At 69.8% G+C, this 55672-nt stretch carries 53 protein-coding genes and 1 tRNA gene (1 of these 54 cut by a window edge); 27 read left to right on the top strand and 27 right to left on the bottom strand.

The window, feature by feature from the left end:
- Nucleotides 1-211 carry the final stretch of an MFS transporter gene (locus tag WBG06_RS01695; protein WP_336734493.1) on the top strand. Its footprint begins 1043 nt before the window's first position, so only the last 211 of its 1254 coding nucleotides appear in the window; its start codon lies beyond the left edge, outside the window; the stop codon is at nucleotides 209-211.
- Nucleotides 212-214: 3 nt separating this feature from the next.
- Here the strand turns inward: WBG06_RS01695 and WBG06_RS01690 are convergent, their stop codons facing one another.
- The 5 genes from WBG06_RS01690 to WBG06_RS01670 form a co-directional block, all read right to left on the bottom strand.
- Nucleotides 215-859, bottom strand: a complete 645-nt coding sequence (locus WBG06_RS01690) for an HAD-IA family hydrolase (protein WP_336734491.1) — start codon at nucleotides 857-859, stop codon at nucleotides 215-217.
- Nucleotides 856-2145: a citrate synthase gene (locus WBG06_RS01685; RefSeq protein WP_336734489.1), complete on the bottom strand. Its 1290-nt coding sequence runs from the start codon at nucleotides 2143-2145 to the stop codon at nucleotides 856-858. The genes WBG06_RS01690 and WBG06_RS01685 overlap by 4 nt, the downstream gene beginning before the upstream one ends.
- Nucleotides 2146-2214: 69 nt before the next feature.
- Nucleotides 2215-2406 (bottom strand): hypothetical protein, encoded by a 192-nt coding sequence (locus WBG06_RS01680; RefSeq protein ID WP_336734487.1) that lies wholly within the window; start codon nucleotides 2404-2406, stop codon nucleotides 2215-2217.
- A gap of 34 nt (nucleotides 2407-2440) precedes the next feature.
- Nucleotides 2441-3469, bottom strand: coding sequence for a helix-turn-helix domain-containing protein (locus WBG06_RS01675; RefSeq protein ID WP_336734484.1), 1029 nt, complete (start codon nucleotides 3467-3469; stop codon nucleotides 2441-2443).
- A gap of 51 nt (nucleotides 3470-3520) precedes the next feature.
- Entirely contained in the window at nucleotides 3521-4525 is a 1005-nt protein-coding gene (locus WBG06_RS01670; protein ID WP_336734482.1) for an alpha/beta hydrolase, read from the bottom strand.
- A gap of 183 nt (nucleotides 4526-4708) precedes the next feature.
- Here WBG06_RS01670 and hrpA point away from each other — a divergent pair, with 183 nt between their 5' ends.
- The 4 genes from hrpA (at nucleotide 4709) to WBG06_RS01650 (ending at nucleotide 11463) form a co-directional block, all read left to right on the top strand.
- Nucleotides 4709-8602, top strand: a complete 3894-nt coding sequence (hrpA, locus tag WBG06_RS01665; RefSeq protein WP_336734480.1) for an ATP-dependent RNA helicase HrpA — start codon at nucleotides 4709-4711, stop codon at nucleotides 8600-8602.
- 146 nt (nucleotides 8603-8748) lie between these two features.
- Complete coding sequence (locus tag WBG06_RS01660; RefSeq protein WP_336734478.1) at nucleotides 8749-9345, top strand: hypothetical protein; 597 nt, start codon at nucleotides 8749-8751, stop codon at nucleotides 9343-9345.
- Nucleotides 9346-9569: 224 nt separating this feature from the next.
- Nucleotides 9570-9980, top strand: coding sequence for a type II toxin-antitoxin system PemK/MazF family toxin (locus tag WBG06_RS01655; protein ID WP_336734476.1), 411 nt, complete (start codon nucleotides 9570-9572; stop codon nucleotides 9978-9980).
- Nucleotides 9981-10134: 154 nt separating this feature from the next.
- Complete coding sequence (locus WBG06_RS01650; RefSeq protein ID WP_336734475.1) at nucleotides 10135-11463, top strand: ABC transporter substrate-binding protein; 1329 nt, start codon at nucleotides 10135-10137, stop codon at nucleotides 11461-11463.
- Between the two features lie 75 nt (nucleotides 11464-11538).
- Here WBG06_RS01650 and WBG06_RS26495 read toward each other — a convergent pair whose 3' ends face one another.
- The 3 genes from WBG06_RS26495 to WBG06_RS01635 all read right to left on the bottom strand — a co-directional run bounded on the left by WBG06_RS26495 (nucleotide 11539) and on the right by WBG06_RS01635 (nucleotide 13883).
- Nucleotides 11539-11667, bottom strand: a complete 129-nt coding sequence (locus tag WBG06_RS26495; RefSeq protein WP_442945408.1) for a hypothetical protein — start codon at nucleotides 11665-11667, stop codon at nucleotides 11539-11541.
- Between the two features lie 315 nt (nucleotides 11668-11982).
- Nucleotides 11983-13248 (bottom strand): HRDC domain-containing protein, encoded by a 1266-nt coding sequence (locus tag WBG06_RS01640; protein ID WP_442945400.1) that lies wholly within the window; start codon nucleotides 13246-13248, stop codon nucleotides 11983-11985.
- Nucleotides 13245-13883 carry a DUF3000 domain-containing protein gene (locus tag WBG06_RS01635; protein WP_336734471.1) on the bottom strand — a complete coding sequence of 213 codons (639 nt, stop codon included), beginning with the start codon at nucleotides 13881-13883 and terminating at the stop codon, nucleotides 13245-13247. Before WBG06_RS01635 ends, WBG06_RS01640 begins: the two co-directional genes overlap by 4 nt.
- Nucleotides 13884-13953: 70 nt before the next feature.
- Between WBG06_RS01635 and hemE the strand changes: the two genes are divergently transcribed.
- On the top strand, nucleotides 13954-15024 hold the full coding sequence (gene hemE, locus WBG06_RS01630; RefSeq protein WP_336734469.1) for a uroporphyrinogen decarboxylase: 1071 nt from the start codon (nucleotides 13954-13956) through the stop codon (nucleotides 15022-15024).
- Here hemE and WBG06_RS01625 read toward each other — a convergent pair.
- Nucleotides 15003-15914: a LysR family transcriptional regulator gene (locus WBG06_RS01625; RefSeq protein WP_336734467.1), complete on the bottom strand. Its 912-nt coding sequence runs from the start codon at nucleotides 15912-15914 to the stop codon at nucleotides 15003-15005. The two genes, hemE and WBG06_RS01625, sit on opposite strands and share 22 nt — an antisense overlap.
- A gap of 145 nt (nucleotides 15915-16059) precedes the next feature.
- On the opposite strand from WBG06_RS01625, the gene WBG06_RS01620 reads away from it, so the two are divergent.
- From WBG06_RS01620 to WBG06_RS01595, 6 genes are all read left to right on the top strand, one after another.
- Complete coding sequence (locus WBG06_RS01620) at nucleotides 16060-17301, top strand: acyl-CoA dehydrogenase family protein (RefSeq protein ID WP_336734465.1); 1242 nt, start codon at nucleotides 16060-16062, stop codon at nucleotides 17299-17301.
- Nucleotides 17302-17463: 162 nt separating this feature from the next.
- On the top strand, nucleotides 17464-18570 hold the full coding sequence (gene sfnG / locus WBG06_RS01615; protein WP_336734464.1) for a dimethylsulfone monooxygenase SfnG: 1107 nt from the start codon (nucleotides 17464-17466) through the stop codon (nucleotides 18568-18570).
- Nucleotides 18567-19778 (top strand): SfnB family sulfur acquisition oxidoreductase, encoded by a 1212-nt coding sequence (locus WBG06_RS01610; RefSeq protein ID WP_336734462.1) that lies wholly within the window; start codon nucleotides 18567-18569, stop codon nucleotides 19776-19778. The genes sfnG and WBG06_RS01610 overlap by 4 nt, the downstream gene beginning before the upstream one ends.
- Before the next feature lie 31 nt (nucleotides 19779-19809).
- On the top strand, nucleotides 19810-20958 hold the full coding sequence (locus WBG06_RS01605) for an LLM class flavin-dependent oxidoreductase (protein ID WP_336734459.1): 1149 nt from the start codon (nucleotides 19810-19812) through the stop codon (nucleotides 20956-20958).
- Between the two features lie 8 nt (nucleotides 20959-20966).
- Nucleotides 20967-22316: an MFS transporter gene (locus WBG06_RS01600; RefSeq protein WP_336734457.1), complete on the top strand. Its 1350-nt coding sequence runs from the start codon at nucleotides 20967-20969 to the stop codon at nucleotides 22314-22316.
- Nucleotides 22316-22813, top strand: coding sequence for a flavin reductase family protein (locus WBG06_RS01595; RefSeq protein WP_336734455.1), 498 nt, complete (start codon nucleotides 22316-22318; stop codon nucleotides 22811-22813). Before WBG06_RS01600 ends, WBG06_RS01595 begins: the two co-directional genes overlap by 1 nt.
- Before the next feature lie 8 nt (nucleotides 22814-22821).
- Here the strand turns inward: WBG06_RS01595 and WBG06_RS01590 are convergent, their stop codons facing one another.
- A complete protein-coding gene (locus tag WBG06_RS01590) occupies nucleotides 22822-23526 on the bottom strand; it encodes a DNA alkylation repair protein (RefSeq protein WP_336734453.1) in 705 nt (234 codons plus the stop codon).
- 80 nt (nucleotides 23527-23606) lie between these two features.
- Here WBG06_RS01590 and hemG point away from each other — a divergent pair, with 80 nt between their 5' ends.
- Complete coding sequence (gene hemG, locus WBG06_RS01585; protein WP_336734451.1) at nucleotides 23607-24911, top strand: protoporphyrinogen oxidase; 1305 nt, start codon at nucleotides 23607-23609, stop codon at nucleotides 24909-24911.
- Between the two features lie 79 nt (nucleotides 24912-24990).
- Here the strand turns inward: hemG and WBG06_RS01580 are convergent, their stop codons facing one another.
- On the bottom strand, nucleotides 24991-25944 hold the full coding sequence (locus WBG06_RS01580; RefSeq protein WP_336734450.1) for an alpha/beta hydrolase: 954 nt from the start codon (nucleotides 25942-25944) through the stop codon (nucleotides 24991-24993).
- 58 nt (nucleotides 25945-26002) lie between these two features.
- Here WBG06_RS01580 and hemQ point away from each other — a divergent pair, with 58 nt between their 5' ends.
- Nucleotides 26003-26722: a hydrogen peroxide-dependent heme synthase gene (gene hemQ / locus WBG06_RS01575; protein ID WP_336734448.1), complete on the top strand. Its 720-nt coding sequence runs from the start codon at nucleotides 26003-26005 to the stop codon at nucleotides 26720-26722.
- Nucleotides 26723-26790: 68 nt separating this feature from the next.
- Here hemQ and WBG06_RS01570 read toward each other — a convergent pair whose 3' ends face one another.
- Nucleotides 26791-28074, bottom strand: coding sequence for a uracil-xanthine permease family protein (locus tag WBG06_RS01570; RefSeq protein ID WP_336734446.1), 1284 nt, complete (start codon nucleotides 28072-28074; stop codon nucleotides 26791-26793).
- A gap of 101 nt (nucleotides 28075-28175) precedes the next feature.
- Between WBG06_RS01570 and WBG06_RS01565 the strand changes: the two genes are divergently transcribed.
- Nucleotides 28176-28955 (top strand): LLM class F420-dependent oxidoreductase, encoded by a 780-nt coding sequence (locus tag WBG06_RS01565; protein WP_336734444.1) that lies wholly within the window; start codon nucleotides 28176-28178, stop codon nucleotides 28953-28955.
- 191 nt (nucleotides 28956-29146) lie between these two features.
- Here WBG06_RS01565 and WBG06_RS01560 read toward each other — a convergent pair whose 3' ends face one another.
- Genes WBG06_RS01560 through msrB form a run of 3 tightly spaced genes read right to left on the bottom strand, consistent with a single transcriptional unit; the run spans nucleotide 29147 to nucleotide 31173 of the window.
- Entirely contained in the window at nucleotides 29147-30040 is an 894-nt protein-coding gene (locus WBG06_RS01560) for an aminotransferase class IV (protein WP_336734442.1), read from the bottom strand.
- Complete coding sequence (locus WBG06_RS01555; protein ID WP_336734441.1) at nucleotides 30040-30762, bottom strand: HAD family hydrolase; 723 nt, start codon at nucleotides 30760-30762, stop codon at nucleotides 30040-30042. Before WBG06_RS01555 ends, WBG06_RS01560 begins: the two co-directional genes overlap by 1 nt.
- A 9-nt stretch (nucleotides 30763-30771) precedes the next feature.
- Nucleotides 30772-31173, bottom strand: a complete 402-nt coding sequence (gene msrB, locus WBG06_RS01550) for a peptide-methionine (R)-S-oxide reductase MsrB (RefSeq protein WP_336734439.1) — start codon at nucleotides 31171-31173, stop codon at nucleotides 30772-30774.
- A 121-nt stretch (nucleotides 31174-31294) separates the two neighbouring features.
- Between msrB and WBG06_RS01545 the strand changes: the two genes are divergently transcribed.
- Nucleotides 31295-31735 (top strand): cysteine dioxygenase, encoded by a 441-nt coding sequence (locus WBG06_RS01545; protein ID WP_336734437.1) that lies wholly within the window; start codon nucleotides 31295-31297, stop codon nucleotides 31733-31735.
- 5 nt (nucleotides 31736-31740) lie between these two features.
- Here WBG06_RS01545 and WBG06_RS01540 read toward each other — a convergent pair whose 3' ends face one another.
- Nucleotides 31741-33036: a GNAT family N-acetyltransferase gene (locus WBG06_RS01540; RefSeq protein ID WP_336734435.1), complete on the bottom strand. Its 1296-nt coding sequence runs from the start codon at nucleotides 33034-33036 to the stop codon at nucleotides 31741-31743.
- Nucleotides 33037-33076: 40 nt separating this feature from the next.
- Nucleotides 33077-33961, bottom strand: coding sequence for a DUF4349 domain-containing protein (locus WBG06_RS01535; RefSeq protein WP_336734433.1), 885 nt, complete (start codon nucleotides 33959-33961; stop codon nucleotides 33077-33079).
- Nucleotides 33962-34094: 133 nt separating this feature from the next.
- Between WBG06_RS01535 and WBG06_RS01530 the strand changes: the two genes are divergently transcribed.
- Nucleotides 34095-35180: a DNA polymerase domain-containing protein gene (locus tag WBG06_RS01530; protein WP_336734431.1), complete on the top strand. Its 1086-nt coding sequence runs from the start codon at nucleotides 34095-34097 to the stop codon at nucleotides 35178-35180.
- A gap of 200 nt (nucleotides 35181-35380) precedes the next feature.
- On the opposite strand, the gene WBG06_RS01525 is transcribed toward WBG06_RS01530, so the two are convergent.
- The 3 genes from WBG06_RS01525 to WBG06_RS01515 are packed head-to-tail and all read right to left on the bottom strand — an operon-like array spanning nucleotide 35381 to nucleotide 37551.
- Entirely contained in the window at nucleotides 35381-35905 is a 525-nt protein-coding gene (locus WBG06_RS01525; protein ID WP_336734429.1) for a hypothetical protein, read from the bottom strand.
- A 10-nt stretch (nucleotides 35906-35915) separates the two neighbouring features.
- Nucleotides 35916-37022 carry an ATP-dependent DNA ligase gene (locus WBG06_RS01520; RefSeq protein ID WP_336734427.1) on the bottom strand — a complete coding sequence of 369 codons (1107 nt, stop codon included), beginning with the start codon at nucleotides 37020-37022 and terminating at the stop codon, nucleotides 35916-35918.
- Nucleotides 37023-37059: 37 nt separating this feature from the next.
- Nucleotides 37060-37551 (bottom strand): helix-turn-helix domain-containing protein, encoded by a 492-nt coding sequence (locus WBG06_RS01515; RefSeq protein ID WP_336734425.1) that lies wholly within the window; start codon nucleotides 37549-37551, stop codon nucleotides 37060-37062.
- 91 nt (nucleotides 37552-37642) lie between these two features.
- On the opposite strand from WBG06_RS01515, the gene WBG06_RS01510 reads away from it, so the two are divergent.
- The 3 genes from WBG06_RS01510 to WBG06_RS01500 are packed head-to-tail and all read left to right on the top strand — an operon-like array spanning nucleotide 37643 to nucleotide 39569.
- Complete coding sequence (locus WBG06_RS01510; RefSeq protein WP_336734423.1) at nucleotides 37643-38008, top strand: hypothetical protein; 366 nt, start codon at nucleotides 37643-37645, stop codon at nucleotides 38006-38008.
- Nucleotides 38005-38775, top strand: a complete 771-nt coding sequence (locus WBG06_RS01505) for an ABC transporter ATP-binding protein (protein ID WP_336734421.1) — start codon at nucleotides 38005-38007, stop codon at nucleotides 38773-38775. Before WBG06_RS01510 ends, WBG06_RS01505 begins: the two co-directional genes overlap by 4 nt.
- Nucleotides 38763-39569 (top strand): ABC transporter permease, encoded by an 807-nt coding sequence (locus WBG06_RS01500; protein WP_336734419.1) that lies wholly within the window; start codon nucleotides 38763-38765, stop codon nucleotides 39567-39569. The genes WBG06_RS01505 and WBG06_RS01500 overlap by 13 nt, the downstream gene beginning before the upstream one ends.
- Nucleotides 39570-39601: 32 nt before the next feature.
- On the opposite strand, the gene WBG06_RS01495 is transcribed toward WBG06_RS01500, so the two are convergent.
- The 3 genes from WBG06_RS01495 to WBG06_RS01485 form a co-directional block, all read right to left on the bottom strand.
- Nucleotides 39602-40165 carry a DUF1269 domain-containing protein gene (locus tag WBG06_RS01495; protein WP_336734417.1) on the bottom strand — a complete coding sequence of 188 codons (564 nt, stop codon included), beginning with the start codon at nucleotides 40163-40165 and terminating at the stop codon, nucleotides 39602-39604.
- A 126-nt stretch (nucleotides 40166-40291) separates the two neighbouring features.
- Entirely contained in the window at nucleotides 40292-40684 is a 393-nt protein-coding gene (locus WBG06_RS01490) for an SHOCT domain-containing protein (protein WP_336734415.1), read from the bottom strand.
- Between the two features lie 96 nt (nucleotides 40685-40780).
- Nucleotides 40781-41041 (bottom strand): GlsB/YeaQ/YmgE family stress response membrane protein, encoded by a 261-nt coding sequence (locus tag WBG06_RS01485; RefSeq protein ID WP_336734413.1) that lies wholly within the window; start codon nucleotides 41039-41041, stop codon nucleotides 40781-40783.
- Nucleotides 41042-41336: 295 nt separating this feature from the next.
- On the opposite strand from WBG06_RS01485, the gene WBG06_RS01480 reads away from it, so the two are divergent.
- Nucleotides 41337-41418 (top strand) — tRNA-Gln (locus WBG06_RS01480).
- A gap of 146 nt (nucleotides 41419-41564) precedes the next feature.
- Here WBG06_RS01480 and WBG06_RS01475 read toward each other — a convergent pair.
- Entirely contained in the window at nucleotides 41565-42335 is a 771-nt protein-coding gene (locus WBG06_RS01475; protein WP_336734411.1) for an alpha/beta fold hydrolase, read from the bottom strand.
- A gap of 80 nt (nucleotides 42336-42415) precedes the next feature.
- On the opposite strand from WBG06_RS01475, the gene WBG06_RS01470 reads away from it, so the two are divergent.
- From WBG06_RS01470 to WBG06_RS01455, 4 genes are all read left to right on the top strand, one after another.
- Nucleotides 42416-43015, top strand: coding sequence for a hypothetical protein (locus tag WBG06_RS01470; protein ID WP_336734409.1), 600 nt, complete (start codon nucleotides 42416-42418; stop codon nucleotides 43013-43015).
- 199 nt (nucleotides 43016-43214) lie between these two features.
- Nucleotides 43215-43646 carry an adenylyltransferase/cytidyltransferase family protein gene (locus WBG06_RS01465; RefSeq protein WP_183544210.1) on the top strand — a complete coding sequence of 144 codons (432 nt, stop codon included), beginning with the start codon at nucleotides 43215-43217 and terminating at the stop codon, nucleotides 43644-43646.
- On the top strand, nucleotides 43643-45241 hold the full coding sequence (locus WBG06_RS01460) for a class I SAM-dependent methyltransferase (protein WP_336734405.1): 1599 nt from the start codon (nucleotides 43643-43645) through the stop codon (nucleotides 45239-45241). Before WBG06_RS01465 ends, WBG06_RS01460 begins: the two co-directional genes overlap by 4 nt.
- A 12-nt stretch (nucleotides 45242-45253) precedes the next feature.
- Nucleotides 45254-45490, top strand: a complete 237-nt coding sequence (locus WBG06_RS01455) for a DUF6752 domain-containing protein (RefSeq protein WP_040756014.1) — start codon at nucleotides 45254-45256, stop codon at nucleotides 45488-45490.
- A gap of 48 nt (nucleotides 45491-45538) precedes the next feature.
- Here the strand turns inward: WBG06_RS01455 and WBG06_RS01450 are convergent, their stop codons facing one another.
- Both WBG06_RS01450 and WBG06_RS01445 read right to left on the bottom strand, forming a co-directional pair.
- Nucleotides 45539-46189, bottom strand: a complete 651-nt coding sequence (locus WBG06_RS01450; RefSeq protein ID WP_336734399.1) for a response regulator — start codon at nucleotides 46187-46189, stop codon at nucleotides 45539-45541.
- Between the two features lie 76 nt (nucleotides 46190-46265).
- Complete coding sequence (locus WBG06_RS01445; protein WP_336734397.1) at nucleotides 46266-51596, bottom strand: HAMP domain-containing protein; 5331 nt, start codon at nucleotides 51594-51596, stop codon at nucleotides 46266-46268.
- Between the two features lie 175 nt (nucleotides 51597-51771).
- Here WBG06_RS01445 and WBG06_RS01440 point away from each other — a divergent pair, with 175 nt between their 5' ends.
- On the top strand, nucleotides 51772-53901 hold the full coding sequence (locus WBG06_RS01440) for a SpoIIE family protein phosphatase (protein ID WP_336734395.1): 2130 nt from the start codon (nucleotides 51772-51774) through the stop codon (nucleotides 53899-53901).
- Between the two features lie 11 nt (nucleotides 53902-53912).
- Here the strand turns inward: WBG06_RS01440 and WBG06_RS01435 are convergent, their stop codons facing one another.
- Complete coding sequence (locus WBG06_RS01435) at nucleotides 53913-54755, bottom strand: helix-turn-helix transcriptional regulator (RefSeq protein WP_336734393.1); 843 nt, start codon at nucleotides 54753-54755, stop codon at nucleotides 53913-53915.
- A 102-nt stretch (nucleotides 54756-54857) separates the two neighbouring features.
- Between WBG06_RS01435 and WBG06_RS01430 the strand changes: the two genes are divergently transcribed.
- Complete coding sequence (locus WBG06_RS01430; RefSeq protein WP_336734391.1) at nucleotides 54858-55616, top strand: SDR family oxidoreductase; 759 nt, start codon at nucleotides 54858-54860, stop codon at nucleotides 55614-55616.
- Nucleotides 55617-55672: the final 56 nt, after the last annotated feature.

Raw genomic sequence — 55672 nt, 5'->3', positions numbered from 1 at the left:
GAAGCTCTCCCGGGTCTACTCCTTCGACATCGTGGGCTCGTTCATCGCCCGGCCGGTCGGGCTCGCGCTCGTGGGCCCGGTCGCGGTCGCGGTGGGTTTCGAGCCCTGGCTGCTCATCGTCGCCGCGGTGATCTCGGGCAGTGCCCTGATGTCGATCTCGTTCGCAGGCGTACGCCGCCTCGAGCGCGCGCCCGAGACCGAGGCGGCCTGATGCTCAGGGCTGGAGCGGGAGACCGAGCGCGACCAGGTCCCTGCGGAGCTGCTCGGCCCCGGTGAACTGGATCGCCTGCATGCCGGCGGCCGCCGCGGCAGCCACGTTGGCGACGCTGTCGTCGATGAACGCGAGCCGCTCCAGCGGCATCCCGGCACGCTCGGCCACGAGCCGGTAGATCGCCGGGTCGGGCTTGGCCAGCCGCACCTCCCCGGAGACGACGACGTCACGGAGCAGCTCGATCACGTCGTACGTCGCCGGAGCATGCGGATAGAGCTCGGCCGACCAGTTGGTCAGGCCGAGCTGCGGGAGCCCCGCGGCCGCGAGCTCACGGACCAGCTCATGGGTCCCGGGGACCGGCCCCAGCAGCGAGAGCGGGAAGTTGTCGACGTACGCCGCTCCGGCCGCGAGCCACTCGGGAGCCTCCTCCTCGAGCACCGTCAGCGCCTGCGCCCAGGTGCGGCCAGCGTCTTGGGCGTAGTTCCACGACCCGAAGTCGTAGGACTCCAGGAACCCGCGGGCGTCGGCGTCCCCGACCCCGGCCGCGATCGCGGGGAGCGGGTCCCAGCGGATCAGGACGTTGCCGAAATCCCAGACGACCCCATCCACCGCACGGGTGGACGGGGTCTGCGTGTCGGGAACCGTCACGCCCAGCGAACGTCGCGCGGTACGAACTCGAGTCCGCGCTCGCCGGTGTAGATCTGCTTCGGGCGCGCGATCTTCTGCTCCTTGTCCTGGACCAGCTCCAGCCACTGGGAGAGCCAGCCGGGCGTGCGCCCGATGGCGAAGAGCACGGTGAACATCTCCGGCGGGAACTCCAGGGCCTCGTAGATCAGGCCGGAGTAGAAGTCGACGTTGGGGTAGAGCTTGCGGGAGACGAAGTATTCGTCCTCCAGAGCGATCTTCTCCAGCTCCTGGGCGATGTCGAGGAGCGGGTTGGTGCCGGTCACCTCGAACACGTTGTAGGCCTGCTGCTTGATCAGCTTCGCCCGCGGGTCGTAGTTCTTGTAGACCCGGTGGCCGAAGCCCATCAGGCGCTCGTTGCCGGCCTTGACGCCATCGATGAAGGCGGGGATGTTCTCGACCTTGCCGATGCGGCGCAGCATCCGGAGCACGGCCTCGTTGGCGCCACCGTGAAGCGGGCCGAAGAGGGCACCGACGCCGGCGGCGACCGAGGAGTAGGGGTCGACCTGGGTCGAGCCGACGCTCCGGACCGCGTTGGCGGAGGCGTTCTGCTCGTGGTCGGCGTGCAGGATGAAGAGGGTGTCGAGCGCCTTCTCGATGCGCTCGTCCGGTGCGTACTTCGACTCGCTCATCTTGAAGAGCATGGAGAGGAAGTTGCCGGTGTAGGACAGGTCGTTGTCCGGGTAGACGTAGGGCTTGCCCTGCGCGTGCCGGAACGCCCAGGCGCCGAGCGTCGGCATCTTGGCGATCAGCCGGATGATCTGCAGGCGACGGTTGTCGGGGTCGGAGATGTTGGCGGCGTCCGGGTAGAACGTCGACATCGCACCGACCGACGCCATGAGCATGCCCATCGGGTGGGCGTCATAGCGGAAGCCCTGCATGAACTCCTTGATGTTCTCGTGCACGAACGTGTGGTAGGTGATCTCGTGCACCCACGCGTCGTATTCCTCCTTGGTCGGCAGCGCGCCGTGGACCAGGAGATAGGAGACCTCGAGGAAGTTGGACTTCTCCGCGAGCTGCTCGATGGGATAGCCGCGATACTCGAGAACGCCCTTGTCGCCGTCGATGTAGGTCACGGAGGATCGGCACGACGCGGTGTTGACGAAGCCGGGGTCGTAGACGGCCAGGCCGGGGTTGTCCTCGTTGGCCTTGATCTTCCCCAGGTCGGCGGCGCGGATGGTGCCGTCGGTGATCGGGATGTCGTACTCCACCCCGGTGCGGTTGTCACGCACTGTTAGAGATTCGGTCACGATCAGCAACGGTAACCCTCTTGAAATCCCCTACGTAACTCGGCGTCCCACCCATTGGCCGATTTCGGCTCAGAGCCGGAACCCGCCCCGCGTCGCATCGGTGGTGCTGGAGGGGTCGTCGTCGCCGAACCGGGTCAGCGCATCGCGCAGCCGATGGAGGTCGAGAACGGTCTGCACCGACCGCTCGTTGAGGGTGTCGTCCTCTCCGCGGAGCGCGCGCAGCGCCTCCTGGACCTCGATCTCGCTCGGCTCCCCGGTCATGGGGACATAATCTAGGTGCCCGGACCAAGACCGCCTAGTGCGGCTCCGCCACGACCTCGTGATCGGTGCCGTGGGCCACACGCCACAGCAGCACCGCGACCGCTGCTCGCTGCCTGCCCCGCCCCTTGGTGGGCGAGTAGCCGAGCTGACCGCTCAGCCAGCCCAGCCGCTCTTGAAGGGTCGAGTGGTGCAGGTGGAGCATCGCGGCCGACTGCCGCAGGCTCGGCTGGTCCAGCACCGCATGGAGCGTCTCCACGACCCAGGGATGCGCGGCGAGCAGCTCGTCGAGACGTCGTACGTCACCCACTGCTGCCGCCTCCTCGGCGCTGATCCGCTCGGCGATGACGGCAAGCGCGCCGAGGTCCTCGTAGCGGAGCACCGAGGGGGCGAGGCCGCCGACGTCGGCGGCCAGCCGGAAAGCTGTGCGTGCCTGCTCGAACGCGATCGGCAGCCGAAGCGGGTCGGTGGCAGTCGCGGAGCCGGCGCGGATGTCCTCGGGGAGACTGGGCGCGCCGGGGAGCAGGGCGACCACGAGGGTGCCGACGGTGCTGATCAGCGTCGTCGGCAGGTGGGCGGAGGTGCTCAGCACCACCGTGGCGGTCCCGCTCAGGCCGAGCCGGGCGACTGCATCGCGCCGGTCGGCCTCCGTGGCGTCGGGGTCGCACACGATCCTGACCAGGCCGCTTGTCGAGGGCTGCGAGGAGCCCGTGCCAAGGGCCTGCAGGGCCCGGGCGGCGCGCTCGAGGATAAGGGCGTCGAGCGGGCCGTCCTCGCCCGTGCGCTCCAGCCAGAGCCATGACCCGGGATGGCCGGGGACGGGCTCGTGGCGCCACTCGCCCTCCTTCTCGCCGGTCAGGGCACGGCCGTCGGGGGTGAACCGTCGCACCAGCGCCCGGGCCGCGTCGTGGAGGCCTGCCGTGGCACCCGCGAGTGCCGCGGCGGCGCGCACGACCGCGGCGATCGACGCCCGCTCGTCGACGAGACGGTCGAAGTGGTCGATGACGCGCAGCGCGCTGGCGGCGTCGTCATCGACGACCTCGAGCTTGCCGATCAGATCTCGCACCTGGACCTCCCCGGCCTACTCTCGCCCACCGGAGGCGAGCAGGCCAGCGGATCAGGCCTCGAGCGCTCTGCGGATGAACTCGTCGCGGGTCGCGATCGAGGCGCGGGAGACGGCGGCGTGGGGGACCATCATGTCGAACGCATGGAATCCGCCGCCCCACATGTGCAGGTCGACGCTGACCCCCGCCTCCGAGAGCCGCCGGGCGTAGGCCAGCGTCTCGTCGCGGAACGTCTCCGCCGAGCCGGTGTCGATGTAGGTGCGGGGGAGGCCGGCGAGGTCCTCGGCGCGAGCCGGCGCTGCGTACGGGGAGACGTCGGGGCCGCCGCGGCGATCGCCGAGGAGCGCCGTCCAGCCGAACAGGTTGGCGGCACGGTCCCAGATCCCCTCGTCGTCGAGCATGTGGCTGCTGTGGGTCTCGAACCGGTCGTCGAGCATCGGGCAGATGAGCATCTGGTGGCTCAGCTTGGGGAAGGCGCGGTCGCGGGCGAGCAGTGCCGTGCCAGCGGCGAGGCCACCTCCGGCGCTGGCACCGGCGATCATGATGCGCTCGGGGTCGATGCCGAGCTCGGCTGCGTTCTTGGCCGTCCAGACCAAGCCGGCGTAGCAGTCCTCGACGGGTGCGGGGTCGGGGTGCTCGGGGGCGAGCCGGTACTCCACCGACACGACCACGGCGGTGCCGGCCGCGACCTGCTCGAGGAACATCTCCACCCCGAGCCGGCGGTTTCCGGTCACCATGCCGCCGCCGTGGGTGTGGAAGACCGCGGGCCGCGGCGGGCCGTCGACGGCGGGACTCAGGATCAGCAGCGTGATGTCAGGATCGCCCTCGGGGCCGGGGACCTGCCGCTCCTCGACCCGGACCGCGCCGTCGACGGTCAGATCCACCGGGTCCATGCCGAGAAGACCGTTGGCGCTCTGCTCCCGCATCATCGGGAGGGCCTCGGCCGAGAGGGGTGAGAGCGTCTCCCGCACGGCCTCGAGGACCGGCACGAGCTCGGGATCGAACGGCGGTCGGATGGGGGTCTCGGGGAAGATCTGCTCGGTGGTCGTCTCGGACATGGGCCACTCCTTCGGTGAACGGGGGTGTACCCAGCGTCCCCCGTGCGGCATGCGTGCCGGAACCCGGCCTGTGGCGGGAATCACATCGAGCACTCCCGCCATCCGGCGGGCCGGGCTCTCGTCGGGGGCGCGGAGAAACCGATGTGCGGTCGAGGGGTACGCCGGGGGAGAATGGGTGACCTCATGTCCGAGTCCGCCCAGCCCGCCGCGCCGTCCATCGCGATCACCTACCCTGCCGAGCTCCCGGTCACCCAGCGCCGCGAAGACATCGCCGCGGCCATCCGCGACCACCAGGTCGTGATCGTCGCCGGGGAGACGGGCTCGGGAAAGACGACGCAGCTGCCCAAGATCTGCCTGGAGCTGGGACGTGGGACCGCCGGTCTGATCGGGCACACCCAGCCGCGCCGGATCGCGGCCCGGTCGGTCGCGGAGCGGATCGCCTCCGAGCTCGGCACCGAGCTGGGCGACCTGGTCGGCTATCAGGTGCGGTTCATGGACAAGTCCTCGGCCGCGTCGCGGATCAAGCTGATGACCGACGGCATCCTGCTCGCCGAGCTGCAGCGCGACCGCGACCTGCGTCGCTACGACACGATCATCATCGACGAGGCCCACGAGCGGTCGCTCAACATCGACTTCCTGCTGGGCTATCTGCGCCGGCTGCTGCCCCGCCGCCCGGACCTGAAGGTGATCATCACCTCGGCGACGATCGACCCGGAGCGGTTCGCGGCCCACTTCTCGGACGTGAAGACCGGCGAGCCGGCGCCGATCATCGAGGTCTCGGGGCGTACGTATCCGGTCGAGGTCCGCTATCGGCCGCTGATGGAGCTCTCCGAGGAGACCGGGCCTGAGAAGGATGGAGAGGGCGAGGTCGTCGTCCGCGACCAGACCGAGGCCATCGTCGACGCGGTCAAGGAGCTCTCGGCCGAGGGGCCCGGCGACGTGCTCGTCTTCCTGCCGGGCGAGCGGGAGATCCGGGACGCGGCTGATGCGCTGTCGGATGCGCTGGGGCTGAACCGGGGGCGTCCGTCGACGGGCCTGGTCGAGATCGTGCCGCTCTTCTCCCGGCTCTCGGCCGCCGACCAGCACCGGGTCTTCTCGCCCCACACCGGCCGCCGGATCGTGCTCGCGACCAACGTCGCCGAGACCTCGCTGACCGTCCCCGGGATCAAGTACGTCGTCGACACCGGTGTCGCCCGCATCTCGCGCTACTCCGCGCGCACCAAGGTGCAGCGGCTGCCCATCGAGCCGATCTCGCGGGCCTCGGCGAACCAGCGGTCGGGACGTACCGGGCGGGTCGAGGCGGGCATCGCGATCCGGCTCTACTCGGAGGAGGACTTCGAGGGGCGGCCCGAATTCACCGACCCGGAGATCCTGCGTACGAACCTGGCCTCCGTCATCCTGCAGATGGCGTCGTTGGGGCTGGGCGACATCGCCCGGTTCCCGTTCGTGGAGGCGCCGGACCGGCGCAACATCACCGCCGGCGTACAGCTTCTCGAGGAGCTCGGCGCGATGCGCGGCCAGCGGTTGACGAAGCTGGGCCGGCGGCTGGCCAGGCTGCCGATCGACCCGCGGTTGGCGCGGATGGTGCTCGAGGCCGAGCGGCTCGGCTGCGTGCGTGACGTCATCGTCGTCGCCGCCGCCCTCTCGCTCCAGGACCCGCGCGAGCGGCCCGGCCAGGACCATCCCAAGGAGCAGGCGCAGGCCGACCAGCTGCACGCGCGGTTCAAGGACGAGACCTCCGACTTCCTCACCTGGCTCAACCTGTGGCGCTATCTGAAGGAGCAGCAGCACGAGCTCTCGTCCTCGGCGTTCCGGCGGCTGTGCAAGCGGGAGTTCCTGCACTACGTACGCGTCCGGGAGTGGCAGGACCTGGAGTCGCAGCTGCGGCAGGTGTGCCGGGAGATGAAGATCGACCTCGGCAAGGGTCACCGCGACGTCGTGGAAGCAGGCGAGACCGTACCGAAATCAGAGGGTGCTGCCTACGACGCCGACGGGATCCACCAGGCGCTCCTCTCCGGCCTGCTCTCGCACATCGGGGCGCTCGAGGAGCGGGACTCCAAGGCCGACGCGGCGCGGGCACGGGAGAAGCGACGCCCGGGGCCGCGGGAGTATGTGGGTGCCCGTGGGGCGAAGTTCGCGATCTTCCCCGGCTCGGCCCTGCACCGGAAGAACCCCCAGTTCGTGATGTCCGCCGAGCTGGTCGAGACCTCGCGTCTCTGGGCCCGGCAGAACGCCTCGATCAAGCCCGAGTGGGCCGAGAGCCTCGGCCGGGACCTGGTCAAACGCACCTACTCCGAGCCGCACTGGTCCCAGAAGCGCGCCTCGGTGATGGCCCGGGAGAAGGTGACGCTCTACGGCGTCCCGCTGGTCGCCGACCGGCCCGTCGCCTTCGGCAAGATCGATCCCGAGCTGAGCCGGGAGCTGTTCATCCGGCACGCACTGGTCTACGGCGAGTGGCGTACGAATCACCGCTTCCTCCGCGACAACGCCAAGCTCATGGAGGAGGCGGAGGAGCTCGAGCACCGGGCCCGCCGCCGCGACATCGTGGTCGACGAGCATGCGCTCTTCGACTTCTACGACCGCCGCCTGCCGGCGTCGATCGTGTCCGGTGCCCACTTCGACCAGTGGTGGAAGCACGCCCGGCGGGAGACGCCCGACCTGCTCACCTTCGACCTCTCGATGCTCACCAACGAGGCCGCGGGCGAGGTGACCGAGGCGGACTTCCCCGCCGAGTGGGACGCTGGGCCGCTGACCTTCTCGCTGAGCTATCAGTTCGAGCCGGGCGCGGCCGACGACGGGCTCACGATCGACGTACCGGTCGCCACGCTCAACCGCGTCGGCGCCGACGACTTCTCCTGGCTGGTGCCAGGACTGCGCGAGGAGCTGGTGACCGCGCTGATCCGGTCGCTCCCCAAGCAGCTGCGGGTCAGCTTCGTGCCCGCTCCCGACAAGGCGCGGGCGTTCCTGAAGGACACACCGCCGGGAGAGGAGCCGCTGCTGACCGCGTTGGAGCGCTGGGCGCGCTCGACCGCGGGCGTGCACATCCCGCGCGAGGCCTGGGACTGGGACAAGGTGCCCGAGCACCTGCGGCCGACCTACCGGGTCGTCGGCGAGGACGGCAAGGAGACCGCGAAGGGCAAGGACCTCGACGCGCTCAAGGCCCCGCTCGAGGGTGAGTTCAAGGCAGCGATCGCCGAGGTCGCCGCCTCGGCCGGCCACACCCGCACCGGCGAGACGTCGTGGGTCTTCGGGACGATCGAGACCACGGTCACCGAGAAGCGCGCGGGCCACGAGGTCACCGTCTTCCCGTGCCTGTCCGACGAGGGCGCGACCGTCGGTCTCGTCGTCGCCGGATCCGCCGAGGAGGCCGAGGCACGGCATCGCCTCGGTGTCGTACGACTCCTGCTCCTGGCCCTGCCCGATGTCACCAAGCAGGTCGTCGACGGGTTGAGCACGATGGAGAAGCTCGCGCTCGCGGGATCGCCCTACCCGAGCGCCGCCGAGCTCGTCGAGGACTGCCGTGCCGCGGTCGTCCGCCAGCTGGTCGACGCCCGTCCGCTGCCGCGGACGTCGGAGTCCTACGAGGCGGTGCTGGCCGCCGCCGGCACGCGGGCCGAGCTGGTGACGGCCGTCCGCGCGGTCCTCGCCGACGTGATGCGGGCGCTCGAGGCGTACCGAGAGACCGACAAGGCCCTCTCGGGCCGGGCCGACATGTTCCAGCTCCCGGCCCTGACCGACATGAAGGACCAGCTGGCGCGGCTGGTCTACCGAGGCTTCGTCGCCGAGGCGGGTGCGCAGCACATCCGGCGCTACCCGACCTACCTGAAGGCGATCGTCGAGCGCCGTCGCAAGCTCGACGCCGACCTGCGCGGCGACCGCGCGACCCACGACCGGATCGCGTCGCCCCAGGACGCCTACCTGCACCAGATCGAGGCGCTGCCCGAGGGCCGCCCGCCGGGTCCGCGGCTGCGGCAGGTGCGATGGATGCTCGAGGAATACCGCGTACAGCTCTGGGCCCAGCAGCTCGGCACCGCCGAAAAGGTCTCCGACGCACGCATCCGCAAGCTGCTGGGGTAGCGGGGCGGGCTGGGATGGTGGGTGTAACTCGGTGTGCAACTCGGCGTGTAACACGCTGTTCGTAGCACTATCCGGTCGTTCTGATAGGGCGAGTAGTACTACGAACGACGTGTTACACGTGTGCGCCGGCCGCTACGCTCGATCCGATGGCCAGAGAGTTTCATTCGCCGATACGTCCCGGGGACGGCTTCTTCGACTCCCTCCTCGGGGGCGCCGACCCTGCGCTCGTGCAGGAGGCGGCCGATGCGGCGGCGACGGCACTCGTGCGCGGAGCACGGGAGAGCGACGACCCGGCCGTCGTCGACCGGATCCTCCACCTGGCCGAGTCGGAGGGCATCGAGACGATCGCCGAGGCCTGGTCGAGCTCGCCCGCCGAGTCGCTGGCCGGCTGCCTGTGGCGGCTCTACCTGCTCCGCAGCTGGGTGTACGCCGACCCGGTCGGTGCCGCGCGCGAGTTCGAGGCCGGGCGGGCGAAGGCACAGGTGGCCCAGGTCGTCGCCGGTGTCGCTGAGCCTCCGGGCCCGCAGGAGCTCAAGGCGATGGTCGACGAGGTGCTGCGCGGCATCGCCGGCAGCGACTTCGCGGTGGTGCTGCTCCGTGCCGCCGCGTTCTCGCGCGTCATCGCCGCCGGGCGGGCAGCCCTGGACCCGGATGCAGCCGCCAAGGACGTACGCAACATGCTGCAGCTCTCCGAACAGCTCGAGGCGGCGGGCCACGCCGAGCTCGAGCAGCGGCTCACCTGAGCCGAGCGGTGCGGTAGCCTCCTGTCCGCTTTGATGCGGCCGAGGTTGGGGGCACCGTTACACTGGTGCCCGAACACGTCGGGCTGCGGCAGCCCCGGGTCCCAACTTCAGCCGCTACGAGCGGCCTTGCGCCGTGAGGCGCTCCCGGTCCGGCGTGTTCATCATTCTTTTCGGTGCACCTCGGCTGGGCGGCCATGACGCCAGCCAGCTACGAAGGAGCCGAAGTGACCGACACGCAGCCTGCCCCGCGCCAGAGCGCCATCTCCTACGATCCCGAGATCGGTGACGGCAACGCCGACCCGGGCGAGGTGGTGTGGGGCTGGGTGCCCTACGAGGACGACGAGACCCAGGGCAAGGACCGTCCCGTCCTGGTGATCGGCCAGAAGGCCGGCCTACTCCTGTGCCTGATGCTGACCAGCAAGGACCACGACCGCGACGAGGCGCAGGAGGCACGCTACGGGCGGCACTGGATGGACGTCGGCACCGGCGGCTGGGACCGCCAGGGCAGGCCCTCCGAGGTGCGCCTGGACCGCCTGATCCGGATGGACCCCGCCGACGTACGCCGTGAGGGCGATGCACTGGCCAAGGAGATCTTCGACGATGTGATCAAGGCCGCACGCGATCACCTCGCCTGAGGCCGTTCTGAGGGCTTCTTCTCAGGAAGTGTCCAGGTACGTATCGTAAAGTGAATCGCTGGTAAACCGGGCCTTGTGGTTCCATCACAGACTCGGTCCTGGCGTTGAGATGGAGGAAATAGTGCGGCGCACGAGGCTGGCAACGGCGCTTCTGGTGACGGTTCTCTCGGCGTCTCTCGCCGCATGCGGCGGTGAGCCGGCCGCGAAGCCCTCGCCGAGCACCACGACGAAGGCCCCGGCGAAGGTGAAGCTCGTCTTCGGGGTCTCCGGCCACAAGACGCTCGTCGACACCTACAAGCAGCTGGCCGCCGAATACACCCAGGAAGTCCCCAACGTCACCGTCGAGGTGAAGTCCTGGCCGACCGCCGACCAGCTCACCGCCGCGGTCGCCAACGGCGAGAAGGTCGACGTCGTGCTGACCCCGCGCCCCGACGTCGAGGCGTTCGCCGAGGACAAGCGGATCCAGCCGGTCGACACCCTCCTCGAGGCCCGCAACGTCGACTTCGGGGACAAGTACTCCCGCGAGGCGATGGAGGACTTCTCCGTCGACCGCCGCCTCGAGTGCATGCCCTACTCCGTCTCGCCGCAGGTCGTCTACGTCAACACCGGGCTGATCGACTTCGACGCCATGAAGGAAGAGGGTCTGCCCACCCCCAGCGTCCGGGCCGACGGCTCCCTGCGGGGCTGGAACCTCGAGCAGTTCAGCGCAGCGATGACCTACGCCGCCGAGCACAACAAGGGCGTCAAGGGCACCTACATCGACCAGAACCTCTCGGCGATGATGCCCTGGCTCGCCGGTGCCGGCGCCACCCTCTTCGACGACCCGCTCGCCCCGACGACCACCGCCCTGGGCGACTCCGCCGGCGCCTACGAGGACCTCGTCGAGGCGCTCGGCCAGCCCAACGTGCTGGCCACCTCGAAGGACCTCCGCGGACGCACCCCGTTCCAGGCCTTCAAGCAGGGCCGTCTGGTCGCGCTCGTCGGCGACCGTTCGCTGGTCTCGGACCTGCGGGCGACCGAGGGGATGGAGTGGGACGTGATGCCGATGCCGGGTGGCAACGGCACCACCGGTGACTACGCCGGGCTGTGCATGGGTGCGGAGACCGTCGACCCCGACGCCGCCGCCGACTTCCTCACCTACCTCATCTCGACCGAGTCGGTCGTCAAGATGGTCCGCACCGGCCACTTCGTACCGGTCAACTCCGAGGTCGGCTACGCCCCGGTCTTCACCCAGCCCGAGCGCAACCCCAAGAACGCCCGCATCTTCACCGACACCGTGCGCGACATGCAGGTCCTTCCCGAGGCCGCTCAGCTCGCGCAGCTGCAGAAGGTCGCCGCCGCCGCGGTCCGCGGCTCGCTGGCGGTCGCCGAGCCCGACCAGGTCGAGGACTTCGCCGTCCAGATCGACGAGCTCTCCAAGACCGTCTTCCCGCAGCCGACCCCCGCCAGCTCCCCGCCCCCCTCGACCTCGCCCAGCGCCTAAGCAGCCGAGGCGTCAGGTACGTCGGGCGAGGCGTCACGTACGTCGGCCGAGGCGTCGCTTAGAACGGCCGAGGCGTCAGGTCGGTCGGCGCGGCGTCAGGTAGGTCGCGCGAGGCGTCAGGTAGGTCGGGCGAGGCGTCACGTACGTCGGGCGAGGCGTCACGTACGTCGGGCGAGGCGTCACGTACGTCGGCCGAGGTGTCACGTACGTCGGCCGAGGCGTCAGGTAGGTCGGGCGAGGCGTCACGTACGTCGGCCGAGGCGTCAGATGGACGCGACCTCGGGCAGCGCACGTGACGCTTGGGTCGACGCGAGTGACGTCTCGGCCAGCTGGGCTGACGCTTGGGCCGACGCGGGTGACGTCTCGGCCGACGCGGGTGACGTCTCGGCCGGCGCGGGTGACGCCTCGGCCGACGTACGCGACGCCTCGGCGGGTGAGGACTCGACGGCCGCGATTTGCGGGGTCACTCTCTCGCGCGCGCGGCGTGAGCGGGCGAGCAAGGTCGGCGCTCGAGCTCGCTCAGTCCGCCTCGGCGTGCAGGACGGCGTCGGTGAGGAGCGGGGCGGTGAGGGCGATCTGCCAGCCGCGAGCGCCGAAACCGGCGAGGATCTCGATGATGCCGTCGAGGAGGGCGCCGGGGTCGCGGGTCTTCGGCGGCGTCCACATCGCACGACGCAGGAAGTCGGGGGTGAGCAGGTTCTCGGCCGGGAGGTTGCGCTCCTCGGCGAGGGCGTTGACGGACTCGCGGGCCAGCGCCAGGCGGCGCGCGGCCGTCGGATCCTTGTCGGCCCACGCGCGCGGAGGGGGAGGACCGTCGGACCGCGGTGAGCGCACCGGCAGCTCGTCCTCGTCCATCGAGACGGCGCGGTTCAGTGCCTTCACCCACGAGGTCACATACCGCTCGGCGCCACGGCCGTGGAAGCCTTTCAGCCCGAGCAGCGAGGCCTTGTCCTGCGGCAGGTCCTGCGCGGCAGCGACGATCGCGGCGTCGGGGATGATCCGGCTCGGGGTGACGTCACGCTGCTGCGCGATCCGGTCGCGCTCGGTCCACAGCTCGCGCACGGCGGCGAGCCCGCGGCGGCCGCGGACCCGGTGCATCCCGGAGGTGCGCCGCCAGGCATCCGTACGCACCGGAGCCTCGAAGCCGCGCAGCCAGTCGAACTCCTGGCGAGCCCAGGTGTCCTTGCCCTCCGCGACGAGCTCGGCGGCCAGCGCCTCGCGCAACTCGACCAGGACCTCGACGTCGAGCGCTGCGTACTCCAGCCAGGCCTCCGGCAGCGGCCGGGTCGACCAGTCGGCCGCCGAGTGCTCCTTGAGCATGGTGAAACCCAGCACGGTCTCGACGAGGGTGCCGAGCCCGACGCGGGGGTAGCCGAGCAGCCGGCCGGCGAGCTCGGTGTCGAACAGCGCAGAGGGGTGCAGGCCGAGGTCGCTGAGGCAGGGGAGGTCCTGGGTGGCGGCGTGCAGGATCCACTCGGTGCCCTCGAGCGCCTCGACGAGGGGCTGCATCGTGGTCAGCCCGATCGGGTCGATCAGCCAGATCCCAGAGCCCTCGCGACGCAGCTGGATCAGGTAGGCGCGGTTGGAGTAGCGGTAGCCGGAGGCGCGCTCGGCGTCGATCCCGACCGGGCCGGTGCCGGCGGCGATGGCCGCGGCGGCCTTGGCCAGACCCTCGTCCGTGTCGGTCACCGGAGGCAATCCGTCACGCAGGGTCAGCAGCGGAGCCGGAGCAGCATCTTCAGGTGTGTCCGGCCCCGTCTCGGCCTCGGTCCTGTCTTCGATCACGCGCCTCGCTGCCCTCGCCGGCTCGGCATGACGGTGACGCCCTCCGGCACCGGAGGAAGTCCCGCGGCCGTGCAGAGCAGCTCGCCCCACGCCTCGGTGTGTGGTCGTAGGTCCAGATCGCCCGAGGCCGATCCCACCGGCGTCCACGAGGCGCGGATCTCGATCTGCGCAGTTCCTTCTTCGTCGGCCATGCCGCCGTAGGACTCGGTGGCGACGCGGGTCACGGTGCCGGCCGCCGCGACGTGCGAGGCGCCGTGACCGGACAGGGCGTCGAGGAGCCAGGACCAGCCGACCTCACCCAGCAGCGGGTCGCTGATGTGCTCGACGTCGATGTCGGCCCGTGCGTAGGCCACCAGACGGAACGTTCCGGGCAGTCCGTGCACCGTTCCCCAGGCGTCGTTGCCGTCCGGGTCGTGCAGCAGGATCAGCCGTCCGGTCGCCACGTCCACGTCGTCGACGGTCACATCGGCCGAGAGCGCTGCGGCGTACGGAGCGATCCGCTGCGGCGCCGGCATCTCCTCGACCAGCAGCTCGGGCCGGAAGGTCGCCGCGCGCATGCTCTCCGCGGCGGACCGGAATGCGGCAGGACCGCTCTCCAGTCCCGCAGCGGGACGCGACTCTCCACGGACGACCATGTGAACAGCGTATGTCTTTCGCGCGATTCGCGATGTGCGTACACGCCGCACCGGATGGGACCATTGCGAGGTGGCCGAGATCAACACCGCTGACGCGCTCGCATCCTCCCCGTTCCTGCAGGCGCTGGCCGGGCAGAAGCCGAGCCGTACGCCGGTGTGGTTCATGCGTCAGGCGGGCCGCTCGCTGCCCGAGTATCTGAAGGTCCGCGAGGGCATCGGCATGCTCGAGTCCTGCCAGGATGCCGAGCTGATCACCGAGATCACCCTCCAGCCCGTACGCCGCTACGGGGTCGACGCGGCCATCTTCTTCTCCGACATCGTGCTGCCGCTGAAGGCGGTCGGGGTCGACCTCGACATCAAGCCCGGGGTTGGCCCGGTGATCGCGAACCCGGTGCGCACCCTCGCCGACGTTGAGGCGATCCCGGACCTGACGCCGGGGCACGTCCCCTACATCACCGAGGCCGTCCAGAACCTCACCGGCGAGCTGGCCGGCATCAACGGTGGCACCCCGCTGATCGGCTTCGCCGGCGCGCCGTTCACTGTCGCGTCCTACCTCGTCGAGGGTGGCCCGTCGAAGGAGTACGCCAAGACCAAGGCGCTCATGTTCGGTGCCCCCGACGTGTGGGATGCCCTGATGCGCAAGATCGCCGGGATCTCCGGCGCATTCCTGGAGGTCCAGGTGCGCGCCGGTGCCTCCGCGGTGCAGCTGTTCGACTCCTGGGCCGGCGCCTGCACGCCCGCCGACTACGAGCGCCACGTGCTGCCCTACTCCGCCGAGGTGATGACCCGGATCGGTGAGCTCGGCGTCCCCCGGATCCACTTCGGCGTCAACTCCGCCATGCTGCTGCCGCTGATGGGCAGCGCCGGCGCCGAGGTCGTCGGCGTCGACTGGCGCACTCCGCTGGACTGGGCGATCGACCAGCTCGGCGACGGCTTCGGTGTCCAGGGCAACCTCGACCCCGCCCTCGTCTTCGCGCCGACCGAGGTGATGCTCGAGCAGGCCGGCAAGATCATCGAGACCGGCCGGCGGGCCAAGGGTCACGTCTTCAACCTCGGTCACGGCGTCATCCCGAGCACCGACCCTGACCAGCTCGCCCGGCTGACCGAGTTCGTGCAGAGCTACGAGTCGGCCGAGGGCTGAGAGCGGGCGGTCTCGGCCAGCAGGTCGAGGAGGCTGCGCGCCCCTGAGGTCGTACGCGCGTTGTGCCGCTGCACCGCGACCATCGTCACTCGGGAGCGATCCCCGGCGAGGGGACGTACGGTGATGTGCCCGCCGGTCTCGCGCGGGTCGCCGACGACGCTGTAGTCGGGCAGCAGAGTGAGCCCGAGGCCCTCGCCGACCATCATCTTGCCCATCTCGGCGCCGTCGGTGGCATGCCAGTGGTGGGGGAGGTTGCGTCCGAAGAGGCGATGGGCGAAGCGATACATCAGGTAGCCCGAGCGCATCCCGACGAAGGGCTCCTCGCGGAGCTCGTCGACCGTGATCTCCTCGCGCGAGGTGAGTGGATGGCCCGCGGGCAGCACGACGACGGGGCGCCCGTGGAGAAGCACGGTGCCCTCGACCGTCGGTGGCAGGTCGTCGCCGTCGAGGAGGTTCACCAGGCCGACGTCGACCGTGCCCTCGCTCAGGGCGAGATAGATGTCCTCCTGCACCATGGTGCGCACCTCGACGCTCGTGCGCGGGTGTGCGTCGCCGAAGCGCCGCAACGTCGGGAGCAGCACGGTCGAGGTGCCGGCGTGGACCGTGCCGACCCGCACCGAGCTGACTCCGGCCTTCTGGTCGCCGGCGGCCAGGCGCAGCCGGTCGACCGCCTCCAGCACGTCCGACATGGAGTGCAGGAGCTCTTGGCCCTCGCGGCTGATCCGGGCACCGGCGCGCCGCCGGTCGAGCAGGGTCACCCCGAGCTCGCGCTCGAGCTTGGTGATCGCCTCGCTCAGGGCCGGCTGGGAGATGTGGAGCTGCTCGCTCGCACGGCGCAGCGAACCGCACTGGGTCACGGCCGCGATGTACTCCAGCTGCTCGATCCTCACGCTGTCCTCTCGTCGGTCGGTGATCGGTCATCCCGAGCGGGTGATCGGTGATCGCTGGCGTCCAGCCCGCCTCACACGATCCATTCTCCAGTAATTTGGTCGACTAAAGACGGAAACGTTCACGACGCAAGACTGAGAGGGCGCGATGACAACCGAAGCTGTACGCAACGCCGCGGAGTTCGGCGCGGCACCCACGACTCCGGAGGGCTGGGTCGACCGTGCGCGCGAGGTGGCCACCAGGCTCTCGGCGGACGCGGTCGCGCGCGACCGGGCCAACCAGGTCCCGACGTACGAGGTGAACCTGCTCAAGGAGAGCGGCCTGGTCACCCTGCTCGGCCCCGCTGAACACGGCGGCGCCGGCCAGGACTGGACGACAGCGCTGCGCGTGGTCCGGGCGGTCGCGGCGGGCGATGGCTCGATCGGGCAGCTGCTCGGCTACCACTATCTGTGGGCCTGGGCGGCACGGCTGGTCGGCACCCCGGAGCAGATCGCCGCCGTCGAGCAGCTCTACACCGAGAACAACTACTTCTTCGGTGGCGCGGTCAACCCGCGTGACGACGACCTGGTGATCCGGGTCGAGGGCGACGAGCTCGTCTTCACCGGTCGTAAGTCGTTCTCGACCGGCGGCCGGATCTCCGACCTCACCGTTCTCGAGGGCGTCATCGAGGGCACCGAGAAGCACGTCTTCGCGATCGTCCCGACCCGGCAGGACGCCATCGTCTTCGCCGGTGACTGGGACAACCTCGGCCAGCGGCTCACCGAGTCCGGCGCCGTCGAGATCAACGGCGTGCGGGTCCCCTGGGAGTCGGCGGCCGGCTACGTGAAGCAGGACGACGGGGCGTACGAGTTCGTCCCGCGGGTCTACAACACGCTCAACGTGCCGATCATCCAGCTGATCTTCACCAACTTCTACCTCGGCATCGCGGAGGGCGCCTTGACGACCGCCGCGACCTACACCCGCGACACGACCCGCGCTTGGCCATACGCCGCCGACGTCAAGGAGAAGGCGAGCGAGGAGTTCTACATCCAGGAGACGTACGGCGACCTGACCTCGAAGCTGTGGGCGGCCCAGGCGCTGGCCGAGCGGGCGGCCGGGCTGATCGAGGCCATCAACTCCCATGCCGACGAGGTCACCGAACAGGAGCGCGGTGAGGCGGCGGTCGTGATCGCCGCGGCCAAGCAGGTCGCGATCGATGTCGGGCTCGAGATCGGCACCAAGGTCTACGACCTCACCGGTGCCCGGGCGACCTCCAACAAGGTCGGTCTGGACATCTTCTGGCGCAACATCCGGACGCACTCGCTGCACGACCCGGTGGCTCACAAGCGGGCCGAGGTGGGTCGCTACGCGCTGCTCGGCGAGATCCCCGCACCGACCTGGTACACGTGAGCCGCCCTGCGGTGATCAGTAGGGCCTCTCGCCTCGTCGCCGCCTGATAGGCGGCGCCTATCACGGGATCGGGTCTTCCGGTGGTCCACATCGGGAGATCCGGTCCCGTCGTGTGTTTAATAAGATAAGTTTACTAGACATTCGCGATCCAAGGAGACCAGCATGACTTCACCGGCAACCGAGCCCCTGAAGTTCGCCTACTGGGTGCCCAACGTCAGCGGCGGCCTGGTGGTGAGCACGATCGAGCAGCGCACCGACTGGAGCTACGACTACAACAAGAAGCTGGCGCAGCTGGCCGAGAACAACGGGTTCGAGTACGCCCTGTCCCAGGTGCGCTACATGGCCTCCTACGGCGCGGCCTACCAGCACGAGTCGACCTCGTTCTCCCTGGCGCTGCTGCTGGCGACCGAGCGGCTCAAGGTGATCGCCGCGGTCCACCCGGGGCTGTGGCAGCCCGGCGTACTCGCCAAGTTCCTGGCCACCGCCGACCACCTCTCCGGCGGACGGGCGGCCGTCAACGTCGTCTCCGGCTGGTTCAAGAACGAGTTCACCCAGCTCGGCGAGCCCTGGCTCGAGCACGGCGAGCGCTACCGCCGCTCCGAGGAGTTCATCCGCTACCTGCGCGAGATCTGGACGAGCGACGCCGCCGAGCTCAACGGCGACTTCTACCGGCTGCACGACTTCGACCTGAAGCCGAAGCCGCTGGCCAGCGAGGGCCGGCCGCACCCGGAGATCTTCCAGGGCGGCAACTCCTCCGACGCCAAGGCGATGGCCGGCCGGGTCTCGGACTGGTACTTCGCCAATGGCAACACCCCCGAGGGCCTGGCCGCGCAGATCAGGGACGTGAACGCGGTCGCCGGCCCGCTGGGCCGCCGGGTCAGGTTCGGCATCAACGGCTTCATCGTCGCCCGCGACACCGAGAAGGAGGCGCGCGACACCCTCCGGGAGATCATCGACAAGGCCGACCGTGAGGCGGTCGAGGGCTTCGGCTCCGCGGTCAAGCAGGCCGGGCAGTCGACCGGCGACAAGACCGGGATGTGGCAGGACTCCACCTTCGAGGACCTGGTGCAGTACAACGACGGCTTCCGCACCGGGCTCATCGGCACGCCCGAGCAGGTCGCCGAGCGGATCGTGGAGTTCAAGCGGGCCGGCGCCGACCTGATCCTCGGCGGCTTCCTGCACTACCACGAGGACGTTGAGTACTTCGGCCAGCGCGTCCTCCCGCTCGTGCGCGAGCTCGAGGCCCAGCAGCTGGAGTCCGTGGCTTGAGCACCGCCACGGAGATCGCCCGGCTCGATGCCGAGACCGCACCGCTGGTGGCGCGGCGGCTGGCCGACGAGCTCGCGCTCGGTGACGGTGGACGCGACCGGGTCCGGGCGCTGCCCCACGACCAGGTCAAGGCGTACGCCGCTGCCGGGCTGGGCTCGCTCACGGTGCCGCGCGAGTTCGGCGGTCCGGCGCTGCCGGCCACGACCGTGGCGGAGGTGTTCCGGCTGGTCTCGTGGGGTGATCCCAACGTCGGCCAGGTGCCGCACAGCCACTTCGTCTTCCTGAACCAGCTGCGGTTGAACGGGACGCGTGAGCAGCAGCAGCGGATCTACAGCGAGGTGCGGGCCGGTGCGCTGGTCGCCAACGCGCAGTCCGAGTTCGGGACCAAGCACGTGCGGGACATCCGGACGAGCCTCGCGCCTGCCCGGGAGGAAGGGGAGTGGCTGCTGAACGGCGAGAAGTTCTACTGCACCGGCTCCCTCTTCGCCGACTACCTCGCAGTGCTGGCCCGCCGCGGCGCCGACGGCCCGCTGCAGGTGGCCTGGGTCCGCGCGGACACGCCTGGCATCGAGATCGTCGACGACTGGGACGCCGTCGGGCAGCGTACGACTGGGTCCGGAACAGTTCGCTTCACAAACGTTCCCGTAGCAGACGATTGGGTGACGCCGTTCGCGGCCACCTTCGAGGGCCCGACGACCTACGGCGCCTTCGCGCAGCTGCTGCACGCGTCCATCGACGCCGGGATCGCCCGGCGTGCGCTCGACGAGGCCGCCGTCTTCGTACGCACGAAGTCCCGGCCCTACGCCGACGCCGTGGCGATCGCCGGGGTCGAGACGGCTGCCCAGGATCCGCTGGTCGTCCAGGCCTTCGGGGAGATGGAGCTGGCCGTACGCAGCGCCGAAGCCCTCCTCGCCGAGGCGGGCCGACGCGTGGACGAGGCCGACGCGGACCTCACCGAGAGCTCGGCGGCGGAGGCGAGCCTCGCCGTAGCGGCCGCCCGAGCGTCGACCGCCAAGGTCTCGGTCGACGTCGCCAGCCGGCTGCTCGAGGTCTCCGGCGCCCGATCGGCTCTGACGAGCACCAACCTCGACCGCCACTGGCGCAACGCGCGCACCCACACGCTGCACGACCCGGCTGCCTGGAAGGTCCAGCACCTCGGGCGGTGGGCCGTCGACGGCACCCGGCCGCCGCGGCACGGACAGATCTGACATCCCACATCCCCCACGCGAAAGGCAGATGATGAGCACCCTCACGTTCCACTGGTTCCTCCCGACCAACGGGGGCGACGGCCGTCATGTGATCGGCGGCGGTCACGGCGTCAGCGCGCTGGCGGCGGGCCGCCCGGCGACGGTGCCCTACCTCGGCCAGATCGCTCGCAGCGCCGAGCAGCTCGGCTTCGAGGCGGCGCTGACGCCGACCGGGGCGTGGTGCGAGGACGCCTGGGTGACGACCGCGATGCTCAGCTCGCTCTCGGAGCGGCTGAAGTTCTTGGTCGCCTTCCGGCCCGACTCGGTCTCGCCCTACCTGGCCGCGCAGATGGCCGGCACGTTCCAGAACCTGTCCGGTCAGCGGCTGCTGCTCAACGTCGTGACCGGTGGTGAGGACCACGAGCAGCGGATGTACGGCGACTTCCTCGCCAAGGACGAGCGCTACGAGCGGTGCGGGGAGTTCCTGCACATCGTCCGCCGGCTGTGGGCGGGGGAGACCGTGACCTTCTCCGGGAAGCATCTCTCGGTGGAGAACGCCCGGCTCGAGCAGCGGCCGACGCCGGTCCCGGACGTCTACTTCGGTGGCTCCTCGCCGGCTGCGCTGGAGGTCGCGGCCGAGCACGCCGACGTCTACCTGACCTGGGGCGAGCCGCCGGCCGCGGTCGCGGAGAAGATCGGCCGTGTGCAGAAGCTGGCCGCCGACCGCGGGCGCGAGCTCCGCTTCGGGATCAGGCTGCACTCGATCGCCCGGGAGACCTCTGCGGCCGCGTGGGCCGAGGCCGACCGGCTGCTGGAGAACATCTCCGACGAGGACATCGAGCGCGTCCAGGCAGGGCTCTCCCGCAGCGTCTCCGAGGGCCAGCGGCGGATGCTCGAGCTCAACCGGGGATCGCGCGACGGGCTCGAGGTCCACCCCAACCTGTGGGCGGGCATCGGGCTGGTCCGCGGCGGCGCCGGGACCGCGCTGGTCGGCTCCTACACCGAGATCGCCGACCTGATCGAGGCCTACCACGCCGTCGGGATCACCGAGTTCGTGCTGTCCGGCTACCCGCACCTGGAGGAGTCCTACTGGTTCGGTGAGGGCGTGCTGCCCGAGCTCGAGCGCCGGGGCCTGTGGTCCCACCCGGCCCCTGTGGCCGGCCGAGGGGCGGCGGTGCCTTTCGGCACCGCGGCGCAGTAGGAGGGGTCATGTCTGCATCCCAGGCCACCGCCACGGCCGCCGACCCCAAGCGGGTCGCGCTCGCGGCCTCGGTCGGCGCCACCATCGAGTGGTACGACTTCTTCCTCTACGGCACGGCCGCCGGCCTCGTCTTCGACAAGCTCTACTTCAACGGCCTCAGCGGCACCGCCGCGACCTTCGCCTCGTTCGGCACCTTCGCCGTGGGGTTCCTGGCCCGCCCGGTCGGCGGGCTGATCTTCGGTCACTTCGGCGACCGGATCGGTCGCAAGACCATGCTGATCTGGACGCTCGTGATCATGGGCGTCGGTACGTCACTGGTCGGGCTGCTCCCGACGTACGACTCGATCGGGGTGCTCGCCCCGATCGCGCTCGTGGTGCTGCGGATCGTGCAGGGGATCGGCGTCGGCGGCGAATACGGCGGGGCCGTGCTGCTGGCGACCGAGTACGCGCCGCGCGGGCGGCGAGGGCTCTACGGCAGCTTCGCGCACATCGGCGTGCCCGGCGGGCTGGTGCTGGCGTCGGGCGCGTTCGCGATCGCCTCGCAGCTGCCCGACGCGGCGTTCCTGGCCTGGGGCTGGCGGGTCTGCTTCCTGATCTCGATCGTGCTGCTCGGCATCGGCGCCTGGATCCGGCTCTCGATCATGGAGACGCCGTCGTTCCAGGAGGTGCAGGCTGAGAAGAAGGTCTCCAAGCTGCCGGTCGGGGAGCTCTTCCGGCGTCAGCCGCGCACGCTGCTGCTCGGGATGGGGACCCGGTTCGTGGAGGGGTTCACCTACAACCTCTACTCGGTCTTCCTGCTCTCCTACGCGGTGGCCGATGCGGGCCTGAACCGGTCGGTGGTCCTCAACGCGATCATGGCCGGCGCGCTGCTGGGCGTGGTCACCACGGTCGTGTCCGGAGCGCTGAGCGACCGGTTCGGGCGACGGCCGGTCTACACGGCCGGCGCCGCGCTCGGGCTGGTGATCGCCTTCCCGGTCGCGGCCGCGATCCAGTCCGGCGCCGTGGTCCCGTCGGTGGCGGCCTTCGTCGGCGGGCTCGGCCTGGTCTACGGCACCGTCTACGGGCCACTGGCGGCGTTCTGGAGCGAGCTGTTCGACACCCGCTACCGGTTCTCCGCGCTCAACGCGCTCTACCAGATCTCCGGAGTGGTGGCCTCCGGACTGACGCCGCTGATCGCGGCCACCCTGGTGGCGCTCTCCGACGACCGCACGCTGTGGTGGGTCGCCGGCTACAACGTCGTGGTCGCCGCGATCAGTCTGACCTGCATGTGGCTGCTGCCGGAGACCCGCGGCGGTCGCCTGCGGGACACGGCGGTGGACGAGGCGCGGGCAGTGCCCGCGAGAGAGGTGGTGGCGTGATGACCGGTCCGCTGCGTACGAACCAGGATCTGGACCCCGCCGCGCTGCGGCAGGCCTTCGGGGTCTTCCCCAGCGGTGTGGTCGCCGTCGCCGCCGTCGTCGACGGCCGCCCCGTCGGTCTGGCCGCGTCGTCGTTCACCTCGGTGTCCCTGGACCCGCCGCTGGTCTCCTTCTCCGTGGCCCGGACCTCGAAGACCTGGCCCGACCTGCGGCGCTCCTCGCACCTGGGCGTCACCGTGCTCGCCGAGCACCACGGCGAGGTCTGCCGCCAGCTCGCGGGCCCGGTCGACTCCCGCTTCGACGGCCTGGTCGTCAGCGCGTCGCTTGATGGTGCGCTGACCTTGGACGAAGGCCTGGCCCAGTTCGACTGCACCGTCTACCGCGAGGTCGAGGCCGGCGACCACATCGTCGTACTCCTCCAGCTCCACGCCGCCGACCACGGCGCCGGCCAGCCCCTGGTCTTCCACCGCTCCAACTTCGGCCGGCTCGCCGGGTGAAGGGCTGGTCAGAAGTGCTTGAGCGCCTCCCGCCGAGTGAGTCCGGACAGTCGGTCGTCGTGCTCGGCGACCCAGCCGCGGACCCATGCCGGATCGGTCTTGGCGAACTCCCGTAGCGCCCAACCGACCGCCTTCCGCGTCCAGAAGACCCGGCCGTGGAGGGAGTCCTCGAGGTTGGCGCTCAGCACCTGGTCGAGCAGGTCGACATCGGTCTCGGTCCGGTGTCGGTTCTGGCTGAGGATCGCCGTACGCCGCACCCAGATGTCCTGATCGTGGGCCCATTCCCGGACGATCGGGGTGGCTTCGGCACGGTGCGTCCGGAGCACCTCGCCCACCAGGTGCTGGGCGATCTCGTCGACCAGGTCCCACCAGGCGCCGGTCGTCGCGAGGTGGCGGTAGAGAGGCAGCCGTTCCGGACTGCGGGCGGCGCTGCGGTGGGCGGAGATCCTGATCAGGGCCAACGCCGCGTAGCGCTCCTCACGGTGCTCGGCCTCGTCCCACAGCGTCGTCGCGGTCACCAGCCAGTCGCGTTCGTCGAGCGGATGCTCCGCGAAGCACTCCCTGGTCAGCCGTTTCATCACCGGCGACGCGATCCCGTAGAACGGCATCTGAGACTTCATGTAGGCCTGCATCTGCGGCGCGCGCTCCGGATCCGCCGCGGCGGCCAGCCGGACGTGGAGGTCGCGTATCAGAGCGTCGCCAGGTGTGGGCATGGTGTGATCGTAGGGAGTGCACGCGGTCGGGACCTCGCCCGACTCAGGCCCCGCTCAGTGCCGGATGAAAGACTGACCCGGTGCGAGTGATCGTCGTAGGAGCAGGGATCGCCGGACTGACCGCGGCCCGCGATCTGTCGTTGAAGGGTCACCGGGTCACCGTGCTGGAGGCCTCGGACCGGGTAGGCGGAAAGATCCGCGGGGAGTCGGTGGCCGGACAGCAGGTCGACGTCGGGGCCGAGGCGATGCTCAACCGCCGGCCCGAGGGCGTGTCCCTGGCTCGCGAGGTCGGTCTCGACGTGGTCCACCCGACCGGCGCGAAGTCCTCGATCTGGTCGCGCGGCGCGCTGCGGCCGATCCCGCGCTCGATCATGGGTGTGCCCCTCGACCTGCCGGCGCTCGAGGCGTCGGGGGTTCTCTCCGAGGAGACCCTGGAGGTCGTACGCCGCGAACCCACTCTTCCGCCGGCGAAGACGGACGAGGACATCTCGGTCGGTGACTTCATCGCCTCCCGGTTCGGCGACGAGACGGCCGACCGGCTGACGGACCCGTTGCTCGCGGGGGTCTACGCCGGCCATGCCCGCGCGATCTCGGTGAAGGCGGCTGCACCGCAGCTGTTCATGCTCGCCGAGAAGGGATCGCTGCTCGAGGCGGCCGCGGCGCTGCCGGCCACCGACATACCGGTCTTCGCCGGGATCGACGGCGGCATGTCGCGGCTGCCTGCGACCCTCGCCGAGGGGCTGGACATCCGGTTCGACACCCGGGTCGACACCGTCACCCGTACGCCGCAAGGCTTCCTCGTCGAGACCGGCGGCGAGGTGGAGGCAGCCGACGCGGTGGTGGTCGCGACCCCTGCCCCGGTGGCCGCGAAGCTGATCCGCTCGACGGCTCCGTCGGTCGCGCGTGAGCTGTCCGGGATCGAGACCGCGAGCGTGGCCGTGGTGACCTTCGCCTTTCCGGACCTCCCTGCCGACCTGGCCGGAAGGTCGGGCTTCCTCGTGCCACCCGTCGAGAAGTGCGCGATCAAGGCGTCCACCTTCTCCTTCGCCAAGTGGGCCTGGGTGGGGGAGCGTGGCAACTACCTGCGCACCTCCATCGGGCGCCACGGCGAGCCGCCCTCGGACGACGACGACCGCCTGGTGGCAGACTCGCTCGCGGCGCTGGCCGAGATCGCGGGCATCACGGCGAAGCCGACCGACGTGCATGTCCAGCGTTGGACCGACGCGCTCCCGCAGTACCCGGTCGGCCACCTCGACCGAGTTGCCCGGATCCGCCAGGGCCTCCGGAGCGTACCCGGTCTCGCTCTCGCCGGAGCGTCCTACGACGGCGTCGGCATCCCGGCCACCATCGGATCGGCCCACCGCGCAGCGGCCGAGATTGGGTGAGTGCCGACCGAGGCGATGTCCTGAGCCTGGCGAAGGATGACTCGGCGAGGCCTCACTGACCTCGTGGACCTCCGCGAGGTCAGTGACCGCTGACCGAGTCACCTCGGTCGACATCCCGCAGGAACGCGACGATCCCCGCGAGCGCCTCACGAGCAGCCGGCGCGACCCCGGGCAGCGACATGAACCCGTGGAACGCGGTGTCGTAGTCGACCAGCGAGACCGGCGATCCGGCAGCACGCAGCGCCTCCGCATACCGAGTCCCGTGATCGCGGATCGGGTCGTGCAGCGCGGTGATGATGTGGGCAGGCGGCAGGTCGGCGTGCGACGGTGCCCGCAGGGGAGAGGCCTGCCAGGACTCGTCCCCGTAGCGCTCACCCATGTAGAGGTGGCCGAAGGTGCTCATCTGCGTCGAGGTGAGCACCGGCCCGTTGGCGTTGGCGGCCTCGGAGGGGAACTTCTCGTACATCTCCACCGCCGGATAGATCAGCACCTGAGCGCGCACCGAAGGCCCGCCGGCATCGCGAGCCATCAACGACACCACGGCGGCCAGGTTGCCACCGGCGCTGTCACCCATCACGGCGATCCGTGACGGGTCCCCGCCCAGGTCGGACGCGTTCTTCGCGACCCACTCCAAGGCAGACCAGGCGTCCTCGACAGCCGCCGGGAACGGATGCTCCGGCGCCAGCCGGTAGGACGGCGCGACCACGATCGACCCGGTCCCGGCAGCCACGTGCGAGGAGACCCACGCGCTCTGCTCCGGCGTGCCGAGACACCAGCCACCGCCGTGGTAGTTGATGACGACCGGTGCCGCCGCGCCGACGCCGGGAGGCGTGTAGATCGCGAAGCGGCGGCCGTCGACGTACGTCTCCTTCACCTCGACGTCCGCAGGGCGTCCGAACAGGAACGCCGTGACCGGTCCGGTCCGGAGTCCCTCGCGCTGCGCGCGCAGGGCGATCATCTCCTCGGCGTTCAACGGCGTCTTGACCAAGTGCGCCTGGAGGAAGGCGAAGATGCGGGTACGCAGCGGCAGCATGCGCTCACGATAGAGCCCCGTGCGACCCCGGTGACCGGGCTTGGCGCAAAATGGGGGCATGACCGACCCGCAGGCCGACATCAAGTCCAACGCAGCCAAGATCAACGAGCTCAACGCGACCATCCGCTACACGATGTGGTCGGTCTTCTCCCTGGAGGAGACTCTCGGCGACGCCGACCGCAAGGCCGAGGCGGTCGAGGTCGAGGAGCTCTTCGCCGCCTTCGCCGGGGAGGACATCGTGGTCCGCGGCACCTACGACGTGGCTGGTCTGCGCGCCGACGCCGACGTGATGTTCTGGCTGCACGCCGACTCCTCCGACAAGCTCCAGTCGGCCTACCACCGCCTGCGCCGCACCACCTTCGGCGGCCGGCTCGTCCCGGTCTGGTCGCAGATGGCGCTGCACCGCCCCGCCGAGTTCAACCGCAGCCACCTGCCCGCCTTCCTCGCCGACGAGCGCACCCACGACTACGTCGCGGTCTACCCGTTCATCCGCTCCTACGAGTGGTATCTCCTCGACGACAAGGAGCGCCGCCGCCTCCTCGCCGAGCACGGCCAGATGGCCCGCGACTACCCCGACGTGCGTGCCAACACCGTCCCGTCCTTCGCGCTCGGCGACTACGAGTGGATGCTGGCCTTCGAGGCCGACGACCTCTCCCGCATCGTCGACCTGATGCGCCACCTGCGCGGCTCCGAGACCCGCCGTCACGTACGCGAGGAGGTGCCGTTCTACACCGGCGCCCGGGTGGACATCGCCGACCTCCTGGACCGCCTCCCCTGACCGTGCAGTCCTGAGGTTGTGAAGCTGAGAGTGACCGATAGGCCACTCTCGGCTTCACAACCTCGAGGTCACCTGGAGCGCACCCGCGCCAGGGCGCTCATCCCGTGGTAGATAACGACCGCGGCGATGGTGCCCAGGGCGATCCCGGTGAACGTCAGGTCACCGAAGCTCAGGGTGAGGTTGCCGATCCCGATGATCAGCGCGACAGCGGCGGTGAACTGGTTGACCGGGTCGGCGAAGTCGACCCGGTTGTCGAGCCAGATCCGGATGCCGATCAGGCCGATGAGGCCGTAGAGCGCGACCGTGATCCCGCCCAACACCCCGGCAGGGACGGTGTTGAGCAGCGCACCGAACTTCGGTGACAGCGAGAGCAGGATCGCGACCACACCGGCCACCCAGTAGGCGGCCGTCGAGAAGACCCGGGTCGCGGTCATGACGCCGATGTTCTCGCCGTACGTCGTCGTGGCCGAGCCGCCGAAGCCACCGGCGATGGTGGTGGCGAGGCCGTCGGCCAAGAGCGCCCGGCCGGTCTCGCGGTTGATGGTGTCGTCGCCGGCGAGGTGGGCGACGCTGCGGACGTGGCCGACGTTCTCGGCGATCAGGACGAGCACGACCGGCAGGAACATGGGCACGACGGACCAGGAGACGTCCGGCGTGGCGAAGTCGGGCAGCCCGAACCAGGCGGCCTCCTTGAACGCCGAGGTGTCGATCTGGCCCAGGACCAGCGCGGCGAGGTAGCCGACCACGACGCCGACGAGGATCGAGAGCCGCGCGATCAGGCCACGGAAGGCGACCGCGACCACCAGCACGGTGGCCAGCGTGATCGCGGCGACGAGCACCGCGCCGTTGTCGGGCTTGGCCGGGTCACCGCCGACGACGTTGTTGGTGGCCGCGCCGGCCAGGTTGAGACCGATCAGCGCGACGATCGCACCGGTCACGACAGGCGGCATCAAGGCCTCGATCCAGCCGGTGCCGGTGACCATCACGATCACGCCGACCAGCGCCAGGAGCGCACCGGTGACCATGATCCCGAAGAGCGCCGCGCCCATCCCGCCGCCACCCATCGCGGCGCCGATCGGCGCGATGAAGGCGAACGAGGAGCCGAGATAGCTGGGCAGCCGGTTGCGCGTGATCAGCAGGAAGAGCAGTGTGCCGAGGCCGGAGAAGAAGAGCGTCGTGGTCGGCGGGAAACCGGTGAGCAGCGGCACCAGGAAGGTGGCGCCGAACATCGCGACCACGTGCTGGCCGCCGAAGCCGATCGTCCGGGGCCAGCTCAGCCGCTCGCCGGGCTTCACGATCGCCCCTTCGCGTACGTTCCTGCCGTCTTCGTGCAGGTCCCAACCGAATCGCATCTCGCACCTCTTCAGCTCTCGTACGGCGCGATCCGCCGCTCGCCGAACGATAGGGCCGATTCACGCGGGGACGGAAGCCGGGCGCTCCGTAGGGTGGGGACATGACGATCCGCATCGGAGTTCAGATCCAGCCCCAGCACGCCGACTACGCCCAGATCCGCGACGCGGCCCGCCGCGCGGAGGAGATCGGCGTCGACGTGATCTTCAACTGGGACCACTTCTACCCGCTCTACGGCGAGCCCGACGGCAAGCACTTCGAGGCGTGGACGATGCTCGCCGCCTGGGCCGAGCAGACCTCGCGCGTCGAGATCGGCTGCCTGGTGACCTGCAACTCCTACCGCAACCCCGAGCTGCTCGCCGACATGGCCCGCACCGTCGACCACATCTCCGACGGCCGCTTGGTCTTCGGGATCGGGTCGGGCTGGTTCGAGCGGGACTACACCGAATACGGCTACGAGTTCGGCACCGCCGGCGGCCGCCTCGACGCCCTCGGCGAGGCCCTCCCGCGCATCGAGGCACGCTGGGCGAAGCTCAACCCTGCGCCGATCGGCCGCTCGGGTTCGGGCAAGATCCCCGTCCTGATCGGTGGTGGCGGGGAGAAGAAGACCCTCAGGTACGTCGCGAAGCACGCCGACATCTGGCACTCCTTCTCCGACGTGGCCACCCTGGAGCGCAAGCGCGGCATTCTCGCCGAGCACTGCGAGGCGATCGGCCGCGACGTGAGCGAGATCGAGATCTCGACCGCTGCCGACAGCGCCGAGGCCGCCAAGCCGCTCTACGACGCCGGCGCCCGGCTGTTCACCTATGGGGTCGGCGGCCCCGACTTCGACCTCAAGCCGCTCGAGGACCTGGTCGCCTGGCGTGACTCGGTCGGTTCCTGACCGTTCGCCGTGGCGATGTCCTGAGCCTGTCGACGGGCAGTTGGGTCGGGGGTGTGGCTGTTCACCGAGGTAACTCGGTCGGACGCAGCTTCCTTCGTGGAACTCCGCGAAGGAAGCGCGCGTCTACTGAGTTACCTCGGTAAGCGTCTGACCCAGGACCCGAGCGTTCACCGAGTTACCTCGGTGAGCATTCAGCGCGCGACAACCGTCCCCGTGGTCGCCTGCAGGTCTGCGTACGCCTTGGCGAGCTGCTGCGTCACCGGGCCGCGCTCGATGGGCCGGCCGTCGAGGGTGACGACCGGGGTGATGCCGCCCATGGTGCCGGTGACGAAGGCCTCGTCGGCGGTGTGGGCGTCGGTGAGCGAGAAGTCGCCGACGTCCACCGGCAGGCCGAGGTCGGCGGCGAGGTCCAGGACGGTGGCGCGGGTGATGCCCTCGGGGCACGCGCGGGTCGTCGAGGTGCGCAGCACCCCGTCGCGTACGTGGAAGAAGTGGGTGGCGTTCGTCTCCGCGATGAAGCCCAGATCGTCGAGCATCAGCGCGTCGTCGGCGCCCGCATTGTTGGCCTCGACCTTGGCCAGGATCGAGGGGATCAGGTTGTTGTGGTGGATCTTCGGGTCCATCATGTCGGCGCGAGGGCGGCGCTGAGCCGCGGTGATCAGCGTGATCCCGGAGTCGTCGTAGACCGGCGACTTGAACTCGGCCAGCACGATCAGCGTCGGACCCGACTGGTTGAGCCGGGGGTCCATCCCGGAGGTGACCTTCACCCCGCGGGAGAGGGTGAGTCGGATGTGGACGTCGTCAAACATCACGTTGGCCGCCAGGCACTCCCGGATCGCCTCCGTCATGAACGCATCCGACGGGATGTCGGAGAACGCGAGGGCACGCGCCGAACGGCGCAGCCGCAGCAGGTGCTCGTCGAGCTTGAAGATGCGTCCCTGGGTGAGCCGCAGGCCCTCCCAGACGCCGTCGCCGCCCTGGGCGAGCGAGTCGAACGGTGAGATCCGTGCGTCCAGGCGGTGCCGGAGCTCGCCGTTGATCCAGACCTGGAGGTCGTCGTTGCGGGGGTCGTAGGTCTGCAGCATCAGTCGCCGTTCTCGATATCGGGGGCCATGACATAGGGGGCGAGGCGATCGTAGTAGGGCAGACAGCGCTCCAGCAGCGGTGCCAGGCGTGCGGGCAACGGGTCGGCGGCGCCGGGGGAGGAGGCCGCGAACCCGGTCGACGCCCACACCCCGGAGTACCAGTGCGGAGCCCACACGCCGTCGGAGTCGCGACGGCCTGCCGGCCACGAGAGCATCGCCTCGTCGAACCCGATCCCGAGTGCCGCGCACAGCCCGGTCAGCGCCTCCCGCGGCGAGTCCAGGATCGAGGCGGCATCGATCACCGGCCCGCCGAACTCCTCGAAGAGCGCGACCTGCTGCGGCAGCCCGAGATCCTCCAGCGTCGGCTCCTCACGGACCTTCGCGTACGACGTCAGCACTCGCTCCGGGTCGCGGACCAGGAACGCGTGCGAGAGACCGGCGAAGGCGGAGCGGTCCGTCTCCGGCAGGAGATGGTGGGTCATGTGCTTCTGATACTGGACCGGGGTCGGGATCTCGCCGGACGTCAGCGAACGAGCCACGACCCGCCAGTCGGTCGGCTGGGAGGTGAGCACCTCCTCCCGCCCCGGATGGTCGAGGCCGGTGGCGGAGAGGTAGGCGGCGTACAGCGGCTCGTCGACGACGCTGCAGTCGGGACGGTTCTCGAACGAGCGCATCAGCGCCGTGGAGAGATTCCTGGGTCCCGACCACATCGCGATGCGCATGGTCGCAGGCTACTGGTCTGCAGGCTCCAGCGAGATGGAGATCGAGTTGATGCAGAACCGGTCGCCGGTCGGGGTGCCGTAGCCGTCGGGGAAGACGTGGCCGAGGTGGGAGCCGCAGTTGGCGCAGCGGACCTCCACCCGGTCCATCCCGTGGGACTTGTCCTCGACGTATTCGATCGTGTCGCTGATCGGCTGGTAGAACGACGGCCAGCCGCAGCCGGAGTGAAACTTGGTGTCCGACTCGAACAGCTTGGCCTTGCAGGCCTTGCACGAGTAGATGCCCTTGGTCTCGGTGTCGGTGTATTCACCCGTGAACGCCCGCTCGGTGCCTGCCTGACGCAGCACCGCGTACTCCTCGGGCGTCAGCTCTGCCCGCCATTCCTCGTCGGACTTCTCCACGTTGTAACCCATAGCTCACATGGTACGTCTGGAGTGGGCGCACCATTTCAATGTCCTGTTGTCTTCAAAGCCCGCTGTCAAAGTCGAGTCATCTACTATACTTAAATCCACGACGCTTCTGGAGGAGGCCACCATGACTGCACTTGCCACACAGCCCCTGCTGGACGCACTCCGCACCTACGCCGACGACGACCTGATCACTCGGGTGGAGCCGCCCGCGACCGGGCGAGAGTTCCACCTGCTCCACCGCGACGACGCGGTCGAGGTGTGGCTGATCGCCTGGGCGCCCGGCGCCAGCACCGGCTTCCATGACCACGGCACCGCGACCACCGCCTTCACGGTGCTCACCGGCAGCCTGGTCGAGCACAACTGGCTCGGCGGCCTGCAGCTCGCCGACATCGGCCCCGGCGACGCCCGGGCCCACGACGCCGGGCACGTCCACGACGTACGCAACGTCGGCTCGGCACCGGCGCTCAGCCTGCATGCGTACGCACCGAGGCTGGACGCGATGCACCACTACCACTTCCGTGGCGACCGGATCAGCCTGATCGGTGCCGAGCCCGGACGTGACTGAGCCGGTCAGAACCCGGTGATGCAGTAGGGCAGCGGACCGCCGTCGGCCATCCCTGCCCAGGTCTCGATCGCGTCCGGAGAGCCGGTGATCCGCCCGGCGGCCGCCAGGGTGCGTACGTCGACGCCACCGAGATACAGCGCGCCGAGGGTGTCCGCGGCGAGCTCCACGGTCGGTGTGGCATCGGTCGGGGTGACCTCCGCGGCGCCGCCCGCGACCACGATCCGCCAGGCACCGGCAGCATGCCCGAGCGGGTCGTCGACACCGATGACGACCTCGCCCGCGGCGTGCCAGGGCCGGGCCTGAAGGGCTGCCGGCACGTCGAGCACGCGGACCCACAGCATGTCGTCGAGCTCGGCGCTCTTGATCACGAACGGCTCGGCGAGTGCCCAGTAGAGCGGGTCCTGGAGCGGCGCCTTCCGCCAGACGACCCGCTCGACGAGGTCGATGTCGGCCAGGAACCGCCACAGGCGCAGGTAGGCGGCCGGGGTCAGGGCCACCAGATCGACGACCCGCGCCATCCGCAGCCCGGAGTCGTTGCGCTCGTCGGCGGTCTTGTAGATGACGTAGCCGTCGGGGTTGCCGGAGGCGTCCAGGTGCAGCGCGGCCCGCTGCTTCGACTCGCCCTTGGAGTCGCCGTCGAAGTCGTAGCCGCTGGAGAGCCAGGGCTCGTAGAACTGCGGCCGGGTCACCGATCCCCGGGTGCGCTCCTGGAAGGTGGCGTAGATCCCGGCGACCGTCTTCCAGGCGTCGGCAGGCTCGACGAGCGTCACCGAGCCGTCGTCGGCGGGAACCTCCGGGCGGTAGCGGAACTTCGAGGTCACATCGACCTCGATCTGGCGCAGATGGGTGGCCGTGCCGAACCCGAAGCGGCCGTAGATCGACCCCTCGGAGACGGTCAGTGCCGCCAGCGGCACACCCGCGGCGACCGCGTCGGCGAGCGAGACTGTCATCAGCTTGCGCAGCAGCCCCTGACGCCGGTGGGTGGGGGAGACGGTCACGTCGCTGATCAGCAGCGTCGGCAGACTGGTGCCGCCGCCCACGTTGACCGGCGACGTCCAGGACGAGAAGGTCGCGACCGGGATCGTGGCCGAGGAGAACTCCGTGCTCTCCGCCCACGCCCCCAGCAGCGTCAGCGAGTCGGCGCGGGTGTGGTCGCGCCACACCTTGATCCCGTCGTCGTTGCCACGGGACTGGTGGAAACCACGCCGGGTCGCTTCGTACCAGCCCTTCAACAGGGCCTCGTCCCCGTCGAACGGGTCGAGGCTGCGGAAGACGAGGCCGGGGTGCTCGAGCGCGCTCATGCTCAGAACGTACGCCGTCGAGCACCCCGATCTCGACCGGTTATTCCTCCACCGGGCCTGCGGCGGGCACCGGTGCGGACGTCTGCTTCCGGCGGCGGGTGAGGAACCAGGCGGGTGCGACGAGCAGCAGGATGACCGGCGTCCACGGGACGATCGCGCCGAGGGCGACCGCGAGGACGCGCGCCGAGGCACCCAGGGCGTCCCAGCCTGCGCTCAGGCCGGCCAGGAAGCCCGGGTCGTCGTCGGAGCCGCCGGGACCGGCACGGTCGATGCTGACCGTGATGGTCGACAGCGAGGTCTGGTCCTCGAGCGCCGCCTGCTGGGCGAGCAGCGAGTTGAGGTCGGCCTCACGCCGGGCGAGCTCCGACTCGATCGCGATGACATCCCCAATCGCCTCGGCCCGGGAGAGCAGCGTACGGATCCGCTCGATGCTCGCCCGGGCGTTCTTCACCCGCACCTCGGTGTCGACGACCTCGGTGGTGACATCGGTGGTCGTGGTGTTGGTGTCGACCAGGGTGGCGGTCTTCTCGAGGTCGGCCATCGCCGCGTCGAACGACTTCGACGGGATCCGCAGGACCATCCGGGCGTGGCCCAGGCCTTCCTCGGGGTCCTCGTCGCTGTTGCTGGTCTGCTGCTCGGTGACCTGACCGGCGTACCTGTCGGAGATGTGCTGCACCTGCGTACGCGTCTTGTCCACGTCCTTCGTGCTGAGCGCGACCGAGCCGGTGGAGATGATCGACGCCTTCGTGACGGCCTGCTTGGGGGCCGCAGTGTCGGCGTCTGGCGCTGCTGCCTCCGGAGCTGCCTCCGGGCCTGCCGCCTTCCCGGCCGACGTGTCGGCCAGCGATTCGACGGAGCCGGAGTCGGCGGACTCGCCCGACCCGCCGCACGCGCCGAGGGCGAAGATGCTGACGATGGTGATCACAAGGGCCGCACCCGAGATAGGCCTGACCTTTGCTGTTTTCATGCCTCTAGTACGCGGCAGCCGACCGATCCGGTGCACCGGGGCGGCTGGTCATTTCGGGCCATTTCCCAAGCTGATCATCTAGGTTGGCGCTATGGCGAAGACACCGGCGGCACATGTGCAGGCAGGCGAGCGCGAGGTGCGGATCTCCAGCCCGGACCGGGTGATCTACGAGGCGACCGACAGCACCCCCGAGGTGACCAAGCTGATGGTCGCGGAGTTCTTCGCGTCCGTCGGCGACCCGCTGATGCGGGCGTTGCGCGAGCGTCCGACCGCTCTGGAGCGCTGGCCGGACGGCTGGCGCGAGGGCATGAAGCTGGCCACCGGGCCCACCGACAAGGAGGGCGACGGCTTCTACCAGAAGCGCACGCCCAAGGGTGCTCCCGACTATCTCGAGGAGGTCGAGATCGCCTTCCCCAGCGGGCGGAAGGCGCGGGAGATCTGCCCCACCGAGATCGCGGTCCCGGTCTGGTGCGCGCAGATGGGGACGCTGACCTTCCACCCGTGGCCGGTACGCCGCGCAGACGTCGATCACCCCGACGAGCTGCGGATCGACCTCGATCCACAACCCGGCACCGACTTCGCCGACGTCAAGCGGGTCGCCGGGGTCGCCCGGGAGGCGCTCGAGGAGCTCGGCCTCCGCGGGTTCGCGAAGACCAGCGGCAACCGCGGCGTACACATCTACGTACGCGTCCGGCCGGAGTGGACCTTCGAGGAGCTCCGCCACGCCGCGATCGGCTTCGGCCGCGAGCTGGAGCGCCGCGACGGGGGAGTGACCACCGCGTGGTGGAAGGAGGAGCGCGGGGAGCGCATCTTCGTCGACTTCAACCAGAACAACCGCGACCGGACGATCGCCAGCGCCTACTCGCTGCGGCCCAAACCCGGTGCCCCGGTCTCCACGCCGCTCACCTGGGAGGAGCTGGCAGACCTGAAGGACCCCCGCGAGCTGAACCTCTTCACCGTGCCCGACCTGCTCGCCGACGGTGACCGCTGGGCGCAGATCGACGACGAGGCGTACGACCTCACCCCGCTGCTCGAGCTCTGGGAGGAGCTGCCCGGGGGTGAGCTGAACTTCCCACCCGACTACCCGAAGATGCCCGGTGAGCCGCCGCGGGTGCAGCCCAGCAAGAAGGTCGCTTCCCACTGGGACGAGGAAGGTAACCGGATCGACGACAAATAGTAGAAGTGCCTGCTCAGCGCGGATCCCCCGATCGCACGAGCAGGCACTTCAGTCCGCCGGATCCCCCCGGAACAGCGGACGCGGTCGATACTACGGTTTGTCAACCATGACCGCCACGTCAACCCGGTAACAGGGCGGTAACCTTCGCTGTGGCACCTGTCACTGCCCCCGATCGGGGCGGTGCCGCGCGGCGGAGACGCTCACATCCCGGTGATGCCTTCGCCCTCGCCGGCCTGCTCGTCGAAGTTCTCGTGCTCGATCAGGTGCAGCACCGGGACGTCGAGGTGTCGACGGGCCTGATGGGTCCAGTCGACGTGGAAGAACTCAGCGACCACGTGCGGTCGGGTCATGATGATCGCCTCCCGCCCGTCGACCGCCGCGACCTTCGCACGCAACGCCTTGACAGGGTCCTGGACGAGCTCGCCATGAGCGGAGGCGCCGGACGTCTTCAGGACCTGCAGGGTCTGGGCGAGGGCCTTCTCGGCCTCGTCCTTGGCCTCCTCGCGCACCGCGTCGAGGTCGATCTCGTTCATCATCATCGCCGAGCCGAGGTATTCGGCTGCGCTGAGCGTGCCCATCGCCGATTCGATCCGTGCGGCGGCATCCTCCAAGGGCAGCAGCACGTGGTAGACCGGGTCCTCGACTCCCTCATGGAGCCCGTGAACCCGGGTGGCGTCGTCGAGCGTGAGAGCCTGCTCGACCAGCAGTACGACGTCGTAGCTCATGCTTCCGACCCTAGCGGGATTTAGCCGCACCTCCGAGCACTTCGGACAGCTCGTACGCCACGGGTTCCTCGAGCTGCTCGTAGCCGCACGACTCCGGGTCGCGGTCGGGGCGCCAGCGCTTGAACTGGGCGGTGTGCCGGAACCGGCGTCCCTCCATGTGGTCGTAGCCGACCTCGACCACGCGCTCCGGGCGCAGCGGGGTGAAGGACAGGTCCTTCCCCTGCGACCAGCGGCTCTGGGTGCCCGGGACACGGTCGGGGTTGGCGGTCAAGAACTCCTGCCAACGGCCCCACGGGTGCTCCTCGATGGGGACGACCAGCTCCTGGAGCTCCTGCCACAGCTCGGCGCGTCGCGCGGCGGTGAAGGATGCCGAGACCCCGATGTGCTGCAGCTCCGGCTGCCCGTCCTCCCCGGGTGCGTACAGACCCAGCAGCAGGCTCCCGAGCAGCGGGTTCTCCGGCGTGGAGGTCTTGTGCTCGCGGTAGCCGGCCACGACCACGTCCGCCGTACGAGAGTGCTTGATCTTCAGCATCGTCCGCTTGTCGGGGGAGTAAGGGGCCTCCAGCGGCTTGGCCATCACCCCGTCCAGCCCGGCGCCCTCGAACCGGGTGAACCAGTCCTGGGCGATCTCGGGGTCGGTCGTCGTCGTGCACATGTGGACGGTGTCCGAGGTCACGGTCGTGAAGATCTCCTCGAGCGCCGCCCGCCGTTCGATCAGCGGCTTGTCGAGGAAGCTCTCCTCGCCGACCGCGAGCAGATCGAAGGCCGCGTACGCAGCCGGCGTCTCCTCCGCCAGCAGGTCGATCCGCGACTTGGCCGGATGGATCCGCTGCTGCAGGACCTCGAACTCGAGCCGGTCTCCGATCGCCACGAAGATCTCCCCGTCGAGCACGATCTTCTCCGGCAGCGCCTCACGCAGCGCCGCGACCACCTCGGGGAAGTAGCGCGTCAGCGGCTTGGTGTTGCGCGAGGCCAGCTCCACCTCGTCCCCGTCCTTGAACACGATGCACCGGAACCCGTCCCACTTCGGCTCGAACGCATGGCCGCCGTCTGTCGGCACGCCCTTCACGGGCTTCGCGAGCATCGGTTTGATCGGCGGCATCACGGGAAGGTCCACGCTGCCACGATAGGTCAGACGATAGGTGGACGCCGCCTCATTCGCTCGGGAAGAGCACGGTGGACAGCATGACCCGCTGCTTGCCGGCCTTCGCGTCGAGGTAGGGGGCGATCAGCTCGTTCAATCCTTGCTGGATCCGCATGAGGTCCTCCTCGTCGACGTACAGCGCGCCGGTGCCGAACCCGAGATGGCTGCGGCTGGCCTCACCGATGTCCAAGGCGCTCTCGAAGGTGCGGAGCAGTTCACCGACGAAGGCGAGGAAGCTGGCTCTGAGCTGCTCGTCGGAGAGCGTCGCCAGCTCGGCCTGCTCGACGTGAGCCATCCGCTCGCCCAGTGCGTAGGTGCGCTCGACGGTTCCGCGCACCCGACGCTCCGACACGACGGCGAGGACGCCGGCATCGACGAGCACCGCGATGTGACGATACAGCGTCGCCTGCGGGACGTCGGTCAGTAGTTCCCGCAGCTGGGCGGTGGTCAGATCCCGGCCGCCCACCGCCTGCAGGATCCGGAGGCGAACTGGGTGAGCCACGACCGCGGAGATATTGCCTTGCGACTGCATGCGACCCTCATTATTCTCAATCTAAGAATGTTCCTGATCTGAGTATATTCTAGGAGACGAGATGACAACCCTCGCCGTCGCGGACCACGTCCTGACACTGACCTTCCCCGGATGGGAGCGGCTGATGGTCGGGCGTGCGGGCTACTCCATCCCGCTCAGCGCCGTCGACTCGGTGGACATGATGCCCGGATGGAGCTCGGAGGTCCTCGGCTGGCGCTCGGGTCTGGTGATCTCCGGTTATCGCAAGCTGGGCACCTTTCGGCATCCCGATGGCACCCGCAGGCTGGTCTCGATGACGCGCGGCCTGCCGCTGTTGCGGATTCGGTTGCGCGACCGGGAGCTCGGTGCGGGGTTCGACGAGCTGCTGATCAGCACCTCGGACGCCGCCGAGACGGCTGCGGAGCTCGACGCGCTGGCCCGACCATGAGCGCCGAGCCCGTGGGGATGGCGGCGAAGGGGAGTGCGGTGCTGCGGGGGCCGACACTGCGTACGGAAGGACTGGTCAAGTCGTTCGGCCCGATGCCCGCACTGACCCGGGTCGACCTGGTCGCCCGGCCGGGGCGCGTGACCGGGTTCATCGGGCCGAACGGGGCGGGCAAGAGCACCACCTTGCGAATCCTCACCGGCCTCGCTCGTGCGGACCAGGGGTACGCGACGATCGACGCGGTGCCGTACGCCGCGTTGAGCCGTCCGGCCCGAGTGCTGGGTGTCGTCGGCGACCTCGCCGGTGCCCACCCGGGGATGACCGCTCGCGGTCACCTGCAGACCCAGGCTGCGCTGATCGGTGTGCCCGGCGACCGGGTGGACCAGGTGCTGGAGGAGAGCGGCCTGCACACCGCGGCGCGTCGGCGGATCCGCGGGTTCTCGACCGGGATGCGGCAGCGCCTGGCCCTGGCGACCGCCCTGCTGGGGGAACCGTCCGGGCTGATCCTCGACGAGCCGACCAACGGCCTCGACCCCTCCGGCATCGTCTGGCTTCGACGCCTGCTGCGATCCTTCGCCGACGCCGGTGGAACGGTGCTGGTGTCCAGCCACGTGCTCACCGAGCTGCAGCAGGTCATCGACGACCTGGTGCTCATCGAAGGTGGCCGCACCCTCTGGGCCGGTTCCTTGAGCGAGTTCGTCAGCGACCACGCGTCGTTGGAAGAGGCCTACCTGAGCATGATCGAGAAGGAGATGGCATGCGAGAGCTGACGGATGCGGTCCGAGGCGAGGTCGTGCGGCTGACCCGAACCCGGCTGGCCCTGTGGACCCTGGTCGCCGCGGCCGCGTGCGGCGGCCTGCTCACTGCGCTCGTCGCGCTGACCGGACCGGAGAACGCCACTCCACCAATGCCGGGGATGGACACGAGCGAGGGCGTCTCCGGAGTCCTGAGCCTCCTCGGGGCCACTCTCTTCGTGCCTGCGCTGATCGGCACCATGGCGATCACCGGCGAGTTCCGTCATCGCACCGTGGCCACCACGTTCCTCGCGGTGCCGAGGCGGGGCCGGGTGCTGGTGGCCAAGCTGGTCGCCTACGGAGGTCTCGGCCTGGCGTACGGGCTGGGGATGGGGCTCTTCGCGGTCGCCGGCATCTATGCGGGCACCTCCGCCCGCGGGATCGTGCCCGGGCTCGGCTTCGAGGCCATCCTCGACACTGCGATGAGGTATGGCGTCGCGGCAGCCATCTACATGGTGCTGGGCGTCGGCATCGGAGCGGTCGCGCGGCACCAGCTGATCGCGATCGGGATCACCTTGGGGTACTTCTACTTCGCCGAGAACCTGGTGATGATCCTCCCTGGGGCCAACATCGTCTATCCGTTCCTGCCCGGAGGGGCAACCTCGGCGCTCACCGGAGCGACCCAGCTGCTGGAGATGGTCGCAGCCGAGACGGGTGTGAGCGGTCCGGTCGTCCAAGCCCCAGTGGTGGGAGCCGTCGTCCTGCTCGGGTACGCCCTGGCCGCCTCGGCGCTGGCCGCGGCGGTGTCGCTGCGCCGAGACGTCGTCTGACGTGTGCCGGATCGACGCCTCGGCGCAGTGCCTCAGGCGTCGGTCTCCTGTGCCTCCTTGGCCGCAGCCTTGATGTCGTCGGCGGCGACCTTCTCGACGGCGGACTCGACGACGTTCTCCGCCTTGTCGAGCGCCTTGCGGATCTTGATCTCGCCCGGGTCGGAGACGAGGGCGAGGAGGCCGGAATGGCCCGGCTCGATCGCGTCCTGGAGCTGCTCTGCCAGCTCGCTGCGGTGGTGACGCTCTCGCAGCTTTCCGGCAAGAGCGCCGGCGCCGCCGGCCACCGCGGCACTGCCGAGGATCGAGGGCGGGAAGATCACGCCGAGCGCGATGCCGCCGACGAGGCCCCACTTGAGCCCTGACTTCGTGCTGTGGTCGGTCGCCTTCTGGATCTCCAGCTTGCCCTCCGTCGTACGCCTGACGACGATGACGCCCTCGATCTCGACGCTGCGGCCGTCCTCGACCGACTTGAGCGCTTCGTACGCCTCCCATGCGGTGTCCGTGTCGCTGAAGTCGGCGATGAGAAGGGTGTAGGCACCGTCGGAGACGGAGGCCGCGTCGATCTCGAGGTCGGGGGTGGTGGACTCGTCTGTCATGACAGGGGCTCCTTGAGGCTCTTCGGTGATGTGACTCCGCCACTCTTGAACGTGCGATGGCCTGGTGGCATCACCCGTTGCGGGTGGTGCCACCAGGCCATCTGGTGGTGCGGAGGCCGCGATCGGTCAGCTGAGGGCCTTGGCCTTCAGGGTGTCGAACTCGGCCTGGGTGATGGTGCCGGCGTCGAGAAGTGCCTTGGCACTCGCGATCTGGTCGGCCGGCGTCGTCGGTGTGCCCGCGACTTCCTTGATGTAGTCGTTCTGGGCAGCCTGCAGCTCGGCGACCTTGGCCTGCTGACGCTCGTTCATGCTGCGGCCGCGGGCGATCAGGTAGATCACCGCGCCCACCCAGGGCAGCAGAACCAGGAGGACTGCCCATCCTGCCTTGGCCCAGCCGCTCAGCGTCGTGTCCCCGAACAGGTCGAAGATGCAGCGGATCCAGACCATCAGCGCGGCGATCCAGATGAAGAACCAGAGCGTCCAGAGGAGCACGGTTCCGAAGTCCTTCAATATGTCCATGACAAGCCCTCTTCGTTGAGTCCAGCAGATGCGGGACGATCGGTGAGGAGAGTCTGATGGCGGGCTGTGGACGCCGCTTCACCCGTATGGGGTGAGTCAGCCTTCGCGCGAGCGGCGCCAGAATCCCCACGCCCAGGTGAGGAGCAGGGCGCCCAGGATCGACCCGATCAGGCCGGTCGCGTGGAGGTCGAGGCCGTTGCCGGTCAGGAGGCTGAGTCCCAGACCGCCGACGAAGGAGCCCAGCAGGCCCGTCACCACGGCAGTGGTCCAGTCGACGTCCTTCATCGACCGGCCGAGGATGATCTGGGCCACGCCGCCTGCCACGATGCCGAACAGGATGATCGCGAGGATGAGCATGGCGGCAACGTATCGCATCCAACCGCTCTGTTTACGGCATTGCGAGCATCGACGCGACAATGATGTGCCGATGCGGCCGCGACACGGCCTGATCACCCCCATCCACAGACCTCTGGCCTCGTGCGCGGCGAGCGTGGACAAACTCCGCGATCGTTCCTCTGCCCGCGTGCCGGAACCGCCCGGACGTACGTCGGTCCGTCCGTCGCCGACTGACTCGACAGCACGTCTGGATCGAGTCAGTGCGGTGCGGGCCCGGTCGGCCGTCTACAGTTGTCCCGTGCGTTTCGGCGTACGTTCCCCGGTTGGTCTGCCGGCAGGGCCCGCCTGACTTTGAATCAGGACTAGCGACGTAGGTTCGACTCCTACCCGGGGAGCCACAACTGAGCGTGAATCTCCTCATCTGGCGGTAAGCGACAAGTCAGAACCGACCCGCTTTGCTGCGGCCGCTGGGGCCAGCAGGTGCTGGACGAGATGGCCCGCTCGATTCTCGGATGGCGCCGCGCATCTCGTACGTGAGCGAGGTTCATGCAGCGTGGCGGCGGAGGAAGTCGCGGAGGATGTCGTTGAAGGCCTGCGGGACCTCGAGGTTGCTGACGTGACCGCAGTCGGGGATGACGGCGAGGTCCGCCCCCGGGATGCGGCGCTCGAACTCGTGGGCGACCGACAGAGGCGAGCGCGCGTCGAGGGCACCCCAGATGAGCTGGGTGGGCACCTGGACGGTGCCGAGCACGTCGGTCAGGTCGGCGTGGGCCATCGCGGTCAGGGCGGTCAGCATGCTGCGGCGGCGTACGTCGGCTGCCATCGCCTCCAGCAGAGGCACGAACGTCGCCGGCGCGGGGCCGGCGAAGAGGCCTGGGAGGGTCGGGTCGAAGCTGCCCGCCGGCTGGTTGAGCAGGCCCGCGAGTCGGGCGTCGGCCTCGTCAGGTCCGAGCGAGCCGCGCCAACCGGCGTAGCCGTCGGCGAGCACCAGGCTTCGCGTCACTTCGGGGTGACGCCGATAGACCTCGAGGATGACCGTCACTCCCCAGGAGATCCCGACGAGGGCGCAGGGCGAGACGTCCAGGGCGCGGATCAGTCCGGCCAGGTGGTTGCCGTAGTCGCTCAGCGCGAAGCCCGTGGGCACGTCGCCAGAGCCGCCGGCGCCGGGTTCGTCCCACGCTATGACGGTGAACTCGTCGGAGAGTGCGTCGAGCTGTGGGGTCCAGGCGCGGCCGTCCTGGACGAACATGACCGCAGGGCCGTTTCCGGCCCGCCGGAAGGCGAGGCGGAGCCCGTCGATCTCGACGACGTCCATGCATCGAAGGTAGCGCGCTCCGGGTTCGGGTAGGGGATTCCCCGATGTCTCGACGCGCCGCGACTCATAGCGTCGGGAGTGTGACGACTCTCGAGAGCCAGAAGGGGCCGGTGGTGCCCGCGGCGCGTGCCGCGGGCCCTGCCGTCTTCGCTGTCGCGGTGCTGATGGCGTTGGGCTGTCTGGCGTTCGCCGGAGTGAACGTGGTCTTCGAGGCCACCGATCGTTTCGCCGAAGGTCGCTACGCCGAGTACGCCACCGGCCTCTCCGTCATGAACTGGACCGTCACGGGCCTGAAGGTGCTGGGCGCCGCGGTAGCACTGCTGTCGGTGGCCACGCGTCCTGTCCGGTTCGTGACGCCATGGGCCATGTCGGTGCTTCTCTGGGGTGCCTTCGCGACGCTCGCGCTCGATGCGGTCGGCAGCATGGTGGAGGCCGGTGCGATCCTGCTGGGAGCGAGCGGCGACCCGGCCGACCTCGGCCCGCGCTCGGTGGCGTACCTCCTCGGGTCGGTCGTCTCGGCCGCTGGATTCGGGGTGCTCGCCGTGTCCTACCTGCGGCGGTACGCCGTCTCGAAGACCACCATCTTGCTAGGCGTGCTCGGTGGCCCGATCCTGCTCGGAATGCTGTTCCTCGGCCTTCCGGGACTGCTCGTCGTTCTCGGGGTCATGCCGCCCAGTTGACCCCGGCCTTCGTCATAGATGGCCACGTGCCGTTCATCTTCGGGTAAGGTCGCCGGGCTTCCTGTGCACATCCGCGTGTCGCGCTGGTGATTCCGGAGATGCGTGGAGAGGCATGGATACTGGCCTGTATCAGGGCCGTGGGGGAGCAGGGTGTAAAGTCGCCCAAACTACTCGACAAACACTTGGAGGAAGCGTGGGCATGGGACCGGTCATCGGTTACGTACCTGGCGTGTTCGATCTCTTCCACATCGGTCACCTCAACATGCTTCGCCAGGCGCGCGAGCGCTGCGACACGTTGATCGCGGGTGTGGTCTCCGACGAGGTCTGCGAGACGACGAAGGGGATCATCCCGACCGTCCCGCTCGTCGAGAGGCTCGAGATCGTCGAGGCGATCGGGATCGTGGACGCGGTCTACGCCGAGCGCACGACCGACAAGGTCGACTCCTGGCGCGAGGTCGGGTTCACCCACCTCTTCAAGGGTGACGACTGGAAGGGCACCGAGAAGGGCGACAACCTCGAGAAGAAGATGGCGTCGGTCGGTGTCGAGGTCGTCTACTTCCCCTACACGCTCCAGACCAGCAGCACGGCTCTGCGGAAGGCGATCGCGCGAGAAGGTGCCCAGGTCTCGTGACCGTCAGTGCCCCCACACCCGGCGGACAGTTCGAGATCTCCGACGAGGGGGTCCTCGTCAGAGGCTCCTCGACGCAGGTGCTGATTCTCTCCGTCGACGGCCAGTACGTCTGGTCGCTCACCCCCGACCGCGACGGCCACCCGGCCGACGGCGGCACGATGGTGCCGTGGCCGACCGTGCTCACCCGGTTCCTCAACGGCTCCGCGACGATCACGATCGCCGACTACGAGGGTGAGGTGCTGTTCGAGGACAAGGTCTCCCTCGGCACCGGTGAGGGCGCCATCTCGATCGTCGACGGCGGCGGCAACCCGCTCAGCGTCGACAAGGTCGGCCACCTGACCCGGTCGTTCGAGGCCACCGACACCAGCATCCGCGAGGAGATCCTCGACGGCACCCAGCGTGTCCTCGCCGACCTCCGTGACGTGATCGGCGTCGAGGCCTACCTCAACTACGGCGCGCTCCTCGGTGCGATCCGCGAGGGCCGGATGCTCGGGCACGACTCCGACACCGACGTCTGCTACCTCTCCAAGCACACCGTCCCCGCCGAGATCATCACCGAGTCCTACGCCATCGAGCGCGCCATGCGCGAGCGCGGCTGGAGCATCCTGCGGATGTCCGGTGGCGACATCAAGGTGCTGCACCAGGTCTCCGACGGCCGCAAGGTGCACATCGACATCTTCGTGGCGTTCTACGTCCCCGACGCGAACGGCGAGCCGGTCTTCTACCAGCTCGGCAACCGCTCCGGCCGGCTGCGCCGCGAGGCGATCGTGCCGGTCTCGACGATCAACCTGCACGGCTTCGACTTCCCGGCTCCCGCCGAGCCCGAGGAGATGCTGGCCTTCATCTACGGCCCGAAGTGGCGCACCCCGGACCCGTCGTTCAAGTACGCCGACCCGCCCGCCGGCGTGCGCCGTCTGGACGGGTGGCTGCGCGGCTTCCGCACCGACATGGGGGCCTGGACCGAGTTCCACAGCACCCACGGGAGCGAGCTGGAGGGCAAGCAGTCGGCGTTCGGCGAGTGGGTCCTCGAGCAGCTTCCCGAGGACGCGAAGGTCGTCGACATCGGCGCCGGGTCCGTCGGGCGCGACGGTCGCTTCTTCGCCCGCAAGGGCCACCAGGTGCGTTCGGTGGACTTCTCCCGCGCCGCCGTGGCAGCCGTACGCCGCCGGGCCGAGCGCCACAAGCTCCCGCTGGTCTCCGACCAGCTCATCCTCGGCGAGCTCCGCTCGACGCTGACCCTGGGCGCGCGGCTGGCCCGCGACCCGCACCACCTCTACGCCCGCGACCTGATCGGCTGCCTCGACAAGGCCGCGCGGAGCCAGCTGTGGACCCTGTCGAAGATGGCGCTGCGGCCTGGCGGCGGCAAGCTCTTCCTCGAGTTCGCGGTGACCGGCGACGACTTGCCCGACCCGCAGCCCGAAGGCCTCGTACGCCGCATCGATCCGGATCTGGTTAAGGCCGAGATCGAGGCGGCCGGCGGTGTCGTGGAGCACCTCGGGATCGATGACGGCCAGGACATGCTCGGCAACCCGCTGCCGCGCGTCGCGCGGTTGCGCGCCTCCTGGCCCTCCCTCAACGTTGCAGAAGGAATGTAGGAAGAAGCTGACATGTCCGACGAATCCGGCATCAAGAACATCGCGCGCGGCGCCCGTGATGCGGCCCGCACCCGGGCCTCGCTGGTCCGCCGCATCGAGGCGCTCGAGGCCGAGGTGCAGGAGCAGCGTCAGCTCAACCGGCGCGTCGCCGAGCTGACCGACGTGGTCGCCGAGCTGCTCATCCCGCTGCAGGACGCCGACAAGGAGAAGGCGGAGAAGATCCTCGCCGAGTACCGCGCGAAGATCTGAGCCTGCGGAGCCGCACCCGCGGGTCGAGACCTACCGCGCGGACGCGCATCATCCCAGCGTGTCGAGGGCCTGCCTGAGGTCGTCGATCCGCTGGCCGAGCCGGCGGCGGGCGTCGCTGCCGGGGCCCATGTCGGCGCCGCCGTCCAGATCGGCGACCGCCTCCTCCACGCCGGTCAGCCGGGCGCGGAGGTCGGCGACGACATCGACGTCGACCCGGCCGGGCACCGAGGCACGACGCTCGTCCAGCGACCGGCGCAGCAGGTCGGCCTGGGTGCTGAGCTTGCGGCTGGCGTGCCACAGGTCGACGAAGACCTGCACCTTCGCCCGCAGCAGCCACGGGTCGAACGGTTTGGCCAGGAAGTCGGCGGCACCGGTCGCATAGCCGCGATAGGCCAGGTGGGTGTCGAAGTCGTTGGCGGTCAGGAAGATGATCGGGACGTCCTTGGTGCGCTCCCGGGCCTTGATCCGGGTGGCCGTCTCGAACCCGTCCATCCCGGGCATCTGGGCGTCGAGCAGGATCAGCGCGAAGTCGTCGTGGAGCAGGGCGCGGAGGGCGTCCTCGCCAGATCCGGCGCGGACGAGGGTCTGGTTGAGCGAGCCGAGGATCGCCTCGAGCGCGACCAGGTTGGCCGCCCGGTCGTCCACCAGCAGGATCTTCGCCCGCTGCAGGTCCGATGTCGCTCGCTGGCGCTCGCTCATGTCGCCGCCTCCGTAGGACAGACCAGAGAGTACGGAAGCGGCGACCTGAGGCCTGATGTCGCTCGCTGGCGCTCGCTCATGGCAACCACGACCGGAACAACGAGAGCAGGTCGGCGACGTCGACCGGCTTGGTGATGTATTCCGAGGCGCCGGCGGCGATGCTGTCCTCCCGGTCGCCCGTCATCGCCTTGGCGGTGAGCGCGATCATCGGCAGGCTCTTGAACTGCGGGATGTCGCGGATCAGCCGCATCGCGGTCAGTCCGTCCATACCCGGCATCATGATGTCCATCAGGACCAGATCGACACCCGGCTCCCGCTGCAGCGCCTCGATCCCGGCCTCTCCGGACTCTGCGTAGAGGACGTCGATGCCGTGCTGCTCGAGCGCGCTGGTGAGCGCGAAGACGTTGCGTACGTCGTCGTCGACGATCAGGATCCGCCGACCCGCGAACTGGCCGGTGCTGTCGGTCGGCTCGGTGACGTACGTCCGGCGGAGCTGCACCCCCGTGCGGCCGAGCAGGACGCTCACCTCGTCGATCGCCTCCTCGGTGGTCGCCGGGGTCTTGAGGGTCATCGTCTCGGCGTAGCGGTCCAGCCTGTTCTGCTGGGCCCTGGTCATCTCGCCGACCCGGCTCAGCACGACCGGGATGTGCTGGGTGCGCTTGTGGGTGCGGATCCAGCGGAGGACGTCGAAGCCGCCCTCGGCCAGGGGCAGGTCGAGCACCACGCAGTCGACCTCTCGCTCAGCCAGGACGGTGTGTGCCTCCTCGGGCGTGGAGCCGAAGACCGTCTCGACCTCGTCGACGGAGCCGAAGAGGGCCTCGACGACGGCACTGGTGCCGAGGCCGGCCTCGTCGTTGCCGTCGCTGATCACCAGCAGGAGCTGGTCGGCCCTGGTGTCGGTCGCATCCTCGTCGGCCGCAGGCGTCGCGGGCAGGGCATCGAGGGTCTCGGCGCTGATCCTGGGGACGTACAGCGTGAACGAGCTGCCGTGCCCGGGCTCGCTCTTGACCTGGATCTCGCCACCGATGAGATGGGCGACCTCGCGGCTGATCGACAGGCCGAGACCGGTGCCGCCGAACTTGCGGCTGATGGTGCCGTCGGCCTGCTGGAAGGCCTCGAAGATGACTCTCAGCTTCTCGGGCGGGATGCCGATGCCGGTGTCGACGACCGAGAAGGCGAGCACCGCGTCCGCCTGCTGCAGGCTCGGTGTCGAGAACCGCTCGCCGGAGGCGTTGCGGATCAGCAGGCGTACGCCGCCGCTGTCGGTGAACTTCACCGCGTTGGAGAGCAGGTTGCGCAGCACCTGCTGGAGCCGGTGCTGGTCCGAGCGCAGCAGGCGGGGCACGTCGGGGTCGACGCTGACGATGAAGTCGAGGTCCTTCTCCGCGGTCAGCGGCCGGAAGGTCGCCTCGACGTATTCGACGACCGAGGTCACGTCCACATCGGTCACGTGGACGTCCATCTTGCCGGCCTCGACCTTGGAGAGGTCGAGGATGTCGTTGATCAGCTGGAGAAGGTCGGTGCCGGCGCCGTGGATGGTGCGGGAGTATTCCACCTGACGAGCGTTGAGGTTGCCGTCGACGTTGTCGGAGAGCAGCCGGGCCAGGATGAGCAGCGAGTTGAGCGGCGTACGCAGCTCGTGCGACATGTTGGCCAGGAACTCCGACTTGTAGCGCGAGGAGAGGGCGAGCTGCTCGGCGCGCTCCTCCAGGCCGCGCCGGGCCTCCTCGATCTCGAGGTTCTTGATCTCGATCGCCTGGTTCTGGTCGGCGAGCTGGCGAGCCTTCTCCTCGAGCGCCGCGTTGGTCTCCTGCAGCTCCACCTGCTGCCGTGCGCCCTCGTCCTGTCGGTCCTGGAGCTCGGCGGCGAGGCGCTGCGACTCGACCAGCAGCTCCTCGGTGCGCGAGCTGGCCATGATCGCGTTGAGCGAGACCCCGATCGACTCGGCGAGCTGCTCGAGGAACTGCATGTGGACGGCGCTGAAGGGCCGGAACGAGGCGAGCTCGACGACGCCGATCACCTTCTCCTCGAAGACGACCGGGAGGACCACGATCGAGGTCGCGGCGGCCGACCCGTGCCCGGAGGAGATCCGCAGGAAGCCGGGCGGCACGTCGCGTACGACGATCGGCTGGCGGTCGTAGGCGGCCTGCCCGACCAGGCCCTCGCCGACGGCGAAGACGTCGGGCACGTCCGGGCTCGGCTGGTAGCCGTAGGAGGCGATCCGGCGCAGCACCTTCGGGCCGCCGTGCTCGGAGGTCTGGTCGGTGAGGAAGATCGAGCCCTGCTGGGCGCCGACCAGCGGGGTGAGCTCGGAGACGATCAGCCGGGCGACCTCGAGGAGGTCACGACCGCCCTGCATGTGGCCGGTGAACCGGGCCAGGTTGGTCTTGAGCCAGTCCTGGTCCTCGTTGGCCTTGGTGGTCTCCCGCAGCGAGTCGATCATCTCGTTGAGGTTGTCCTTCAGGTCGGCGACCTCGCCGGCGGCACCGACGGTGATCTGCCGGCTCAGGTCTCCCTGGGTCACCGCGGCGGAGACCTCGGCGATCGCGCGCAGCTGCGTGGTCAGCGTCGAGGCGAGCTGGTTGACGTTCTCCGTCAGGCCGCGCCAGGTGCCGGAGACGTCGGCGACCTCGGCCTGGCCGCCGAGCTTGCCCTCGGTGCCGACCTCGCGGGCGACGCGGGTGACCTCGTCGGCGAAGGAGGAGAGCTGGTCGACCATGGTGTTGACCGTGGACTTGAGCTCGAGGATCTCGCCGCGGGCGTCGACGGTGATCTTCTGGGTGAGGTCGCCGCGGGCGACGGCGGTGGTGACCTGGGCGATGTTGCGGACCTGGGAGGTCAGGTTGGACGCCATCGAGTTCACCGAGTCGGTGAGGTCCTTCCAGGTGCCGGCCACGCCGCGTACGTGCGCCTGGCCGCCCAGCGACCCCTCGGTGCCGACCTCGCGGGCGACGCGGGTGACCTCGTCGGCGAACGTACGCAGGGTGTCGACCATCGCGTTCAAGGTGCCCGCCAGGGCGGCCACCTCGCCGCGGGCCTCGATGGAGATCTTCTGCGACAGGTCGCCCTGGGAGACCGCCTTGGAGACCTGGGCGATGCTGCGGACCTGGTTGGTCAGGTTGGACGCCATCGAGTTCACCGAGACGGTCAGGTCGCGCCAGGTGCCGGCGACGCCGGGCACCTGCGCCTGGCCGCCGAGCGCACCTTCCGTGCCGACCTCGCGGGCGACGCGGGTGACCTCGTCGGCGAACGACCCGAGCTGGTCGACCATGGTGTTGATGGTCGACTTGAGCTCGAGGATCTCGCCGCGGGCGTCGACGGTGATCTTCTGGGTGAGGTCGCCGCGGGCGACGGCGGTGGTGACCTGGGCGATGTTGCGGACCTGGGAGGTCAGGTTGGACGCCATCGAGTTCACCGAGTCGGTGAGGTCCTTCCAGGTGCCGGAGACGTCGTGGACGTCGGCCTGACCGCCGAGGCGGCCCTCGGTGCCGACCTCGCGGGCCACACGGGTCACCTCGTCGGCGAAGGAGGAGAGCTGGTCGACCATGGTGTTGATGGTCGACTTGAGCTCGAGGATCTCGCCGCGGGCGTCGACGGTGATCTGCCGGCTCAGGTCACCGCGGGCCACCGCCGTGGTGACCTGGGCGATGTTGCGGACCTGGGCGGTCAGCGTGCCGGCCATGAAGTTCACCGAGTCGGTCAGGTCGCGCCAGGTGCCGGAGACACCGGGCACCGCTGCCTGGCCGCCGAGCTGGCCCTCGCCACCGACCTCACGGGCGACGCGGGTGACCTCGTCGGCGAAGGCGGAGAGCTGGTCGACCATGGTGTTGACGGTGGTCTTGAGCTCGGCGAGCTCGCCGCGTACGTCGACGGTGATCTTCTGGGAGAGGTCGCCGCCGGCGACGGCGGTGGTGACCTGGGCGATGTTGCGGACCTGGTTGGTCAGGTTGCTCGCCATCGAGTTGACGGAGTCGGTGAGGTCCTTCCAGCGACCACCGACGCCGGGCACCTCGGCCTGGCCGCCCAGCATGCCTTCGGTGCCGACCTCGCGGGCCACACGCGTCACCTCGTCGGCGAAGGCGGAGAGCTGGTCGACCATGGTGTTGACGGTGGTCTTGAGCTCGGCCAGCTCGCCGCGTACGTCGACGGTGATCTTCTGCGACAGGTCGCCGCCGGCCACGGCGGTGGTGACCTGGGCGATGTCGCGGACCTGGTTGGTCAGGTTGGACGCCATCGAGTTCACCGAGTCGGTGAGGTCCTTCCACCGGCCGGCGACGCCGGGGACCTCGGCCTGGCCGCCGAGGCGGCCCTCGGTGCCGACCTCGCGGGCGACGCGGGTGACCTCGTCGGCGAAGGTCTGCAGCGTGGCGGTCATCGAGTTGAGCGTCTCGGCGAGCTCGGCGACCTCACCGCGCGCGGTGACGGTGATCTGCTGCGAGAGGTCGCCGCGGGCGACCGCCTTGGCGACCGAGGAGATCCCACGCACCTGGGAGGTCAGGTTGGAGGCCATCGTGTTGACCGAGTCGGTCAGGTCGCGCCAGGTGCCGGAGACACCGCGCACGTCGGCCTGGCCGCCCAGCCGGCCCTCGGTGCCGACCTCGCGGGCGACGCGGGTGACCTCGGCGGCGAAGGACGAGAGCTGGCCGACCATCCGGTCGACGGTGTCCTTGAGCTGCGCCATCTCGCCGGAGACCTCGATGGTGACCGTGCGGGACAGGTCGCCGTTGGCGACGGCGGTGGTGACCTCGGCGATGTCGCGGACCTGGGCGGTCAGGCGCGAGGACATCGTGTTGACCGCGTCGATCAGGTCCCGCCAGGTGCCGGAGGCGTTGCGCACGCGGGCGCGTCCGCCGAGCTTGCCCTCGGTGCCGACCTCGCGGGTGACCCGGGCGATCTCCTCGGTGATCGTGGCGAGCTGGGCGACCAGGCCGTTCACGCTCTTCGCGACCAGCAGCGGGTCGCCCTTGAGGGCGCGGCTGCCGTGACGTACGGCCATCGTCTGGGTGAGGTCACCCGCGGAGACCGCGGCGACGACCCGGGCGACGTCGGCCGTCGGGCGGGCCAGATCGGCGACCAGGTTGTTGGCGTCCTCGACGGCACCTGCCCAGGCACCGCCGCCGACGCTCGGCCGGAGTCGCTCGTCGTGATGCCCGTCGCGACCGGCCTCGCGGCGTACGCGGGCGAGCTCGCCGCTCAGGTGGCTCAGTCGTTCGGCGATCTCGTTGTGGAGGGAGGCGAGTTCGCCGAGCGGGCCGTCGATGGGCTCGAGGCGCCCCGTGAAGACGCCGTCGCGCATCGCGGTCATGCTGTCTCTGAGTCGGCGCAGCGCGATCGGATCGACCGGCACCTGCTCGGGGAGCGTGGTGCTGGCCGATGCATCCGCCGATGTGCCCGGCGATGAGGGCATCTCGCCTCCTCTCGCGCTGATTCGCGCGTCTGCTGCAGTGTCGCACTGATCATCCTGCTGCGGCTCGCAAACGAACGTTCACCACCGATTCTGGTAATTCCTTGACCTGTGCACCGCGGCCTTCGGCCGATCGGTCCCATTCCGACGCCAAACGGGTGCAGAATCGGCGGTGGCCATGAGCACCGGAGTCAAGTCGCTCTCGCGCACCTTCGAACCGGCACCCACGTCGGTCTCCGAAGCGCGCCGTTTCGCCCGGACCGTGCTGGCCGAATGGGGCCTCGACGACCTCCTCGACGACGCCGTGCTGCTCACCAGCGAGCTGGTGACCAACGCGGTGACCCATGCCGGCACCCCGATGACGGTGGCGGTCGTCCGCGAGGAGGACCGGCTCCGCATCGACGTGTTCGACCAGCACCCCACCCGGGTGCTCCCGGTCGGGGCCAACGCCCGCCCCGGTGCCGGCGAGCACGGCCGCGGTCTCCTCATCACCTCGGCGCTGTCCACGGCGTGGGGTGTGGAATACCGCAAGGACCACAAGCGGGTGTGGGCGGCGTTCGCGCTGGTCGAGGAGACTCTCGGCGTCGAGGCGCCCGCCGGTGACGGCCCCGAGGACCAGGACGTACGCCGCCGCGGGACCGCCTCTGCCGCAGGCGAGGATCCGCTGGGACTGAGCGGGCTGGCCCTCAACCAGCTGCCGCTCGCGGACATGCTCGAGCTGGTCGTGGAGCAGACCCGCGACCGGTTCGGCGCCGATGCTGCCTACCTGCTGCTCGAGGACGAGATGGAGGACCGGTTCGTGGTGGCGGCCACGAGCGGGTCCGCGGTGCCGATCCAGGGGCGGCGCGTACGTCGCGGTGAGACCGGTGCACCGGGTCTGCAGGCCTCGTTCCGGCCGTTGTCGATCAGCGATCTGCGGGCGACCCCGGTCGAGCTGCTCAGGGAGCTCGACCTGCGCTCGCTGGTGACGGCGCCGGTGGCCTTCGACGGGCGCGTGATCGGGACGCTGGCGATCGGACGGGCCGCCCCGGGCAGCTTCACGACCGAGGACGGCGCGCGGCTCCAGCGGGTCGCCGACTGGGCCGCCCCGAGCGTCGACCGCGCCGCGACCAGGGCCTCCGACAGCGAGCGCCGCGCCTGGCTCTCGTTCCTGGGGGAGTCCAGCGTCATGCTGGCCGCGTCGCTGGACCTGGAGGCGACGACGGTGATGACCGGGCAGATCATCGTGCCGCGGCTGGCGACGTGGTGCGGCATCTACCTCAACGACGCCCGCGACCAGCCTCGGCTCCAGTTCGCCTGGCACGCCGACGAGCACCAGCTCGACGCCGTGCAGGACGCCTTGGAGAAGGCCGCACCGGATGGCCGGGTGGCCCCTGCCGAGCCCGACTTCCCGGGTGAGGTCGCGATCCTGCCGCTGGAGGCGCGCAACCGGATCATCGGCTGGCTCACCCTCGGCCGGCCCGCCGGTGAGCCGCTGCGCCGCGAGCGGTTGCTGGTGGCGGAGTCGGTGGCGCGTCGAGCGGCGCTGGCCATCGACAACGCCCGCGCCCACACCGAGCTCCACGAGATCGGCCAGTCGCTGCAGCGCAGCCTGCTGCCGGCGGTGCTGCCGGAGATCCCCGGCGTCGACATCGGGGTGGGCTACGAGCCGACGGGCGAGTTCAACGACGCGGGCGGCGACTTCTACGACATCTTCGCGCTGGGCGGTGGCCGCTGGGGCTTCATGGTGGGAGACGTGTGCGGAGTCGGGCCGGAGGCGGCCGCGGTCGCCGGGATGTCGCGCCACACGGTGCGGGCGCTGATGCGGGCCGGCATCCCGATCGCGCCGACCCTGGAACGCCTCAACGCCGCGATCTGCGACGAGGGCTCGCGGGGTCGGTTCCTGACGATGGTGTGCGGGACGATCCAGGTCACCACCGCGTCCCGGTTCCGGCTGCGGCTCGTCTGTGCCGGCCATCCGCCGCCGTTCCTGGTCACTCGCGCCCGGCCCGGTGTGGCGGCACGTCGGGTCGGGCGGCCGCAGCCGCTCCTCGGCGTGATCGACGCGGTCGACTACATCGAGGAGGAGGTGACGGTCACCCGCGGCGACCGGTTCGTCGTCGTCACCGACGGTGTGCTCGAGCGGCGTGCGGGGGAGCCGATGTTCGAGGAGGCCGGGGTCGAGGCCGTCCTCGCCGCCGGCATCGGCACCGGGGCTCAGGTGGTCGCCGACCGACTGCTGCGCGCGGTCACCGACTTCTCCACCACGCCACCGTCGGACGACATGGCGGTCCTCGTCCTCGACGTGGGCAAGGGACTGCCGGTCTAGATGCTGCCGCGCTACGGGGTGCTGAACTGCTCGTGGCCGAGGACCGAGAGCAGCCGGATCTTCTCCTCGGCCTCGCTGCCGGGCACCGGTGTCAGCACCAGCAGCACCTGACTCTGGTCCTGGGTGGACAGGATCTGGCAGTCGACGTCGATGCGGCCGACCTGCGGGTGCAGCAGCGTCTTGTGGTCCTCGAACCTGTGCGTCACCTCGTGGCGCTCCCACAGGTCGCGGAACTCCTCGGACCGGGTGCTGAGGAGCCGGACGAGATCACCGGCGCGGGACCGCTCGCCGAGGGCGCCGTGGGCCATCCGCAGCGATGCGACCAGGCCGCGGCCATGGGTCTGGTGAAACTCCGGCGGGTAGACCCCACGGGTCGAGGGATCGGTGAACCAGCGATAGGCCTCGAACCGGTCCCAGCCGGTCAACGCCGGCCGGTCCCCGAAGATCGTGATCGCGAGCCGATTGGCGACCAGCGTCTCGCCGAGCGCCGACATGATCATCGCCGGGGTGTCCTCGAGCCGGTCCAGCACGCGCAGCAGCGCGGGTGTGACGTGGCGGTCCTCGAACGTACGCCGCGGCGCGTGGTGACCGGCCAGCCGGTAGAGATGATCACGTTCGTCGACGGTGAGCCGCAGCGTCCGGGCGAGCGCCGACAGCATCTGGTCGGAGGGCTGCGGGCCGCGCTGCTGCTCGAGGCGTACGTAGTAGTCGGTCGACATCCCGGTCAGCGCGGCGACCTCCTCACGGCGCAGGCCGGGTGTGCGTCGGCGCGGTCCGGCGACCAGGCCGACGTCCTGCGGGCGGAGCGCCTCCCGGCGGCGTCGGAGGAAGTCGGCGAGCGAGGCACGGTCCATGGCATCCATCATGCGGCGTGGCCTCGTGCGCAACCAGGGATCGCCGGTCCTACGATCGTCGGGTCTCTCCCGCGGCCGGATCCGGCGCCGCAGGGTGGAGGCATGAACATCACCGGAAACACCATCTTCATCCCCGGCGCGACCTCCGGGATCGGCCTCGCTCTCGCCCTCCGCCTGAAGGCGCGAGGGAACACCGTGATCATCGGCGGGCGGCGTACGTCGCTGCTCGCCGAGCTCGCCCAGGTGCACGGCTTCGAAACCGTCCGCATCGACACCGCCGACGCCGCCTCTATCGCGGAGGCGACCGCCGACGTGGTCGGCCGCTTCCCGGACCTGAACGTGCTCGTCACGATGGCCGGGATCATGCGCCTGGAGGACTGGACCACGCCGGGCTTCCTCGCTGATGCCGAGGAGACTGTGGTGACCAATCTGCTCGGCCCGATCAGGCTCGTCGACGCGCTGGTGCCGCACCTCCGCACGCGCCCCGGCGCCACGATCCTCACCGTCTCTTCGGGGCTGGCCCACACGCCGCTGCGGTTCACGCCCACCTACAACGCGACCAAGGCGGCCATCCACCAGCTCACCGAGTCGATCCGGATGCAGCTGGCGCCGATCGGGATCCAGGTCACCGAGCTCGTCCCGCCGGCGGTCCGGACCACCCTCATGCCGGGGCACGAGAGCTCCGAGCACGCGATGCCGCTCGACGCGTACGTCGACGAGGTGATGGCGCTCCTGGAGGCCGATCCCGAGGCTCACGAGGTGCTCGTGGAGCAGGTCAAGCTGTTGCGGTACGCCGAGGTGCGCGGCGACTACGACCAGATCATCGGTGTCCTCAACGCCGCCGAGGAACGGGTGCGCTGACCCCGTCGGGAGCCTCGGGCCCGGGACCCTAGACTGAGGCAGCATGAGCGAGCGAC

The sequence above is a fragment of the Nocardioides sp. CCNWLW239 genome (genome assembly GCF_037137035.1).
Lineage (GTDB): Bacteria > Actinomycetota > Actinomycetes > Propionibacteriales > Nocardioidaceae > Nocardioides.
Note: the sequence above shows the minus strand (reverse complement) of the source record. Positions and strands in the feature narration are given on the sequence as shown.

Excerpts from the sequence above, each read along its gene's own strand:
- hrpA (WP_336734480.1), top strand. The coding sequence starts at position 4,709 with ATGTCCGAGTCCGCCCAGCCCGCCGCGCCGTCCATCGCGATCACCTAC.
- WBG06_RS01680 (WP_336734487.1), bottom strand. The coding sequence starts at position 2,406 with ATGACCGGGGAGCCGAGCGAGATCGAGGTCCAGGAGGCGCTGCGCGCG.
- hemQ (WP_336734448.1), top strand. The coding sequence starts at position 26,003 with ATGACCGACCCGCAGGCCGACATCAAGTCCAACGCAGCCAAGATCAAC.
- WBG06_RS01605 (WP_336734459.1), top strand. The coding sequence starts at position 19,810 with ATGAGCACCCTCACGTTCCACTGGTTCCTCCCGACCAACGGGGGCGAC.
- WBG06_RS01600 (WP_336734457.1), top strand. The coding sequence starts at position 20,967 with ATGTCTGCATCCCAGGCCACCGCCACGGCCGCCGACCCCAAGCGGGTC.
- WBG06_RS01510 (WP_336734423.1), top strand. The coding sequence starts at position 37,643 with ATGACAACCCTCGCCGTCGCGGACCACGTCCTGACACTGACCTTCCCC.
- WBG06_RS01580 (WP_336734450.1), bottom strand. The coding sequence starts at position 25,944 with ATGCTGCCGCTGCGTACCCGCATCTTCGCCTTCCTCCAGGCGCACTTG.
- WBG06_RS01525 (WP_336734429.1), bottom strand. The coding sequence starts at position 35,905 with ATGAGCTACGACGTCGTACTGCTGGTCGAGCAGGCTCTCACGCTCGAC.
- WBG06_RS01635 (WP_336734471.1), bottom strand. The coding sequence starts at position 13,883 with ATGGTCGTCCGTGGAGAGTCGCGTCCCGCTGCGGGACTGGAGAGCGGT.
- WBG06_RS01540 (WP_336734435.1), bottom strand. The coding sequence starts at position 33,036 with ATGAGCGCGCTCGAGCACCCCGGCCTCGTCTTCCGCAGCCTCGACCCG.
- WBG06_RS01590 (WP_336734453.1), bottom strand. The coding sequence starts at position 23,526 with ATGCCCACACCTGGCGACGCTCTGATACGCGACCTCCACGTCCGGCTG.
- WBG06_RS01485 (WP_336734413.1), bottom strand. The coding sequence starts at position 41,041 with ATGCTCATCCTCGCGATCATCCTGTTCGGCATCGTGGCAGGCGGCGTG.
- WBG06_RS01500 (WP_336734419.1), top strand. The coding sequence starts at position 38,763 with ATGCGAGAGCTGACGGATGCGGTCCGAGGCGAGGTCGTGCGGCTGACC.
- sfnG (WP_336734464.1), top strand. The coding sequence starts at position 17,464 with ATGACTTCACCGGCAACCGAGCCCCTGAAGTTCGCCTACTGGGTGCCC.
- WBG06_RS01565 (WP_336734444.1), top strand. The coding sequence starts at position 28,176 with ATGACGATCCGCATCGGAGTTCAGATCCAGCCCCAGCACGCCGACTAC.
- WBG06_RS01570 (WP_336734446.1), bottom strand. The coding sequence starts at position 28,074 with ATGCGATTCGGTTGGGACCTGCACGAAGACGGCAGGAACGTACGCGAA.
- WBG06_RS01555 (WP_336734441.1), bottom strand. The coding sequence starts at position 30,762 with ATGCGCATCGCGATGTGGTCGGGACCCAGGAATCTCTCCACGGCGCTG.
- WBG06_RS01475 (WP_336734411.1), bottom strand. The coding sequence starts at position 42,335 with ATGGACGTCGTCGAGATCGACGGGCTCCGCCTCGCCTTCCGGCGGGCC.
- WBG06_RS01530 (WP_336734431.1), top strand. The coding sequence starts at position 34,095 with ATGGCGAAGACACCGGCGGCACATGTGCAGGCAGGCGAGCGCGAGGTG.
- msrB (WP_336734439.1), bottom strand. The coding sequence starts at position 31,173 with ATGGGTTACAACGTGGAGAAGTCCGACGAGGAATGGCGGGCAGAGCTG.
- WBG06_RS01450 (WP_336734399.1), bottom strand. The coding sequence starts at position 46,189 with ATGAGCGAGCGCCAGCGAGCGACATCGGACCTGCAGCGGGCGAAGATC.
- WBG06_RS01455 (WP_040756014.1), top strand. The coding sequence starts at position 45,254 with ATGTCCGACGAATCCGGCATCAAGAACATCGCGCGCGGCGCCCGTGAT.
- WBG06_RS01435 (WP_336734393.1), bottom strand. The coding sequence starts at position 54,755 with ATGGACCGTGCCTCGCTCGCCGACTTCCTCCGACGCCGCCGGGAGGCG.
- WBG06_RS01595 (WP_336734455.1), top strand. The coding sequence starts at position 22,316 with ATGACCGGTCCGCTGCGTACGAACCAGGATCTGGACCCCGCCGCGCTG.
- WBG06_RS01440 (WP_336734395.1), top strand. The coding sequence starts at position 51,772 with ATGAGCACCGGAGTCAAGTCGCTCTCGCGCACCTTCGAACCGGCACCC.
- WBG06_RS01430 (WP_336734391.1), top strand. The coding sequence starts at position 54,858 with ATGAACATCACCGGAAACACCATCTTCATCCCCGGCGCGACCTCCGGG.
- WBG06_RS01465 (WP_183544210.1), top strand. The coding sequence starts at position 43,215 with ATGGGACCGGTCATCGGTTACGTACCTGGCGTGTTCGATCTCTTCCAC.
- WBG06_RS01620 (WP_336734465.1), top strand. The coding sequence starts at position 16,060 with ATGACAACCGAAGCTGTACGCAACGCCGCGGAGTTCGGCGCGGCACCC.
- WBG06_RS01670 (WP_336734482.1), bottom strand. The coding sequence starts at position 4,525 with ATGTCCGAGACGACCACCGAGCAGATCTTCCCCGAGACCCCCATCCGA.
- WBG06_RS01445 (WP_336734397.1), bottom strand. The coding sequence starts at position 51,596 with ATGCCCTCATCGCCGGGCACATCGGCGGATGCATCGGCCAGCACCACG.
- WBG06_RS01660 (WP_336734478.1), top strand. The coding sequence starts at position 8,749 with ATGGCCAGAGAGTTTCATTCGCCGATACGTCCCGGGGACGGCTTCTTC.
- WBG06_RS01560 (WP_336734442.1), bottom strand. The coding sequence starts at position 30,040 with ATGCTGCAGACCTACGACCCCCGCAACGACGACCTCCAGGTCTGGATC.
- WBG06_RS01545 (WP_336734437.1), top strand. The coding sequence starts at position 31,295 with ATGACTGCACTTGCCACACAGCCCCTGCTGGACGCACTCCGCACCTAC.
- WBG06_RS01495 (WP_336734417.1), bottom strand. The coding sequence starts at position 40,165 with ATGACAGACGAGTCCACCACCCCCGACCTCGAGATCGACGCGGCCTCC.
- WBG06_RS01505 (WP_336734421.1), top strand. The coding sequence starts at position 38,005 with ATGAGCGCCGAGCCCGTGGGGATGGCGGCGAAGGGGAGTGCGGTGCTG.
- WBG06_RS01490 (WP_336734415.1), bottom strand. The coding sequence starts at position 40,684 with ATGGACATATTGAAGGACTTCGGAACCGTGCTCCTCTGGACGCTCTGG.